The organism is Chromobacterium fluminis, assembly GCF_011602385.1.
Classification (GTDB): domain Bacteria; phylum Pseudomonadota; class Gammaproteobacteria; order Burkholderiales; family Chromobacteriaceae; genus Chromobacterium; species Chromobacterium fluminis.
This window is the reverse complement of the sequence record NZ_JAAOMA010000043.1, coordinates 1-46,417: the sequence shown is the minus strand read 5'-3', so window position 1 is coordinate 46,417 and position 46,417 is coordinate 1. Positions and strand designations below refer to the sequence as shown.

Genomic DNA, 46,417 nt, shown 5'->3' with positions numbered 1-46,417 from the left:
CATCCCGAACAGGACCGTGAAACGCCTTAGCGCCGATGATAGTGTGGCATTCGCCATGTGAAAGTAGGACACCGCCAGACGCCCCATTGCGAAGCCCAGCTCACACGAGCTGGGCTTTATGCATTTGCGCCGCCGGCGCCACAGCCAAGCCTCCCCATGGGAGGCTTTGGCGCGTTTGGGGTGACTCGTCTGTGTCGGTTTCTTCCGTTTGTTTTCTCTATTTCTTTCTTGTTTCTCTTCTTTTTGGTGTCCGGCTGTCGGCTGCGGGAGCCGCACTTTTCATCTCCATGTCCTAATTGCCCGTGCGGTGAACTAAGTCGCGAACTATCATCTAATTAGATAGTTGCTAAATAAAATTAAAAAATTTTATACCACTACACTAGGAAAGGACGCGAATGAGCGAGCATCTGTGTCGGGAAGTGAATTGCGGTGGGTCTATCGACCGGCGGGCAGTGATGAAAACCGCCTTGGGCGCGGCGGCGCTATTTGCCATGGGCGCTGGCGGAGGCTTGAACGGCGTGGTGTATGCGGCGTCTTTGAGCAAGATCCAGCGAGATGCGATGACGCCGGAGCAGGTGCTGGTGGAGATGGCGAAAGGCAATGAGCGCTTCCGAAATGGCAAGCCGATGCAGCACGACTACCTGGCGCAAAAGCGTTCCAGCGCCGAGGGGCAATACCCCTCTGCGGTGGTGCTCAGCTGCATAGATTCGCGCGCGCCGGCGGAAATCGTGATGGATGCGGGCATCGGCGAAACCTTCAATTCCCGGGTTGCCGGCAATGTGGTGAATGACGATTTGTTGGGCAGCATGGAGTTCGCCTGCGCGGTTGCCGGGGCCAAAGTGGTGCTGGTGATGGGACATACCGCTTGTGGCGCGATCAAGGGGGCTATCGACCATGTGGAGCTGGGCAATCTGACCGGCTTGCTGGCGCGCATCCGCCCGGCGATTGCGCAGACCCGCTACGAGGGCGAGCGCAGCAGCAAGAATGCGGAGTTTGTCGACGCGGTGGCGCGCAGCAATGTGCTGCATACCATTGATCAGATCCGTAAGCGCAGCGATGTGCTGGCCAAGCTGGAGAAGGAGGGCCGGATCAAGATCGCCGGCGCCATGTACCATTTGAGCGGCGGTCGCCTCGAGTTTCTGTAAACGCCGTTAACGAGAGCGTCTAGGGGATTTACTCCCCAGGCGCTTTGAGCAATTCTTCTATGTGATCCTCCGAACAGACCTTGATGCCGGCCTGTCGCAACAGGCTGGCGGTCACGCCTTCCCCATTCTTGAGCTTGCCGGAAAATTCGCCGTCGTAGATGCGGAGCGTGCCGCATGAGGGGCTGTTGGCCTTCAACAGCGCTTGTCGGCAGCCATGGGCCTGAGCCAGGCGCAGGCTGGCCTGGGCGCCGCGCAGAAAGGCGGCGCTGACATTTTCGCCGGCGGCGGTTTCCACCGTGGCCTGACCGCGCAGCGCGGCAGCGCCATCGCCTCCGCGCAACTCCGCCGCGGGTCTGGGCGTAGGCAGGCCGCCCATGTATTCGGGACAGGCGGGGATCAGGGTGAAATCCCGGCGCAATCGCGTCCAGTCTTGTTCGGCCAGTGATTTGGCCTGGCCGTCGTAGCGCACGGGCTGCCCCAGCAGGCAGGCGCTGACCAGCAGCGTAGGTTTCACTTCCATCGCGTTTCCAATAGCGCCGCCAGCTTGAGCGCGGCGGCGTGAAGTTCCTGTTCATCCACCCCGGCGTAGCCCAGCACCAGCCCGCTGCGGTCAGGCCGTCCGATGAAGTGCTTGGCCAGCGGGCGCAGCCACAGTTGCTGCCGGGCGGCGGCCTGGCTGAGTTCCTCTTCATCGAAGCCGGCCGGCAGTTGCGCGACCAAGTGCAGGCCGGCTTCGCCTGCGGATAGCGGCAGCGCGTCTCCCAAGGCGCGCTGCAGGGTGCCGCGCAGCAGTTGTTGCCGCAGTTGGTAGAGTTCGCGCATATGTTTGATGTGGCGGGCGAAATGGCCTTGTTCGATGAAATCGGCCAAGGCCGCCTGCACCTGATAATTGCCTTCCCGGTACAAGCGCGCCTGCACGCGGCGGAACGGTTCCACCAATTCTTCCGGCAGGATCAGATAGCCCAGGCCCAGCGCCGGAAACATCACTTTGCTGAAGGTGCCGAGATAAATGACGCGTTCGCTGTCGGCCAGGCCTTGCAGGGAGGCGATGGGGTGGGTGGAGTAGCGGAATTCGCTGTCGTAGTCGTCTTCGATGATCCAGCTGTCGTGCTGCTTGGCTAATTGAAGCAGCGCTAGCCGCCGCGCCAGCGACATGACGACGCCGGTCGGGTATTGATGAGACGGCGTGATATAAATCAGGCGCGGCGGCGCGGCCTGATGCGCGGGCGTTGGGGCCATGCCCTGGGCGTCGACCGGGATCGGGACGATGTCCAATTCCGACGCGCGCAGCGCGGCTTGCGCGCCGCTGTAGCCGGGATCTTCCACCCAGGCGGCGTCGCCGGGGTCGGCCAACAGCCGGGCAAGCAGTTCCAGTCCTTGCTGCGCGCCCTGGATGATGACGATTTGCTCCGGCTGGCAGCGAACCGAGCGCGATAGATACAGGTATTGGCTGAGGGAACGCTTGAGCTCGGGCAGGCCGCCGTCGTGGCGATAATGAAGATGATCCAGTTGCGGGCGTTGGATATGGTTTTGCAGACAACGCTGCCATTGAGCGTGGGGGAATTGTTTCAGCTCCGGCGTGCCGGGGGCGAAGGCGCCGGCCAGCCCGGTGGGCAGCGTGCAATGACCGGAGACGCGTTGACCGCGTTGCGACAGTCCCGGGGATTGCTGAGCGCGCTGCGGCGGGGAGGCGTGGGGGCTGAACAGGGCGGCGACATAGGTGCCGGAGCCGTGACGGCTTTCCAGATAGCCTTCGGCGCCCAGTTGCTCGTAGGCGTTGAGAATGGTGTTGCGGCCGAGAGCCAGTTCCGCCGCCATTGCGCGGCTGGCCGGCAAGGGCGCGCCGCCGGCCAACTGGCCGGCGCGGATCAGTTCGCGCAATAAACGGTAGAGCTGGCGCGCCAGGCTTTCAGCGCCTTGACGTTGCAGCCGCTGGCGCAGGAAGTCGATCAACCACTCGGCGGACAAAGTGGTTCCTCCAGATTTTGCATGGTGGCACTGTTTGGGGTATGACTTGTCGCTTAGGCTAACAGCATTCCCAGAGCCGCAGGAGAAAAAAATGTTGAGTCAGCAGGAGTTTTACGCCGCCAAGCTGGCGTACGAGATGGACGCCGCCGATGTCTGGAGCGCTTTGCAAGCCGGGGAGAAACTGGTGTTGATCGACGCGCGCGCGGAAGAGGCCTTCCGCAAGGAAACCCTGCCTGGCGCCGTGTCCGTGCCGCACCGGATCATGGATGAGGCCAGCACCGCGCATTTGCCCAAGGATGCGGTCCTGGTGTCGTTCTGCGACGGCATAGGCTGCAACGCGTCGACCAAGGGCGCTTTGAAGCTGGCGCGTCTCGGCTTCAATGTGCGCGAACTGCAAGGCGGCCTGGATTGGTGGGTGCGCGATGGCTACGCGACCACGGCGCGCGTCGGCGTCGCCGTGTCCTGCGCATGCTGAAAGGGGAAGCGATGTTGGAAACGGGCATGGCGCAGGCGGGCGAGGCCAACGCCCTGGACCAGGCGGTGGGATGGCCGGTGGTCGACTGGCGTGAGGCGGCTTGGCCGCCTAAGACGGACCTGCAGGGACGCTTCTGCCGGCTGGAGCCGCTGCAGGCGGAGCGGCACGGTCCCGCTTTGTTCGCGGCGATGGGCGCGGACGCGGCGGCGCGCAACTGGACTTATCTGAGTTACGGGCCGTTTGCCGATTACGCCGACTACTACGGCTGGCTGGCCGAGCAGCAATGGCGCCGCGATCCGCATTTTTATGCGATCGTGGACGCGGTCAGCGGGGTGGCTCTGGGCGTGGCCGCCTATTTGCGAATTGATCCGAAGATGGGTTGCATCGAAGTCGGACATCTGAATTTCTCTCCCTTGCTGCAGCGCAGGCCGGCGGCGACGGAAGCGATGTATCTATTGATGCGCCAGGCCTTTGAGCTGGGCTATCGCCGTTATGAGTGGAAGTGCGATGCGCTGAACCTGCCTTCGCAGCGGGCGGCGCAGCGGCTGGGTTTCCGCTTTGAAGGCGTGTTCCGGCAGGCCATGGTCTACAAGGGGCGCAATCGAGACACCGCCTGGTTTTCCATCCTGGATCACGAGTGGCCGGCCTTGCGGCAAGGCTTCGAAGCCTGGCTGTCCGCGGACAATTTCGACGCGGCGGGCGAGCAGCGCCGGACGCTGGCGCAATGGAGGGGAGAGGATTGATTTGGCCTGCGGACTTCAAGCCGCCCCGCTAGGCAGGTACAATGAGTATTTGATTTATTGAATAGATTCGCTTGCCAGATGAAATCCCTGCCGCGTAATGCCCGCATCAAGGGCGAGCCGTTCTTGCCCAACCGTTTCATTTTTGGTGATGCCGTCGACGATCAGGGCCTGGAAGGTTCCGAGTACCTGATCCATACGGAAACGCCGGCTTTTGTATGCCGCTTGCTTGGCGACGATGACACGGACTTTCCCGGCCGCGATCGCGAGGGCCTGACCAGCGCCATGCTGTTTGACGAGGCGGACAATGTGACGGTCTATGTCTGCAATCTGCGTCTGCGTTTATTCGACTTCAATTTCAGCAATGAAGACGAGATGCCGACCGTGGGCCAGTTGCAGGCGATCTGCGACGAAGCGATGCAAGCTTATCAGCGCCTGCATAAGGCCTATGCCGACCGGGAGGCCGCGGGCCCGGTTCCGCGCGAGATGCGCACCGGCCCTACAGAGCCGCTGCCTCCGGCGGAGCGCGGCCGCGCGGTGAAGCAATTGGTGGAGCTGGCGCGCCGCGCGGTGGATCAGCCGATGGAGCGCGCGCAGCTGGCCGGCGAGGTTCAGATGGCGTTGGCGGCCGGCGACCAGGCCGTGTTCACCGAGTCGCAACTGGCGCTGCTGTCCCAACCGGCCGCGCGGCAGTTGCTGGTGCATAGCGCGCGCGACGCAATCGCTTTCCCCGAGGTGATGCGCAAGGACGGCGCGGTGGTGTCGTTCGAGCTATGGGCCTTGCCGTTTGCGTTTTCACGCGCCCAGGGCGGCGTGTGGTGGCATTTCCCGCAGCTGGAGAGGCTGGAAGTGGCGCTGGCGGATGCGCTGGAGGTGCCGGAGCAGTCGATATTGTGGATTTCGCCCACTTTGTTCTCTCTGGAGATGCTGAACGAACGCGCCTGCCAGGATCTGGTGCAACTGGCGCCGGTGATGGATGCGGGTTGCGACTTCGCGCCGCTGGATCCGGATTCCTCGCGCGCCACATACGAGGCGGCGCGCAAGACCAACGAGCCGCAGCTGGTGCTGGCCTGGATTCCCTTCCTGGTGGAGCGCGGCGCTTTGCCGCCGGAACAGGCGCGCCGTCTGGCGCGCAAGGCGCTGGATGCGGCGATGCCGCTGGTGCAGCAGGCGGTGGGCGCCGAGATGGAGTACGGCGAGGCCGAGTTGTTCGCGCCCTTGCCGTGGTGGGAGGCGGTGCAGACCGGCGTGCGGGCCTGGAACCGCAAGCGCCTGGGCGTGACCGCGGCCTTGCTGGCCGCGAGCGCGGGCGGGGTGCAAGAGCTGGAGGCCGTCGCGGAATATCAGCCGGAAATGCAGGGCTACGAAGTGGGCTTCCGCCTGCGCGGCCGAGAGGAAGTGGCCGCGCACGCGCCGTGGCTGGTGACGCCGGACGTGGCGCCCGAGCGCGACGAGGCCTGGCGGGATCTGGCGGAGTGTCTGAAAGAGGCCGGCATTCCCTTGTCGGAGACCTTGGCCAAGTTCCACTAGGTGCAGGGTTGAAGTGGTCAAAAAAAAACGGGCTGGATTTTCCAGCCCGTTTCGCATTGGCGTGGCGCTTTACTGGTCGATGCCGCCCAGCAGCACGTATTTGATTTCCAGATAATCCTCGATGCCGTATTTGGAGCCTTCGCGGCCCAGGCCGGATTGCTTGACGCCGCCGAAGGGCGCGGCCTCGTTGGACAGGATGCCGGTGTTGACCGCCACCATGCCGTATTCCAGACCTTCGGACATGCGGAAGATGCGGCCGATATCGCGGGAGTAGAAGTAGCTGGCCAGGCCGAACTCGGTATCGTTGGCCATCCGGATCGCTTCTTCTTCGGTATGGAAGCGGAACAGCGGCGCCAGCGGGCCGAAGGTTTCCTCCTTGGCCACCTTCATCCGCGGCGTGACGTCGGTGATCACCGTCGGTTCGAAGAAGCTGTGGCCCAGCGCGTGGCGCTTGCCGCCGGCCACCAGCTTGCCGCCCTTGGCCAGCGCGTCGGCGATGTGCTCTTCCACTTTGCTCACCGCGTTCATGTCTATCATCGGGCCTTGGGTGACGCCGGCCTCCAGGCCGTTGCCCACCTTAAGCTTGGCCACCGCGACGGCGAACTTCTCGGCGAAGGCGTCGTAGACGCCGTCCTGTACCAGCAGGCGGTTGGCGCAGACGCAGGTTTGGCCGGCGTTGCGGTATTTGGAGATGATGGCGCCTTCCACCGCGGCGTCGAGGTCGGCGTCGTCGAAGACGATGAATGGCGCGTTGCCGCCCAATTCCATCGATACTTTCTTGACGGTGTCCGCGCATTGGGCGATCAGCTTGCGGCCCACTTCGGTGGAGCCGGTGAAGGAGAATTTCTTCACAGAGTCGCTGCCGGTCAGCACCGCGCCGATTTCGCTTGAGCCGCCGGTGAGCACCGAGAACACGCCGGCGGGAATGCCCGCGCGTTCGGCAAGCACGGCCAGGGCCAGGGCCGAGAGCGGGGTCTGGCTGGCCGGGCGCACCACCATCGGGCAGCCGGCGGCCAGCGCCGGGGCCGCTTTGCGCGTGATCATCGCATTGGGGAAGTTCCACGGCGTGATCGCTGCGGCGACGCCGATCGGTTCCTTGTTGACCAGGATGCGTTTGTCGACGCCGGGGGAGGGAATGGTGTCGCCGTACAGGCGCTTGGCTTCTTCGGCGTACCATTCGATATAGGACGCGCCGTAGGCGATTTCGCCCTTGGCTTCCGAGAGCGGCTTGCCCTGCTCGCTGGTGAGAATGACCGCCAGGTCGTCCTGGTTCGCCATCACCAGATCGAACCAACGGCGCAGCAGGGCGGCTCGTTCTTTCGCCGGTTTGCGTTTCCAGACGAGGAAGGCTTCAGCCGCGCCGGCCACGGCGCGCTCGGCCTCGGCCTTGCCCATTTTGGGCACGCTGGCGATGGTTTCGCCGGTGGCCGGGTTGGTCACGGGAATGGTTTCGCCGTTGTCGGCGTCCAGCCAGGCACCGTTCACATAGCACTGCTGCTTCAGCAGCGCGGGGTCTTTCAAATTCAACATGCGGCTCTCCAACGCGGAAGGTGTCGGACAAGGCCCGCGCGGGCGGCGCGGGCCTAGGATTTTGAACAGGCGCTTAAGCTTTGAGCGCGGCTTCCAGCTTGGCCAGGGCTTCTTCGAACACCGCGTCTTCTATGGTCAGCGGGAACAGGAAGCGAACCACATTGGCGTAGACGCCGCAGGTCAGCAGGATCAGGCCGGATTCCAGCGCCTTGGTCTGCACTTTCTTGGCGAAGTCCGGGTCGGGTTGCGGGCTGCCGGGCTGATTGAACTCCACCGCCAGCATTGCGCCCAGTCCGCGGACTTCGGCGATCTGCGGCACCGCGCCTTTCAGGCCGTGCAGTTTTTCCTTCAGCAGCTCGCCCAGGCGGTTGGCGCGGTCCAGCAGCTTTTCTTCGGCGATGACGTCGATCACCGCCAGCGCCGCGGCCACCGCCAGCGGGTTGCCGGCGTAGGTGCCGCCCAGGCCGCCGGGCGCGGGGGCGTCCATCAGCTCGGCGCGGCCGGTCAGCGCGGACAGCGGGAAGCCACCGGCCAGCGATTTGGCCATGGTGATCAGGTCGGCCTGCACCGGGTAGTGCTCCATCGCGAACAGCTTGCCGGTGCGGGCGAAGCCGGACTGTACTTCGTCGGCGATCAGCAGGATGCCGTGTTCGTCGCAGATCTTGCGCAGCTGCACCACCCATTCGCTGGGCGCGGCGTAGAAACCGCCTTCGCCCTGCACCGGTTCGAAGATGATGGCGGCGACGCGCTTGGGATCGACATCGTATTTGAACAGTTTTTCCAGACCGTGCAGGGAGTCTTCCACGGACACGCCATGCAGCGCGTTGGGATAGGGCGCGTGATAGACGTCGCTGGGGAAGGGGCCGAAGCCCACTTTGTACGGCGCCACCTTGCCGGTCAGCGCCATGCCCAGCAGGGTGCGGCCGTGGAAGGCGCCGCCGAAGGCGATCACGCCGGCGCGGCCGGTGGCGGCGCGCGCCACTTTCACTGCGTTTTCGACGGCTTCGGCGCCGGTGGTGAACAGCGCGGTTTTCTTCGCGTGTTGGCCCGGCGTCAGCTGGTTCAGCCGTTCGGCGAGACGGATATAGGATTCGTACGGGACGACTTGATAGCAGGTGTGGCTGAAGCGGGACAGCTGTTCCGCGACTGCGGCCTGCACCTTGTCGTGCAGATGGCCGGTGTTCAAGACGCCGATGCCGCCGGCGAAGTCGATGTAGCGTTTGCCGTCGGTATCCCAGACTTCGGCATTCTTGGCGCGTTCGGCAAAGAAGCCGCACATGACGCCCACGCCGCGCGGGGTGGCGTCGGCCTTGCGTTGCATCAAATCCTTATTGCTCATCTGCTATCTCCTCGACGTTGTGCGGTTGGCGCCGCGTCTGGCGGGCCGCCGCGAATCGGTGTCGGAGCGATGCCGGTCTATCGTGGCGCCGGCTGGCTGCTCCGTGGTTTTTGCTTTCATTATTGCTGTCTGACCGTCTCAGGCATTCTATGTTCGTGTTTAGCAAAAAGCTACACGCGCACTAAAAAATTAAACACCTGTTGCGTGGACGTCAGCGGAGGGGAGGGAGAGGGGGAAGGAGGTGGCGGCCATGCCGGTTGGCATGGCCGCGGAGAAGGGGTCTTGGAACGTGTTTACGATCTCGCGAGCTAAGGCGAGACAAGGCGAAAACGGCTGAGAAAGCGGAATGTACACGTGGTACATGAGCATTTCGAATGCTGTTTTCAACGCCGTATCGCCGACGCGCAGCAGATTGTAAAAAGGTTCTTAACGGCGGATGACGGCGTTGACCTTGCTCAGTACCTCGCTATCCAATTGGCCGGCGGCCTGGGACAGCGACAGCCGCGCGATCAGGTACTCATACTTGGCGGTGGCCAGGCTGGTCAGCGTCGAGTAGTAAGCCTGTTCGGCCTGCAGCAGGTCGATATTGGTGCGGATGCCCACTTCCTTGCCCAGTCGAGTGGATTCCACTTTACTCTTGGCGGAGATCAGCAATTGCTCCTGAGCGCGCACCAGCGCCGCGCCGTTTGTGACGCCCAGGAAGGTGCGACGCACGTCTTCGCGCACTTGGCGGCGGGTGGCTTCCAGCTTGTCCTTGGCGGACTCCTGCTGCGCCGCCGCCTCGCGCACTTGCGAGTTGATGCCGCCGCCGGCGAACAGGGGCAGGGTGACGCCGACGCCTATGCTGCTGCCGCGGGTGTGGGGCTGCTGCATCGGGGCGCGGGTCTGGGTATCGCTGTAGCCGGCGGTCAGGCTGATCACAGGCAGGTGGCCGCCTTTTTTCTCGGTGACGTTCTTGTCGGCGATTTCCAGCGTCTGCTCGGCGGCCTTGATGCTCAGGCTGTTGCGCAGGGCGAGCCCGATCCAGGCCTCCAGAGTGGCCGGCGTCGGCAGTTCCAGCGGCAGTTTGTCCAGCACCGGCTGGATGGTCTTGGGGTCCAGCCCGGTGACGCGGCGCAGATTGTTTTCCGCCAGTTCCAGGCTGTTGATCGCCTTGATTTCCTGGGCCACCGCGCCGTCGTAGCCAGCCTGGGCTTCATGGGTGTCGGTAATGGTGGCGGTGCCCACTTCGAAGGCGGTCTTGGCCTGTTCCAGCTGTTGCTGGAAGGTTTTCTTGCTGGCGCTGGTGGCGGACAGGGTGTCCTTGGCCAGCAGCACGTTGAAATAGGCTTGCGAGGTGTCCAGGATCAACTGCTGCTCGGCGGCGCCATAGCTGGTTTCCGCTTGCTGGGTCGCCAGTTTGCCTTTTTGGTAGCCGGTGTATTTGCCGACGTCGAACAGCGGCTGCTGCAGATTGACGCCGTAGGTGGTGGAGTCGTAACGGCCCTGGCCGGCGGGAGCGATCGGATTGGTGTAATTGTAATTGGCGGTGGCGCCCACCTGGGGCATCAACAGCGCGCGGCCCTGCGTCGCTTTTTCCCGGCCGGCGTCGAGGTCGGAGCGCGCGGCGGCGAAGTCGGCGTTGTAGTCGCGGGCGGCGCGCCAGGCTTCAACCAGGTCGAAGGCGTGGGCAGGCAGGGCGAAACCCAGCAACAACAGGCTGCCCAGCAGGGGCAATCGGAATCGGGTCTTGTTCATTGGTGTTTATATGCTCGGTTTGTTTTGTCTCATCGCGCGGCAAGGCGCCGTCAGGCTTGCGGCCGCCGCACCTTGAACCATTGCGCGTACAGCGCCGGCAGGAACAGCAGGGTCAGCACCGTGGCCACCAGCAGCCCGCCCATGATGGCCACGGCCATCGGTCCCCAGAACGTGCTGCGGCTCAGCGGGATCATCGCCAGGATCGCCGCCAATGCCGTCAGCATGATAGGCCTAAAACGTCTAATTGTGGAGCCGACAATAGCGTGCCAGGGATCGATGCCGTCGCGAATGTCGTGTTCGATCTGGTCAACTAGGATAACCGAGTTGCGCATGATCATGCCGGACAGCGCGATGACCCCCAGCATGGCGACGAAGCCGAACGGCGCGCTGAAGGCGATCAGGGTCAACGTCACGCCTATCATGCCCAGCGGCGCGGTCAGCAGCACCATGATGGTGCGCTGCACGCTGTGCAACTGCAACATCAGCAGGGTCACCACCACCACCAGCATCAGCGGCGCCACCGCGGCGATGGCTTTCTGCGATTTGGCGCTGGATTCCATGCTGCCGCCGGTTTCGATGTGATAGCCCAGCGGCAGCGTTTGCTCCAGCGCCTGCATCTTGGGCAGCAACTGCCGGGAGATGTCCGCGCCCTGAGCGCCTTCCGCCGGGTCCGCGCTCACCGTGATGGCGGGCAGGCGGTTGCGTCGCCAGATGATGCTTTCCTCAGGCTGGTATTCGATGTGTCCGATTTGCGACACCGGCACGAAGCGGCCGCTGCCGGTTTGTATCATCAAATTGCCGAGGCCGGCGACATTCTTGCGTTCGTCCGGATTGAGCCGCGCGACGATGGCGATGGCCTGGTCGCCTTCGCGGAAACTGGTGACGGCAGCACCGGAAATCAGCATCTGCAATTGCTGGGACAATTGCTGAGAGGATAGGCCGAGCGCGCGCGCCTTGTCCTGATCGATGCGGATGCGCAAGGCCTTCACCTGCTCGCCCCAATTGATGTTGACCTGGCGGGTGGACGGATGCGCGCGCATCAGCGCCTCCACCTGGGCGGCGATGGCGCGCACCTTGGCGTGGTCCTCGCCCATTACCCGGAATTGCACCGCGTAGCCCACCGGCGGGCCGTTTTCCAGCCGGGTCACCCGGCCGCGGACATTGGGGAAGTCGTTGTCGAACAGCTTTTCCAGCCGTTTCTTCACGTCTTCGCGCACATGTTCGTCGCTGGTCATCAACATCAGCTGCGCGTAGTTCAGATGCTGCAGCTGCTGATCCAGCGGCAGATAGAAGCGCGGACTGCCGCTGCCCACGTAGCTGGTGACGCTGACGATGTCCGGGTCGCGTTTGAGCAGCGCTTCCAGTTTTTCCACTTCATGTTCGGTGGCCTGATGGCTGGCGCCGCGCGGCAGCCACATGTCCACCATCAGTTCGGGCCGGTTGGAGGAGGGGAAGAACTGTTGAGCCACCAGCAGCTTGAAGGCGAGCAGGGACAGCACGAAGGCGGCCAGCGTCAGCGCGATCACGGTCTTGCGCCGCTCCAGGCACCACTCCACCACCCGGCGGAAGCGGCGGTAGAACGGTTTGTCGTAGACATCGTGCGCCTCGTGGTGCTGCAGGTTTTCCGGCAACAGCTTGTAGCCCAGGTAGGGGGTGAACACCACCGCGACGATCCAGGACAGCACCAGCGCGATGCCGACCACGGCGAACAGGCTGAATACGTATTCGCCGGCGTTGGACTTGGCGATGCCCACCGGCAGGAAGGTGGCCGCGGTGATCAGGGTACCGGTCAGCATGGGGAAGGCGGTGCTGGTGTAGGCGAAGGTGGCGGCCTGGAACTTGCTCCAGCCTTGTTCCAGCTTCAGGGCCATCATTTCCACCGCGATGATGGCGTCGTCCACCAGCAGGCCCAGCGCGATGATCAAGGAACCCAGCGAGATGCGCTGCAGGTCGATGTTGAAGAAATACATGGCCAGAAAGGTCATCGCCAGCACCAGCGGGATGGACAGCGCCACCACGATGCCGGTACGCAGGCCCAGGCTGAAGAAGCTGACGGCCAGCACGATGACTACCGCCTCTACCAGCGAACGCATGAATTCGCCGACCGCGTTCTTGACCACCTTGGGCTGATCGGAAACCGAATGAATTTCCAGGCCCACCGGCATTTTGGACTGGATCTGCTGCATGGTGGCGTCCAGATTCTTGCCCAGGCGCAGCACGTCGCCGCCGCCCTTCATGGTGATGGCCATGCCCAGCACCGGCTTGCCGTTGAAGCGCATGGTGCTGAGCGGCGGATCGATGTAACCGCGTTTGACCGAGGCGATGTCGCCCAAGCGAAAGGTTTTGCCGTTGACGGTGACCGGGGTGGCGGCGATGGCCTCCACGCTGGCGTAGTTGCCGGTGGGACGGACCCAGATGCGGTCGCTGGCGGTTTCGAACACGCCGGACGGCGTCATCGCGTTTTGCTGTTGCAAGGCTTTCCAGATCGCGCCGGTGTCCAGCCCCAGCGAAGCCAGCTTGGCGGTGGACAGGTCCACGTAGACGCGCTGCTCCTGCACGCCCAGCAAGCTGACCTTGGCCACGTCCGGCACGCGCAGGATCTCGCGCTTGGCGTCCTCCAAGTATTGGCGCACTTCCTCGTAGCTGAAGCCGTCGCCGGCGAAGGCGTAGATATTGCCGAAGGTGTCGCCGAACTCGTCGTTGAAGAACGGTCCTTGGATTTCCGCGGGCAGAGTGGCGCGGATATCGCCTATCTTCTTGCGCACCTGGTACCACAGTTGCTGCACGTTCTTGGGAGGCACGTCCTCGCGCACCGAAATCAGCAATAGGCTTTCGCCGGGTTTGGTATAGCTTTGGACGTAGTCTATCTCGCCCATCTCCTGCAACTTTTCCTCCAGCTTGTTGGTGACCTGTTGTTCCATCTCCAATGTGCCGGCGCCCGGCCAGTAAGCTTGCACCAGCATGGCCTTGAAGGTGAATTCCGGATCTTCCTTCTGGCCCAGCTGGGTGTAGGCCCAGACGCCGGCCAGCATCAGCATCACCATCAGGTAGCGCACCAAGGACTGGTGACGCAGCGCCCATTCCGACAGATTCAGTTTTTTCATGGCCGTCTCAGCGCTCCAACAGTTTTACGGCCTGGCCGTCGCGCAGCAGGTGGATGCCGGCGGTGACGATTTTGTCGCCCGGCCGCACGCCCTGGGACAGGGTGGCGGAATCGGCGTCGACGCGGCTGACCGTCACCGCGCGGCGGGCGACCTTGCCGTTGGGGGCGATCAGCCAGACATAGTGCTTGCCCTGCTCGTCCAGCAACGCTGTCAGCGGCAGCCGCATCTGCGCGTCGGCGGCATTGGGCAAGGCGACGCTGGCGGTCATCCCCAATTGCAGGCGGCTGGAGTCGCCGCCGATGGCGACGCGCGCGGCGTAAGTGCGGGTGGCGGGATCGGCGTCGGCAGCAAGCTCGCGCAGCGTGCCCGACATCGGCGCGCCGCCGTTCCATAGCTGCACTTGGAATTGGCCGGCGCGGCGCACCTTGTCCAGCGCGTTCTCCGGCACTTGGACTGCGGCCTCGCGCGCGCCGTCCTGCGACAGCCTTGCCATGGCCTGGCCGGCGGCCACCACCAGGCCGGGCTCGGCGATCATTTGGCTCAGCACGCCGTCGGCGTCCGCCACCAGGCTGGTGTAACCGGTTTGATTGCGGCTGGCGGCGAGTTGCGCCTTGGCCTGGTCCACCTTGGCGCGGGCGGCGTTGACCGCGTTCTGTTGGCCGTCCACCTGCGCCTGGCTGACGAACTGCTTGGACAGCAGTTCGCGGTAGCGTTTCAGGTTCAGCTCCTGCTGGCTCAAGTCGGATTGCGCGGCGGCCAGCTGAGCCTGTTTGGCCGACAGGTCCAGCGCGTAGTCGCTGGGGTCCAGCCGCGCCAGAACCTGGCCTTTCTTCACCCGATCGCCGCTATTGGCCAGCTTGGCCACCACTTTGCCGGCCACGCGGAAGGCCAGATTGGTCTCGTGACGGGCGCGGATTTCGCCGGAGTAGCTATCGCCCTGTTGCTGGGCGGTGGCGCCGGCCACCACGTAACGGACTGGTCGCGGGGCTTCCGGCGGCGCCTCCGGTTTGCCGCAGGCGGCGAGGGTCAGACTGACTATGCCTAGCCAGAGGCAGTGAGCGGCGGTTTTCATGTCAATTCTCGTAGGTGGGATTCTTCAGGCCTTGCAGCACCAACTGCAAGGCTTCGCTCAGGTGCGCGCGGGAGTATTGATGCGAGTAGCCGCAGACATCGGGCACCACTTTGGCGAAGGAGTGGGCCCAGGTCATCGCCATCACCAGGGGGGCCAGCAGAGCGTCGCTGCTGCTGGCGATGGGCAGGACGCGGAATTCGCCGCTGTCCATGCCGCGGCGCAGGATGTGCTCGATCATGCTCAAACAGGGGGAAATCACTTCCGTGGAGTAGAAGCGCGCCAGTTCCGGGAAATTGGTGGCTTCGGCTATGGCCAGCTTGCACAGGCCGGCGGCCGGCGTGGCGCCCACTTCATCCCACCACTTGAGCAGGAGGATTTGCAGCAGCTCGCCCACCGGCCCCGTGTGTTGCTGTTCCAGTTCGACGAAGGCGTTGAGTCGACTGGACAGATGGTGGCGCACCATGGCTTTGAAGATTTCTTCTTTGTTCTGGAAGTACAGATAGGGTGTGCCCTTGGTCACGCCGGCGGCGCGGGCGATGTCTTCCATCTTGGTGGCGCTGAAGCCTTTCTCTACGAACAGGGTCAGCGCGGCGTCCAGGATTTCGCTGGGGCGAGCGTCTTTTTTGCGCTGCCAGCGCGAGGCGGAGACTTGTGCCATTGGGATATAGATGAATATCGGTTCATTAATGATGTGGAATGTATTGCAGAATGCCGTTGTTCTGCAATTAATAAATTACAGTTCATTAACCGACTTGATTAAAATGCAACAGATCAGACCATTAGGTCAGAACCGTCATATCGCCGGCCCGGCAACGGCCCGGCGCAACCATGGAGAACGCCGTGCCGACCGATGCAGCAGAAAAAGCCCTGATTCTTGCCGAAGCCCTGCCCTATATCCGCCGTTTCGCCGGCAAGACCCTGGTGATCAAGTACGGCGGCAACGCCATGACCGACGCGGCTTTGAAAGAGGGTTTCGCCAAGGACGTGGTTTTGCTCAAGCTGGTGGGTATCAACCCGGTGGTGGTTCACGGCGGCGGCCCGCAGATCAACGAGCTGCTGAACCGCGTAGGCAAACAGGGCGAGTTCATTCAGGGCATGCGCGTGACTGACTCGGACACCATGGATTTGGTGGAAATGGTGCTGGGCGGCTTGGTGAACAAGGAAATCGTCTCGTTGATCAACAAGCACGGGGGCAAGGCGGTGGGCCTGACCGGCAAGGACGGGCATTTCATTCGCGCCAGCAAAATGTATTTGAAGTCCGAAACCGATGATGAGATCGACATCGGCCAAGTGGGGGAAATCTCCAGCATCGATCCGGCGTTGGTGTCCTTGCTGGACAGCCAGGACTTCATCCCTGTGGTGGCGCCCATCGGCGTCGGCGAAGACGGCGAAGCCTACAACATCAACGCCGATCTGGTGGCCGGCAAGCTGGCGGAGACTTTGAGCGCGGAAAAGTTGGTGTTGATGACCAATACCCCGGGCGTGCTGGACAAGAACGGCAAGTTGTTGACCGGGCTGTCGGCGCTGCAGGTGGACGGCTTGTTCGCCGACGGCACCATACACGGCGGCATGCTGCCCAAGATCAGCTCGGCCTTGGACGCGGCGCGCAACGGCGTCAACGCGGTGCACATCATCGATGGCCGAGTGCCGCACGCGCTGTTGCTGGAGATTCTGACCGATGCGGGCGTCGGCACCATGATCCGGGCCTGAGGAGCGGCGAGGTTCCGGCCTTGGGGCAGGCTCGCGCGTTTACCGAGGCGCCGCAGCCTGCGCTATAGTGGATTGGTAGGCTCGTCCGCGTCGTCTGGCGGCGGGAGAGGGCCACGGGAACGGCCGGATTGCCGGTTTGAAAGGGGACATGCATGCAAACGGTAAGACAGTTGTTGGACAGCAAGCCAAACCGCGCCTTGGTCTATGTGAACCCGGAGAGCACGGTGTTCCAGGCTTTGCAGGTGATGGCGGAAAACGACATCGGGGCGGTGCTGGTGATGGAGGAGGGCGGCATCGTCGGCATCTTCTCCGAACGTGATTACGCGCGGCGCATCGTATTGCAGGGACGCACCTCCGCCGGTACCAAGGTGCGAGACATCATGACCAGCCGCGTGGTCTACGTGACGCCCAGCCAGACGCTGGACGACTGTATGGGCCTGATGACGGAAAAGCGCATTCGCCACCTGCCGGTGCTGGAGGGCAGCGACGTGATGGGCATGTTGTCGATCGGCGACCTGGTGCGCGCCACCATAGAGGAGCAGGAGCAGGTGATCAATCACCTGGTCCATTACATCCAGTCCGCCTGAACGCGCGCTCAGCCCGGCGGCGCCAGGCGCAGCCGAAGCGCTTGCAGCGCCGGCGCGATGCGTTCGCGCATCGCGCTTTCGTTCAAGGCGAAGGCTGGGCCGCTGGCGTTCAGCGCCATCGCCGGCTGGCCGGGCACGGCCAAGTGCACGCCCACCGCCATCACATCCGGTTCGTACTCTCCAAAGGACGCGGAATAGCCTTGGCGCAGATAGTCTTGGCGGGCCTCCTCCAAGCGCGCGCTGATTTCCCCCCATTCCACGCCGTAGCGCGCGGCCAGCACCGGCTGCAGCTTGAGCTGCTCGGTCGCCGGCAAGCCGGCGTAATAGGCGCGGCCTATGGCGGTGGTGGCCAAGGGCACCCGCGAGCCCACGGTCAATTGCACCGAGATGCGCGTCGGGCTGCGGCAAGTCTCCAGATAAACCATATCGCTGCCGTCGCGCAGCGCCAGGCTGATGGACATGCCTTGTTCCAGAGCGAACTCGCGCATCAGCGGCCCGGCGATCTGGCGGATGTCGTAGCTGGCCAAGACCGTGGAGCCCAAGGCCAGCACCGCCAGTCCCAGCCGGTAGTGGCCGCTGGCCTCGTCCTGAGCCAGATAGCCCAGCCGGGTCAGGGTGTAGCTCAAACGCGACACTGTTGATTTGGGCAGGCCGGTGCGTTTGGCCAGTTCCTGGTTGGACAGCGCTAGCTCGCCGGGGCGAAACGCCGCCAGCACTTCCAGCCCGCGCGCCAGCGCGGTGACGAACAACCGGTCCTTATCCGTTTCCAAATCCATTGCATCCATCTTGTTTCGTGAGCCTCCGCTTGGGTTGCGCGCTGCGGGCGGGCGTCGAGTTTCGCAAAAACGCTTTACATCCGTCCAGACGGCGATTAGCCTATTCTGCAATGTGAAACCAAGTTCCGCAATGCGGAACAAGTTAACGCGGAGACAGAACTTATGGCAGCCCCCTCCAGTCGCGCGCCGTTCAGCTGGGACGATCCTTTGCTTTTGGCCGAATGCCTGAGCGAAGAAGAACGCATGGTGCAGCAGAGCGCTTATGACTACTGTCAGGACAAACTGTTTCCGCGGGTATTGAGCGCCAACCGCGAAGAACGCTTCGACCGTGAAATCATCAACGAGATGGGCGAGCTTGGCCTACTGGGTTGCACCATCGAAGGCTATGGCTGCGCAGGTCTCAACCACGTGGCCTACGGCCTGGTGGCGCGCGAGGTGGAGCGGGTGGATTCCGGCTATCGCTCGGCGATGAGCGTGCAGTCCAGCTTGGTGATGCACCCGATCTGGGCCTACGGCTCGGACGCGCAGAAAGACAAATACCTGCCGCGATTGGCCAGCGGCGAATGGCTGGGCTGTTTCGGCCTGACCGAACCGGACTCCGGCTCGGACCCGGCCAGCATGAAGACGCGGGCGCGCAAAGTGGACGGCGGCTATCTGCTCAACGGCAGCAAGATGTGGATCACCAACAGCCCGCAGGCCGATGTGTTCGTGGTCTGGGCCAAGGACGACGACGATGAAATCCGCGGCTTTGTGCTGGAGAAGGGCATGGCCGGCCTGTCCGCGCCCAAAATCCACGGCAAGTTCTCGCTGCGCGCCTCCGTCACCGGCGAGATCGTGATGGACGACGTGCTGGTGCCGGAGGACGCCATCCTGCCGGGCGTCAAGGGTTTGAAAGGGCCGTTCGGCTGCCTGAACAAGGCGCGTTACGGCATCGCCTGGGGGGCGCTGGGCGCCGCCGAATTCTGCTGGCACGCGGCGCGTCAGTACACGCTGGACCGCAAGCAGTTCGGCCGCCCGCTGGCCGCCAATCAACTGATCCAGCTGAAGCTGGCCAATATGCAGACTGAAATTACGCTGGGCCTGCACGCTGCGCTGCGCGTGGGGCGCTTGATGGACGAGGGCAAGGCCGCGCCGGAAATGATCTCTCTGATCAAGCGCAACAACTGCGGCAAGGCGCTGGACATCGCCCGGCTGTCCCGCGATATGCACGGTGGCAACGGCATCGCCGACGAATTCCACGTCATCCGTCATGTGATGAACTTGGAGGCGGTCAACACTTACGAAGGCACGCATGATGTGCATGCCTTGATTCTGGGCCGAGCCCAGACCGGTATTCAGGCGTTTGCCTGATAAGCCGGCGCGGCCGGGAGGCCGGCCGCGCCGTTATTCCTGTCTGTCCTTGGAGGCCCGGCTTGCCGGGCCGCTTTTTTTTCGATGGGCTGCATGTATCGGGAGACGCAGATGGCGGGCGCGCTGGAAGGCATCAAGGTATTGGATTTGTCCAGGGTATTGGCGGGGCCGTGGACCGGCCAGTTGCTGGCCGACCTGGGCGCGGAAGTGATCAAGGTGGAGCGCCCGGGTTGCGGCGACGATACCCGGCAATGGGCGCCGCCCAGCCTGCCGGACGGTACCGCCGCCTATTTTCTGTGCGCCAACCGCGGCAAGAAATCGCTGACGGTGGACATCGCCAAGCCGGAGGGGCAGGAGATCGTCCGCCGGCTGGCCGCCGACGCCGACGTGCTGATTGAAAACTACAAGGTGGGCGGGCTGGCCAAATACGGGCTGGACTACGCCAGCCTGGCCGAACTCAACCCGCGGCTGGTGTATTGCTCGGTCACCGGCTTCGGCCAGGACGGGCCGTACGCGCAGATGGCCGGCTACGACTACATCGTGCAGGGCATGTCCGGCCTGATGAGCATCACCGGCCCGGCCGACGGCGAACCGCATAAGGTAGGGGTGGCGGTCACCGATCTGTTCACCGGGCTCTACGCCGCCAACGCGATCCAGGCCGCCTTGTGGGCGCGTCAAGGCAGCGGCCGCGGCCAGCATATCGACATGGCCTTGTTTGACTGCGCGCTGGCGATGTTGGCCAACGTCAATATGAACTGGTTGGTGGGCGGCGCAGTGCCGCCGCGCCTGGGCAACGCCCATCCCAATATCGTGCCCTATCAGGTGTTCAAGTGCGCCGGCGACGGCCACTTCATCCTGGCCTGCGGCAACGACCGCCAGTTCCGCTCGGTGTGCGAACTGATTGGCCGCCCGGAACTGGCCGACGATCCCCGCTTCGCCAGCAATCCGCAGCGCGTCGCGCACCGGGACGTGTTGGTGCCCTTGTTGGCCGCCGGTTTCCTGGCTCAGCCGCGCGACGCCTGGCTGGCGCAACTGGACCAAGCTGGCGTCCCCTGCGGGCCGATCAACACCGTGGATGAGGCCTTCGCCGACCCGCAAATCCGGCACCGGCGGATGCAGATCGAACTGCCGGGCTTGGACGGCGAGGCGGTGCCTCTGGTGGCCTGCCCGATCAAACTGTCGGACACGCCACTGCAATATCGCGACGCGCCGCCCCGGCTGGGGCAGCACACAGACGCCTTGCTGGAGCAGGCCGGTTACGACGCCGAGGCTATCGCCCGTTTGCGCGACGCGGGCGTGATCTGACGCATTGCCATGCTTTCGGCATTTTCTGCGTCTGGGTGTCGCCTGCGGATTCGTGCGAAAATGCGCCGTCGAGTTGCCGTCGGCGGTCTGCGCCGGGGCAAGGTCCACCACCATGTTCAATGAAATGCCTAGCGTGAAGAGCCGCTTCTTTTCCACCTGTTGCTTGCTTGCCGGGTTCTTGTCGAGCGCCGCGGCTTACGCGGCCTTGCCGGCAACGCCCAAGCCCGCGGCCAAGCAGATGGCTTCGGCGCCCGCGGTCAGCCTGGCGGACAAGTTGGCCGAAGGGCAGCAGGCGCTGGATCAATTGGAAACCATCAAGCTGGACAAGCTGCCGGCCGGCGTGACGCCGGGCGAGCTGCTGTTTCGGCGCGCCTTGCTGGAACGTTTGGTGGCGTCCTACGCCTGGCAGCTGGATCTCGCGGGCGAACGCGATCAGAGGCTGAGGCAGCAAGCCGAGGCCGAGGAGGCTTTGCGGAACTGGAGCGGCTTTGCGCAAGCCGGCCCCTATCCGGTGTCCTTGGTGGAAGGTTTGCGCAGCCGATTGCAGACCGGCGGCTGGGAGAAAGAGACCCAGCAGGCTCAGCAACTGATGTTGTCGCAGATGCAGGAGGCGATGCGCAACAGCCTCAAGCTGAATGAAGTGAGCTTGCGCCAGGCGCGGGAACAGTTGGAGGGCGCGGCGGCCAGAGAGGCCGAGGCGCTGCGCTGGAAGATGGACGGCGCGCGCTGGCGCCGCGACATCAGTGCATCGGAGCTGTTGCAGTTCGACGCCTTGGGACAGGTGTTGCGCATCCGCCAGCAAACCTTGCAGGCGCAGCTGGAGCTCTGGCGCAAGCAACTGGACGGCATCGGCAAACAGGTCCGCTTTCAGCCGGCCGAGCTGGACGGGGTGCAACGGCGGCTGGGAGAGGAACGCTTGCGGCTGGAGCGGGAAATGGGCGCGCATGAGCAGCGCCGCCGCCGGGCTAAGGCCGAGTTGGAGGAGCTGGAGAAGCAACTGGCCGCGTTGAAGCAGAAAAAGGACGCGCCGACGCAGGCCGCGCTGTTACAGGATTTGACCCAGCGCACAGTCGAGCAACGCCAGGCTCTGGACAATAGCGACCTCGCGGTGCAACTGACGCGCATCCGGCAAGAGGCCAATTCACAGGAAGGCGGCATTTGGGAATACCGCTACCAGCTGTATACAGGCAAGGCGGCCAACTTGGCCGAAGTGGCCAGCGCCAGCCGCCAGGCCGGCGAGGAATTGGGCGCGGTGCGCGACTACCTGCAAAAAGAGGCTGAGCTGACGATGGCCAAGATGGCGGACGTGCAGCATGAGATCGGCCTGGACCGCGGCGGCGGCCACGCGCTGGCGATGCTGCAGCTGCTGCGTCAGCGGCTGGATATCGTCAACGCCGCTCAGCAGCCGGTGCAGGCGGCTTTGACCGGCATTCTGCTGTTGCAGCAGGAGTTCGACGTCGGCGCGCCGGCGGAGGGCACGCCGCAGGAGGTGTCACGCCGGCTGAGCGAGCGCGTGTTGCAGGCGGCGCGGGCGCTGTGGAATTATGAACTGTTCAGCGCCGACGACAGCGTGGAGATCAACGGCCAGAAAGTGCAGGCCACCCGCAGCGTAACCATAGGCAAGAGTCTGGGCGCCATCCTGGTGCTACTGATAGGCTACGCCGCCAGCACCGCGCTGCTGCGCGCTTTGCGGCGTTTGGCCACGCATAGGCTGGGTTTCAGCGAGGCCGCCGCCAATATCTGGTGGCGCTGGAGTTATGTCTGCGTGATCGCCCTGCTGGTGGTGTTCGCGCTCAACCTGGTCAAGATTCCGCTGACGGTGTTCGCCTTTCTGGGCGGCGCGCTGGCGATCGGCATCGGCTTCGGCACTCAGAACCTGCTGAAGAACCTGATCAGCGGCGTGATGCTCTTGGTGGAGCGGCCGCTGAAAGTGGGCGACTTCGTCCAGGTCGGCGGCATCAGCGGCACCGTCAGCAGCATAGGGCTGCGTTCTTCGGTGGTGCGCGCCGGCGACGGCATCGAAACGCTGATCCCCAACTCCACCTTCGTGGAGAGCGCGGTGACCAACTGGACGTACAGCAACCGGCGGATTCGTCGGAAAATCGCCATCGGCGTGGCTTACGGCAGCCCGCCGCGCGAGGTGTGCAATCTATTGCTGGCGGAGGCGGAGCGTCACGGCCTGGTGCTCAAGGAGCCGCCGCCGCGGGTGTTGTTCAGCAACTTCGGCGCCGATGCGCTGGAGTTCGAACTGGAGTACTGGCTGGACATCGGCGACGCCGATTCCGTGCTGGTGGCCAGCGATCTGCGTCACATGATAGACGGGGCGTTGGCCAAGGCCGGCATCGAACTGCCTTTTCCGCAGCGCGATGTGCATTTGCAACAGGGCGAACCCTTACAGATTGAAGTCAGACGGGCGGCCGGCGGTCGGACGTCTGACAGTTTTTAAACGGTTGTTTGATTTTTGATCGCGCGCCATGCAACATGCATGCGGTAGCGGGGCTTTTGAACCCGGCGCGCGATTAAGGAGATGCAGTGGAACGCGATTACATGGAATACGATGTGGTGATCGTCGGCGGCGGCCCCTCCGGGCTGACCGCGGCGATTCGCCTGAAGCAGCTGGCGGCGGAGCAGGGCCGGGAGATCAGCGTCTGTCTATTGGAGAAGGGCTCGGAAATCGGCGCCCACATCCTGTCCGGCGCGGTGATCGAACCGCGGGTGCTCAATGAGCTGATCCCGGACTGGAAGGAAAAGGGCGCGCCGCTGAACACCGAGGCCAAGTCCGACCGCTTCCTGCTGCTGACTGAAACCGAATCCATCCAGCTGCCGACCCCGCCGCAGATGCACAACCACGGCAACTACATCGTCAGCCTTGGCAACTTCTGTCGCTGGCTCGGCCAGCAGGCCGAGGAACTGGGCGTGGAAATCTACCCCGGCTTCGCCGCCGCCGAAGTGCTTTATCACGAGGACGGCTCGGTCAAGGGCGTGGCCACCGGCGACATGGGCATCGGCAAGGACGGCGAGAAGACCGACGCCTGGCAGCCCGGCATGGAGCTGTGGGCCAAGCAGACCATCTTCGCCGAAGGCTGTAGGGGCTCCTTGACCAAGGCCTTGTTTGAGCGTTTCCGTTTGCACGACGGTGCCGATCCGCAGACCTATGGCATCGGCATCAAGGAGTTGTGGGAAGTGCAGCCGGAACTGCACCAGCCGGGCAGCATCACCCATACCGTGGGCTGGCCGGTGGACACCGCCACCTACGGCGGCTCCTTCATGTACCACTTGGAGAACAACCAAGTGGTGGTGGGCTTCGTCATCGGCCTGGATTACCAGAATCCCTACCTGTCGCCGTTCGAGGAGTTCCAGCGCTTCAAGACCCATCCGGCGATCCGCAAGGTGTTCGAGGGCGGCCGCCGCCTGTCCTACGGCGCGCGCGCCTTGACCGAGGGCGGCCTGCAAAGCCTGCCGCGGCTGACTTTCCCCGGAGGTCTGCTGGTGGGCGACACCGCCGGTTTCCTCAACGTGCCCAAGATCAAGGGCACCCATACCGCGATGCAGTCGGCGATGCTGGCGGCGGAAGCGGTGTTTGAACTGTTGGGCCAGGAGCAGCCGGCGCGCGAAGCCACCGCCTACAGTCAGAAGTTCAAGCAGAGCTGGCTGTACGAGGAGTTGCACCGGGTGCGCAATATCCGGCCGTCGTTCCGCTGGGGCCTGTGGCCGGCGATGATTTATTCGGCGCTGGATACCTTTTTGTTCCGCGGCAAGGCGCCGTGGACGCTGCGTCATCACCAGGCCGACCATCAAAGCCTGAAGCCGGCCGACGAGTGCTCGCCCATCGCCTATCCCAAGCCGGACGGGGTGTTGACCTTCGATCGTCTGTCCTCGGTGTTCATCTCCAACACCAATCACGGCGAAGACCAGCCGTCGCATTTGAAGCTGAAGGACGCCAGCGTGCCGGTGCGGCTCAATCTGGCCAAGTACGATGCGCCGGAACAGCGTTACTGCCCGGCCGGGGTGTATGAGATCGTCGGCCGCGAAGAGGGCGAGCCGCGCTTGCAGATCAATGCGCAGAACTGCGTGCACTGCAAGACCTGCGACATCAAGGACCCGAGCCAGAACATCGTCTGGACCACGCCGGAAGGCGGCGGCGGTCCCAACTATCCTAATATGTAAACGGTATGATTTGGCGAGACCCCGGGGCGCGCTCCGGGGTTTTTCTTGACAAGCCGGGCCGATTATTGGCAGCATGGACGACATGACTCAATCTTTCTCCTTCTTCAACAGCTATTTTTATTGGTACCGCACACCGGCGGCGCCAAGGGATGGCTGTGAACTGAAAGATTGATCCAGCACTAGTAAAGATTCCCGATAAATGCCGCCGCGCTACCGGCGGCATTTGTTTTTCCTCCCCGAAATACATGACCTCCGGAAGCCAGGCCAGACCCCAGGAGGTCCGTTCCATGAATGAAGTCAGCGATGCCGCGCAAATCGCGCGCCAGTCTTGGTCCCTGTTGTGTCCCAGCGACGCTGTGCCAGTGAGAGTGTTGACCGACGGCGAGCGCTACGCCAACCACCCGGCGCCGGACGCCGCGTGGATGGCTGCCGCGCGACGCGACGGCGGCGTGCTGGAAAGCCGTTTGCCGCAACTGCGCGCGATGGCCATGCTGCTGGCGGCGCAACGCTGGCGCGAACGGAGCGGGGAGACGTCGGCGAGGCTGGCCGATGCGGCGGATTGGCTGGCGGCGCGCATTCTGCTGCTGGGTCTCAGCCACGTGTTGGTGACGGCGGAGAGCTTTTCCCTGCTGGATTTGGCGAACCGTCGCTGCCGCGCGTGGTCCGAACAGACCGGCCAGCCGTTTGCGCCGGCGCTGCCCATCCTGGTGGCGGACGCCGGCGGCGAATCCTGCCTGCAGGCCTGGAGCCGCAGCGCCGAAGTGGCGCTGGCTTTGGCCGGCGGCAGGGTGGAGGCGGCGTTGACGCGGCATTGCGAGCAGCGCTTGCAAGCGCTGCTGGCTAGGGTATCTTGTTAATTGTTTCGCATGAATTTTGAGCCGGGGAGGCATGATGTCGATGGACGTGATCACGCAAGAAGACGAACGCAAACTGAATAATCTGACCCTGGTGGTCTATATTCTGCAGGCAATCAGCCTGTTTGTCGGCCTGACCGGCTTGGTGGCGGTCATCATCAACTACGTCAAGCGAGACGATGCGCGCGGCACGCGCTATGAGAGCCATTTCAACTGGCAGATCCGCACTTTCTGGTGGGCCTTGCTCGGCACTGTGTTGGGCGTGGCGCTGGCCTGGATCCTGGTGGGCTTCGTGATCCTGGGCGTCACCTGGGTGTGGTATGTCTACCGCATCGTGCGTGGTTTCCTGAATTTCAACGACGGCAAGCCGATGCCGGAATAAAGCGGTAAAAAAAGACGGGCGCGGACATGGATGATGCCCGGCGCCCGCAAGGGTTCTGCGCGAACCGGAAAATTGGCGGCGCACGCCGCTGGTTTTTGAAGGCCGCCTACATGCTAAACCCCGTGCTTGCTAGTCCCCAGTTAAACCCCGCCCGCGTTTGCGCCATGTCAAGCCGGAGCCGGGCGACGGGCATGGTCAGAGCGCCGCGGTTTTGGCACAATGCGCAACTTGCTTGAAGGGAGCCGCAATGCAAGCCGATGATTTGCAAAGCCTGGTGACCCGGGCCATGCCGTTTGGCAAACACAAGGGCACGCTGATCTGCGATCTGCCCGGCAACTATCTGAACTGGTTCGCCCGCGAAGGATTTCCCCCCGGCGAAATTGGCCGCCTGCTGCAATTGATGCAGGAGCTGGACCATAATGGTCTAACCTATCTACTTGATCCGATAAGAAAGCGCTAGAAGCATGGCAATCCAATGGTTCCCCGGCCATATGAACAAGGCCCGCAAGGATGTGGCCGAGCGATTGAAAGACATCGACGTGGTCATTGAGATGCTGGACGCTCGGCTGCCGGCTTCCAGCGCCAATCCCATGCTGGCGCGCATGGCCAAGGGCAAGCCGCGGCTGATGATTCTGAACAAGCAGGATCTGGCCGACGCCGCCGCCACTTTGCAGTGGCTGGAATGGTATCGCGCCAAGAAGAACACCCAGGCGCTGGGCATGGACGCCGGCGAACGCGCCCCGGCGCAGAAGCTGGTGGCGGCCTGCCGCGAGCTGGCGCCGACGCGCGGCGGCCTGGAAAAGCCGCTGAGGGTATTGATCTGCGGCATTCCCAACGTTGGCAAATCCACGCTGATCAACAGCATGAGCAGCCGCAAGGTGGCCAAGACCGGCAATATGCCCGGCGTTACCAAGAACGAACAGCGGATCATTCTGGCCGACGACGTGGAGCTGTTCGACACCCCGGGCATGCTGTGGCCCAAGATCGAGGTGGAAGAGGGCGGCTACAATCTGGCGGCCAGCGGCGCGGTGGGCCGCAATGCGATGGACGAGGAAGAGGTGGCGCTGGAGCTGCTCAAGTATCTGCTCCAGCACTATGCGCCGGAATTGACCGCGCGCTACAAGCTGGACGACATCGCCGGCCAGCAGGACTGGCAGGTGCTGGAAATGATAGGCCGCAAGCGCGGCGCGGTGCAGTCCGGCGGCAAGATCAATGTGCAAAAGGCGGCCGAGATCGTGCTGACCGATTTTCGCGACGGCAATATCGGCCGCATCACGCTGGAACGCCCGGCCGAATGGCTGGCGTGGGAAAAGCGGGCCAAGGAGTTGGCCGCTATCCGTGCAGCGGAGCGCGAAGCCAGGCAACAGGAGAGGGACAGCAAGAAATCCGGCCGCCGTTGAGTCGGCGTCCATTCTCGCTCCGCCCATGCGCGGCCCGATTCCGGGCCGCGTTTTTTTGCCGGCTTAGAGCGGTTGGCAGGGCTCGCTGAACCCATAGCCCACGCCCCTGGCCGCCAGAATGGGATTGTGCTGCGGCGCGATGCCGCTGAGTTTGCGACGCAGCCGGCTGATCAGGGTTTCCAGCCGGCGTTCATCGTAGTGCAGGTAATTGACCCCCAGCGCTTCCGCCAATTCGCGGCGGTGCGCCGGTTCCGGCGCGCGCCGCAGCATTGCGCTCAGCACTTGGTGCTCCGCGTGGGTCAGGTGCAACTGCAGGCCGTTGGGCGCGGTCAGCATGCGGTTGGCGGCGTGGTAGCGCCATCCGGCGGCGCGTTCCGCCGCGTCGCCGTCCAGCCGCCGCAGCACGCTGGCCAGCGTGGCCAGCAATTCCGCCAGCGGCGTGGGCTTGACCAGATAGGCGTCGGCGCCTTGCTGCAAGCCTTGAACCTTGTCGTCCAGCGCGCCGCGCGCGGTGAGCATGACTTGTCCCAGGCCGGGGTGGCTGGCGCGCAGCCTCCGGCTAAGCGCCATGCCGTCGATATCGGGCAAGCCCAGATCCAGAATCAGCAAGCGGCAGGGATGCTCGGCCAAGTGCCGCTCCAATTCCTGGCCGCAGGCCAGGCCGGTGGCTTGATAGCCGCAGCGCTTGAGTTGGAACAGCAGCTCTTCGCGCAGGTCCGGATTGTCTTCAAGCAGGGCTATGTGCGTCATGAGCGGCTTTCGGTAGATGCAAGATGAAACTGGCGCCGTGCGGCCAGTTGGGGTCCAGGCCCAGTTCGCCGCCGTGCTGAACGGCGATGCGCCGCGCCAGATGGAGGCCTAGTCCCAAGCCGGGACGGTTGCTGGTCTCCGCCAGCCGGGTGAAGCGCTGGAAAATCGCTTCTTCCTGGCCCGGCGCGATGCCGGGGCCGTGGTCGCTGATTTGCCAGACGACGCGGTCGGCTAGGCGGTGGACTCCGATCTGAATGGGCGTGTCCGGGTGCGCGTATTTCAAGGCGTTCTCCATCAGGTTCTGCAACAGCACCGACAGCAGCTGCGCGTCGCCGTAGAGCGGCATGCGCGCTCCGCCGCTTTGCAGCCAGAAACGGCCTTGAGCGTTGTTTTCCAGGTGCTCCAGCGTTTGCCGGGTCAGTTCCAGCAAGTCCAGCGATTGTTTATGCAGCCCGGAGTCGATCATGCCGGCACGGCCATGCTGCTCGGCCAGCAGCATCAATTCCTGCATGCGCTGCAAGGCGCGTTGGATGCGTTCGTGGCGGGCCTGGCGTTGAGCCAGCACCGTCGGCGCCGGCGCGTCCTCCTCCAGCAGGCGCAAGCTGCTGCTGGCGGCGTCGATGATGGCTACTGGAGTGCGGATTTCATGGGTAATCATCGCCAGCAGGTCTGCCTGTTCCTCGCGCGCCTCGCGCTGACGCAAGCTGTCGGCCTGGGCCTGGCTGGCCTGATGCAGGGCGTCGATGCGCTCGCGCTCCAGCGTGCGCATGCGCAGGAACAGGCCGATGTAGAGCAGGGTGATGGGCGGCAGATCGGCCAGCCGGCCGTATTCCTGGATCCAGGATTGATAAGGAATATGTCCCAGATGCAATAACAGAGCGGGGATGTTGAGCGCCAGATTGGTGGGCAGGTGCAGCGCGATCAGGCGGTCGCCGCTGCCGTTGCGCCGCCACAGCCGCCAGCAAACCGGCAGGGTAAGCAGATTGATGACGATGATGGCGTAGAGCGTGACCGGAATGCTGTAGGCCAGGCCAAACGGCCAGAACAGCGCGCACAGCACCGTGGCTGCGCCGGCGGCGGCCTGCAGCTGATATAGCCGATAGGTGCGCGGGTAGTCTCGCTTCAGCTCCAGCAGATGGGCAAAGTAGGCGCAACCCAGGATGACGGCGGCGCCCAGGCCGACGTAATTGCATAGCAGCGCGATCTTGGGCTGCTCCGGAAACAGCAGCAGGCGGGCCATGCCGTCGGTGGCGAATCGATGGCAGGCCACCGCCAGGATGTAGCCGAACAGCTTGGCGTGCTGCGCTTGGCGGGTGATCAGCCAGGCCGCCAGCGCGATCAGCACCATGGTGAGCATATAGCCGTAGATCAGACCCAATTGCAGCAGGCGCTGATTGTTGTGGGCGACCAGATCCGGCTCGCTCCACAGGCGCGGCTGCGCGTTCAGAGCCAGCGACTGGATTTTGACGAACACGGTCTGCTCGCGGGCCTGCAGGGGAAAGCTGGCCGCCATCAACGGCAGCTCCATAGCGGACATCGGCAGCCAGGAACCGATGCGCAGCCCTTGCCAGCCGCCGTTGGGCAGGGGCTGGAATAAGGTTAAGCGCGCCAAATAGCTGGGAATCAATTCCAGCCAAGGTCGTGGCGGCAAATCATGAAGTTCGAGCCGTAGCCAGCAGGTGTCGTGGCCGTAGCCGCGCGCCAGTTTGCCGTCCGGCAGCGGCTGGAAACGCGTCTGCCAGCCGGCGCTGGCGACACGGTCTATGTCCAGTCCTGCGTCGGCGGAGCAATAGACGCCGGCGTCCCGCTCGCTGAAGGTCTGGAAGCCGGCGTGAGCGGCGCCTCCCATTAACAGCAGGCACAGCAAGAATATCGACAGCGCGCGTGTCATCGGGACAATGGCTCGAAATCCGGGATTGGGGCGACATTGTGACGGCAATGTCATTTTTTGTCAGTGCTTACGCAAAAAATTAAAACAGGCACCGTTAGCGTAATAAATAATGACTTTGTAATGACATGTCCAGGTGGACAGTTTTAGCGGCGAGCAGGGGAGGGGGCTGGTTTTAACGTTGCAGCAGCCATAAGCCGACAAGGGCCACCAGTGCGCCCACGGCTTGCGCCAGCCACGCCGACCAGTGTTTGCCTGGCTCCAGGCAGGCTTCTTCGGGATTTTGCGGATTGTAGAACACCTGTACCGCTTGGCCCGCCGGGTAGCGTTGCACGATCTCTAGCGCTTGTTGATCGCTGCCGGCGTAGCCGGGGTTGGGAAAGCGCAGGCGCTCGGCGTGGCGTACGCTGCCGGCCACGAGGTATTCATAGTGCACGACGGCGCGGAATTCCCTGCGGTCCGAGCTGTCGCCGCCGCGCGCATGGCGCCAGTCCACTTCGCTGGAGACGATTTTGCCGGCGACGCTGGGCCAAGCGGAAGCCTGCTGGGCTTTGGCGGACTGCTGCCACAGATAGACGGATATGGCCAAGCCGATGGCGATGACCAAGAGGGCGATGACTTTTTCGCTCATGGGGAACGGGCGCTTCGGTGAATGCGTCGGCGCGGCAGCGGCAGCTTGGCCCTAAGCCTATACAGCAGCGCCCAGCCGAACAGCGCGCTCAACGCCGCCAGGATGAATTTGGCGCTGCCGATATCGCTGTCGCCGCCCTTGATCAGCACGGACTCGGCGGGGCTGCGCGGGTTGTAGTAGACGGTGATCGCCTTGTCGGCGGGAAAGCGCCGTGTCAGGTCGTCGGCGTTGCTGCGGTCGCCGGGCAGCGCGTTGTCGACGGCGAACAGCCGGTCGCTGTGATAGACCTGGCCGCGCACCGTGTACAGGTATTGCACATGGGGCTGCCAGTAAAGTTGGTCGGGATGCTCGGGGCTGGACACCACCAGCATGCGGCTGCTCTCCACGTGGCCCGGCGCGCTGCGCCATTCGCGCAATTGATGGCTGGGCGTCAGCAAGACCGCGATCAAGCCCAGCAGGCTGGCGAGAAAGGCCAGCATCAGCGCGCTGACTCGGGCTTGCGGCGAGAATTTCATGATGGATTCAGACGGCTTGGCCGGGGTGCTCGAACCAGGTTTGCAGGATGGCCTGGGCCGCCACCTGATCCAGCGCCGGCTTCTGCTTGCGGCCGCGCACGCCGGCTTCTTCCAGCATGGATTCGGCCACCACGGAGGTCAGCCGTTCGTCCACCAGCCACACCGGCAGGCCGTAGCGTCCCTTGAGCCGGTTGGCGAAGCGGCGAGCCAGCTGCGTCATCTGGTGTTCGGTGCCGTCGATGTGCATCGGCAGACCCACCACCAGTTGCGCCGGTTGCCATTCCGCGATTAAAGCGGCGATGGCGGCGAAGCGCGCGTCGTTGATTTCCGTGTCTATGGTGATGAGCGGGTGGGGAATGCCGAGCAGGGTGTCCCCGACGGCGACGCCGATGCGACGCTCGCCGAAGTCGAATGCCAAGGCGCAACCTTCAGGCATGGCCGACATCCGTGGACAATAGGGAGGGATCGAAGCCCAGCAGCGCCATCGCAGCGTCATAGCGCTCCTCGCAAGGCAGGCCGAAGATGATGTCAGGCCGAGCAGGCACCGTCAGCCAGCCGTTGTCGGCGATCTCCTGCTCCAGCTGACCGGCGCTCCAGCCGGAGTAGCCCAGGGTGATCAGCATGCGGTCCGGCTGCTTGTGGTTTTCGGACACCGCCATCAGCACGTCCTTGGACGTGGTCAGCGCGATGTCGTCGGTGACCAGCAGGCTGGACTGCCAATTGCCCACCGGCATGTGCAGCACGAAGCCCCGGTCCGGCTGCACCGGGCCGCCGAAGTAGACCGGCTCGGCGCGGAGGGAGTCGCCGTCCAGCGGCAGATCGATCTGATCGAACAACTGCGCCATGGCGATGCCGGAAGGCTTGTTGATGATCAGGCCCATGGCGCCGTGCTCGCCGTGCTCGCAGACGAAGACCAGCGAGCGAGAGAACAGCGGGTCCGCCATATTGGGCATGGCGATCAAGAATTGATTGGACAACGATAGCGGTTCCATGCGGCCATTATGGCATAAGTGGGCTGCCTGGGTAGATGCGGCTGCGCGACGCGCAACAGGTCCGCGCGCGACGCGCGCCCGGCGCGGTCAACTGCTAAAATGCCGATTTTCGCCCAGCCATTGCGAGGACATCTTGCGTCTCACCCACATCAAGCTTGCCGGTTTCAAGTCATTCGTCGATCCCACCAGCATTGCCGTGCCCGGTCAACTGGTGGCGGTGATCGGCCCCAATGGCTGCGGCAAGTCCAATGTGATAGACGCGGTGCGCTGGGTGCTGGGCGAGTCTTCGGCCAAGCAACTGCGCGGCGAATCGATGCAGGACGTGATCTTCAACGGCTCGTCCACGCGCAAGCCGGTCAGCCGCGCCTCGGTGGAACTGGTGTTCGACAACGGCGACGGCGCGCTCACCGGCGCCTGGGGCCAGTACGCGGAAGTGGCGATCAAGCGGGTGCTGACCCGCCAGGGCGAATCCAGCTACTTCATCAACAACCAGCAAGTGCGTCGCCGCGACATCACGGATCTTTTCCTCGGCACCGGCGTGGGCGCGCGCGGCTACGCGGTGATCGAGCAGGGCATGATCTCCCGGATTATCGAGGCGCGCCCGGAAGAACTGCGCGCCTATCTGGAAGAAGCCGCCGGCGTGTCCAAGTACAAGGAGCGCCGCCGCGAGACTGAACACCGCATCGCGGACACCCGCGCCAACCTGGAGCGCATCGCCGACTTGCGGCAAGAGCTGGAACGGCAGGTGGAGCGCTTGTCCGAACAGGCGGAGGTGGCGGCCCAATACCACGATCTGCGCGGCGCGCTGACCCACAAGCAAAACCTGTTGGCTCTGGCGCGACGCGAAGAGGCCGCGCGCAACGAGGCGGCGGCGCGCGGGGAACTGGCGCGCATTGAAACCGAAGAAGCGGCGCTGGAAGCGGCGGTCACCCATGTGGAGGCCGAATCCGAAACCGTGCGCGAAAGCCATTTCGCCGCCAGCGACGAAGTGCACGAGGCGCAGCAGCGCTTGTTCGAGGCCAACGCCCAACTGGCGCGGCTGGAAGAGGCGCAGCGCCACCGCGAGCAAAACCGCGCCCGCGTCGACCGAGAACTGGGCGCCGTGCGCACCGAGCGCCAAGTGCTGGCCGAAAGCCGCGGCCAAGTGAGGGCCGAGCTGGACGACTGGCTGCCGCGGCGCGAAGAAGCGCAGATGCGGCTGGAAGAGGCGCAGATGACGCTGGAAGACGGCGCCGACGAATTGCCCACCGCCGAGGCGGAATACCGCGCGATAGAGCAGCAGTTGAACGGGCTGACCGCGCAGCAGGCCAAGCTCAGCCGGGATCGGGACCTGGCGCGCCAGAACGGCGAGCATCAGCGTCGCAATCTGGAGCAGCTGTCCGGCCGCGAAGACGCTTTGCGCCGCGAACTGAGCGATTTGAATCTGCCGGACCAAGAGCGGCAGCAAGCCGCCGCCGCCGAAGTGGAACGCGCGCGCGGCGCGCTGGAGACGGTGCGAGGCCGGCTGGTGGCCGACGAGGCCAAGCAGGCCGACCTGGCCGCCGAGCGCGAAAAACTGGACGAGCAACTGGCCGCGCTGCGCGGCGAACAGGCGCGCGCTGAGGCCGAAGCCGCCGCGCTGGCCGGGATGCTGGCGCGCGAGGCGGCCAGCGAGCAATTGGACGGCTGGCTGCAGCGCTGGGGCCTGGCCGAGGCGCCGCAATTGTGGCAGAGCCTGCAGGTGGAGCCTAAATGGCAAGCGGCGCTGGAAGCGGCGCTGGGCGAACGCTTGGCCGCGCGCGCCGCCGCGCTGTCCGGGGAATTGCCGCCGGCGGCGCTGGCGTTGGCGGACGGCGCGACGGCGCGGAATTGGGAAGCGGAGCGCTCGTGGCCGACGCTGTTGCAACAAGTGCGCGCCGCCCAGCCCTTCCAGGCGGCCTTGCAGGACTGGCTGGCCGGCGTCTACCTGGCCGGCTCGCTGGACGAGGCCTTGGCCATGCGCGGGCAGTTGCCGGCCGGCGCCTGCCTGCTGACACCGGAGGGCCACCGCGTTTACGCCGCCAGCTTGTGCCTGCACGCCGAAGCCAGCGGCGACGGCCTGATGGCGCGCAAGGCGCTGCTGGAAGCGGCCCAGGCGCGCTTGGAGGCCTTGTCGCCGGAAATCGACGCCTTGCAGCGGCGTCGCGAATCATTGCAAAGCCGCGGCAGCATGCTGGCCGAGGCGGTGCGCGCGCAAAAGGGCGCGTTGACCCGCTTGGAGGCGGAGTTGAACGCGGCGACCCTGGAGCATGTCAAGCTGGACCAAGCCGCGCGTCAGGGCGCGGCGCGGCTGTCGGCGATCGAGGCCGAGCGCCGGCGCATCGCCGAAGAGGGCGAACTGGCGCGCCAAAGTATCGCCGAAGCCGAAATGCTGGGCGAAGAGACGGCGTTGACGCTGGAAGAGCTGACGGTGCAGCTGGAAGACATGCGCGTGGATCGGCTCAACGCCGAGACCGGTTTGCAGCTGGCGCGCAACAAGACCCGCGACGCCGAGCGCATGCTGCATGAGATCAAGCTGGAAATGAGCACCGCCGAGCAGAAGGTGGCGGAGCTGGCGCGGCGGGGCCGCGAGCTGGACGAGCGCGATCAGCAACTGGCCGAGCGCTTGGAGACTTTGGCCGAGGAAGCCGAGGCGGTGGAGGAAGCGGTGCCGGAGGAGGCCTTGCAGCTGGCCCTGGCCGAACGCGAACAACGCGAGCACAGCCTGGGCGCTGTGCGCGACCGGCTCAACGGCCTGACCGAGAAACTGCGCGAATTGACTCATCAACAACAGCAAGCCAACGCCGCCTTGCCGGCACTGCGAGAAGCGCGTTCGGACTGGCTGCTCAAGCACCAGGAAGCGCGGCTGGCGATGGAGCGTTTCGCCGAAGAGCTGGCCAGCGCCGGCGCCGACGAAGCCGCGCTGATGGCCGACCTGAGCGAGGCGGTGAAGCCGAACGCGCTGGCCGCCGAGATCGCGCGGCTGGCGCGCGCGTTGGAAGGGCTGGGCGCGGTCAACCTGGCGGCTCTGGAGGAACTGGATGAAGCCAGGAAGCGCGGCGACTACCTGGCCAACCAGTCCGAAGACCTGAATCAGGCGATGGCCACTTTGGAAGAGGCGATCGCCAAGATAGACGCCGAAACCCGCGAGATGCTGCAAGTCACTTACGATGCGGTCAATACCAAGATGCGCGAGTTTTTCCCCACGCTGTTTGGCGGTGGCCGCGCCGAACTGGTGTTGACCGGCGAGGACCTGCTGGACGCCGGCGTGCAGATCATCGCCCAGCCGCCGGGCAAGAAGAACAGCACGATTCACCTGTTGTCCGGTGGGGAAAAGGCGCTGACGGCGATGAGTCTGGTGTTCTCGCTGTTCTCGCTGAACCCGGCGCCGTTCTGCCTGCTGGACGAGGTGGACGCGCCTCTGGACGACGCCAATACCAGCCGCTTCTGCGATCTGGTCAAGCAGATGTCGGAGCGAACCCAGTTTCTCTATATTTCCCATAACCGCCTGACCATGGAAATGGCCGAGCAACTGGTGGGCGTGACCATGCAGGAACAGGGCGTCAGCCGCATCGTGGCGGTGGACATCGTGGAAGCGTTGAAAATGCGGGAAACCGCCTGAGAGCCTGTTTAAAGTCTGCTGTGTGTCAGCGGGATGGATGGAGAAAGGGCGTTGAAACCGGCTTCGAAATGCTCATGTGCCAGTTGATCATTCCGCTTCCTCAGCCGTTTTCGCCTTGTCTCGTCTAGTTTTAGCTTTCCGCGAACTGTTTTCGTCAGTTGCAATTTGACGGCGCGCAAACCGGATCGCGCGCGCGAATGGCATACTGCGCAGCTTCCCGGCGGCAGCGGCCGCCGGGCGATATCATTGCTGGATGAATGGGCATGACCGTAAGCATCAAGCGTTGGGAACCTGAAAACCCTATCTTCTGGCTGCGCCGCGGGCGGCGCATCGCCAATCGCAATCTCTGGCTGTCCATCCTGTCGCTGCACCTGAACTTCAATATCTGGATGATGTGGAGCATGGTGGTGGTCAATCTGCCGGCGGTAGGCTTCGCGCTCAGCAATCAGCAGCAGTTCCTGCTGGTGTCTATCCCGCCGCTGGTCGGCGCCCTGATGCGGCTGCTGTACTCGTGGATCTGGAGTTGGGTGGGCGGCGGCCTGTGGCTGGGCATTTCCACCTTGCTGCTCTTGCTGCCGGCTTTGGGCGTGGCCGCGGTGGTGCAGGATATTTCGACGCCGTTCCCCATGTTGTTGCTGGTGTCCGGCTTGTGCGGCATTGGCGGCGGCGCCAGCGCTTCCCATCTGTCCAATACCAGCTTTTTCTTCCCCAAGGCGGCCAAAGGGCTGGCGATGGGGCTGAACGCGGGCCTGGGGAATTTGGGCGTGTCGGTGGCGCAGCTGGCGATTCCGGTTGCCATTCTGCTGCCCTTATTCGGCGGCATGCCGCAGATCTGGGGCGTCGGCGGCGCCGTGCACCCGGTGTGGCTGCAAAACGCCGGTTATCTGTGGCTGCCTTTCATCGTCGTCATCGCGCTGGCCTGCCTGTTGTACGCGCATGATCTGCCCAAGCTGCGCATCACGCCGCATGACCAACTGGATGCGATGCGCGATCCGCACACCTGGTATATCTGCCTGCTGTACATGGGCAGCTACGGCACTTTCCTCGGCTTCGCCGCCGCCTTCCCACTGCTGGCGCGCAATATGTTTCCGCTGATCGACGTCACGCCCTACGCCTTTATCGGGCCGATGATTTGCGCCTTGTCGCGGCCGCTGGGCGGCTGGATGGGCGACCACATCGGCGGCGGCATTGCCACCATGCTCAGCAACGGGGTGATGGCGCTGGCCACCGTCGGCGTTTATCTGAGCATGCCCTCCGCCGGCAACGGCGGTTCGTTCTGGTTGTTTCTCGCCATGTTTCAGTTGATTTTCTTCGCTGCCGGCGTGGGCAACGGTTCGTCTTTTCAATTGGCGCCCAAGGTTTTTCTGTTGCAGGCCGGCCAGCGGGCCAAGGCCGCCGGCCTGGACGTTGCGGAAGCTTATGCGCGCGGCGGCCGCCGCGGCGCGTCGGCGATGAACGTCAGCTCGGTGATGGCGGCGTTCGGCGGCTTCGTGATTCCCAAATCCTTCGGCAGCGCGCTGGCCGCCTTCGGCAGTTTCCTGCCGGCTTTCGGCATGTTCTTTGTGTTTTATCTGGTGTCCATGCTGGTGGCTTGGTGGCATTACAGCCGGTCGGACAGCCGGATGCGCTGTTGAGGCGAGAGATGGGCGCGCGCCCTGTATGCTGGGCCCTGCTGGCGTCGCTGGCGCTGCACGCTTTGTTGTTGTTTGCTTGGCAAGGCCGTCCGCCGCCGCCAAGCGTTGCCGCGTTGACGCTGAGACTGGCGCAGCCCGCCGGCGGACCATCGCCCGCCATCGCTCAGAAGGCGGCCAAGGCCGGCAATAAGGCCGGCGACAAGCTTGACAATAAAGCGGCGGCCAGGCCAAGCGCCAAACCAAGCGTCCGTTTTACGGCGCCTTCGCTTTTGCCGGAGGCCGGCCTAGCCGCGCCGGCGGCAGCCGCCGTTGAGTCAGCAGGCGTCGAGGGGGCGAAGAGCGGGGCCGCCGCGCGGTCGGGAGGCGGCAGTGCGTCGCAGGGCGGCGCGGACAGAGTGGCATTGTACCGCGCGGAATATCTGAACAATCCGCAGCCGGAATACCCGGAACGCTCGCGGGAAAACGGCGAGCAGGGCACGGTTTTGCTGCGGGTGGGCGTCAGCGCCGCCGGCCGCGCCGGCGAGGTGACGGTGGCCGTCAGCAGCGGTTATCCGCGGCTGGACCGAGCGGCCAAGGCCGCGGTGGAGCGTTGGCGCTTCGCGCCGGCCAAACGCAACGGCCAGGCGGTGGATTCGGTGTTGATGGTGCCGGTGCGTTTTCAGAGCCCTTGAGCCGTGGGTGCGGCCGGAGTTTAAAATGCAATGGCGGCGAGGGCGCGGGCCGCATCGCGGGGCCGCGTCTCGCCGCCGGGTAAAGGGCGGTGACGGCTAGGGGATCCTAAGCCGTGATTTCTTCCTGCTCCTCCAGGGCCAGGCTGAAGCCTTCGCGCAGGCGGCCCAGTTCCTGGCAGAAGCCGGACAGGTCGTGTTCGCCAAAGCGTTTGAAGGCGATCTGCATATAGTCGATATGAGCGGGGAAGGCCTGATCGAACAGACGTTCGCCGTGTTGGGTCAAGGAAACGAACACGCTGCGGCGATCGTTGGGCTGCATGGTGCGGGTAACCAGACCCTTGTCTTCCAGCCGGTCGATGACGCCGGTTAGCGTCCCTTTGGTGATCAACGTACGGTCGGACAGCTCCTTGCAATTCATGCCCTTGCTATGGCCCAAGGTGGCGACCACGTCGAATTGCGGCGGAGTCAGGCCCAGCTGACGAATGTGCTGGCTGGCAAACTGTTCGAATGCCTGGTAGGTGCGCGCCAGCTCGTGGACCACCGGAAGGAAACTGGCTTGAGAAGTGTTTTTCATCGATCTATCCCTTGCTTTCCTAAGCAGTGTTTAAGACGATTTGGAATCATTCATTTGCATGAACACGAAATATTCTGGCACGAGATATTTCAGAGCGCCCCTGTCAGAAATGTCATCTGCCGGACCTTCCGGCACTGAAAATGACGTTCCGCTTCCATTTGGCCCGCTTGCGGCGGGCCTGATTCGCGACGTTGAACGGCCGGCTGGAGCCGTTCTACGCGGTCCGATGGAACCAGCAGGGGCGATTCGGCATCCAATTCAGGTTGCGAACCCGGTTTGAAGCACCAAATTGCCCGCATCAGCTATCGCCCCGGCTTGGTTTACGCTGGCGGCAAGGCATTTACGGCTAAATTGCCGCCAAATGATGCGCAAGCTGAGGCTTTCGTTATAATAACCGTGGTCTATCGCCGTTCTCGACTGGCCGAAACGCCAGATTCGAACGGTTTTGTTGCCGAATACTTAAAGGGAGGCTGTCGGCCTGGCTATTGCCGAAAGACGCCGCATCGCGCATTGAAAGATGCGTCGGCGCGCGGCGAGGAGGCTGCCGACGGCTTCGATTATTCGCCTTAATGCGGACTGGCTGATGAGCGAATTACAGATTGGTGTATTGATACTGGGCGGCGCGGTGATCGCTCTGGTGTACGGATTCAATGCTTTTCAGGAATGGCGTTTTCGCAAGAAGACTCGCCAGGCCTTCACGCGCGGCCACGACGACGTGCTGCTGGACGTACCCAAGAACAATGTGCGCGACGGCGTGAAGCAGGACCGGATGGAGCCGGTGCTGGTGGACGCCTCGCCGGAGCCGGACGACTACGCCGCCGCTTACTTTGAGCCGCAAATCCCCGCGGAGCCGGCGCGAGCTGAGTCCGACCGGCCGCGCGAGGCGGTTTTCGACGCGGTGCCGGTGATGGAGGAAGAGGACGAGGACGAGGCCCCGCGTATGGACTCCGCCGATCACCAGGCGCTGGTGGTGGCGATGCTGGACCCATCGCTGGATTTCATCGCCGAGGTGGTGTTCCACGCGCCGCACGAGCTGGCGGCGATTCCGCGCTTCAACGTGGGCAAGCGCACCCAATTGATAGGCCGCACGGAAAAAGGTCTGTGGAAGCCGGCCGAAGCCTTGCCCGGCACCCGTTACAAGCAGATCAACGTCAGCATGCAGATGGTGGACCGCAGCGGCGCGGTGACCGAACAGGAACTGGCCGGCTTCTGCCAGCAGGTGTCGCGCTTCGCCGAGGAGCACGACGCCGCGGTCAGCTTCCCGCAGCGCCAGCAGAAGCTGGTGGCGGCGCGCGAACTGGACCGCTTCTGCGCCGATGTGGACGTGCTGATCGGCATCAACATCGTGCCGCAGGGGCCGATAGAAGGCACCCGGCTGCGCAGCTTCGCCGAGGCCGCCGGCCTGCAACTGGAGCCGGACGGCGCTTTCCATTACCTGGCGGACTCCGGCAATACCCTGTATTCGCTGATGGCGGCCGACCAGATGCCGTTCACCTTCCACACGCTGCTGGACAAATCCTTCCCGGCGCTGACCCTGTTGTTCGACGTGCCGCGCGTGGCCGGCGGCGTCGAGGTGTTCGACCGAGCCGTGTATTTCGCGCGCCAGTTGGCGCAGGAGTTCGACGCCCAACTGGTGGACGACAACCGCCGCCCGCTGTCCGACGCCGGCCTGACCCGCATTCGCGAGCAATTGCTGCACATCTACGGCAGCATGGACGACCGCGGCATCGCTCCGGGAAGCGTGGCCGCCTTGCGACTGTTCGCCTGAGGCCGGCCCTACAGAGCCTGTTCACGATCTTGCGAGCAAGAGCGAGACAAGGCAAAAACGAGCGAAAAAGCGGAATGTACACGTGGTACATGAGCATTTTGAGCTGGTTTTTAACGCTGTATCGCCGCGGCGCAGCAGATCGTGAACGGGTTCTAAGCCCCGGTGTTGCCTTGCCGTTCAGCCGCTACACTGGGGTGATCGGCCCGTTTGACCATCTACCGTTTCCAAGGCCGGCGCCATGCCGGCTTTTCTTGTTTGAGCCCGATTGAACATGACCACCCTCATTCCGCAACAGCGCGTAGCCGAACTGCATCAACTGCTGAATCGCTACGGCCACGAATACTATGTGCTGGACGCGCCCACGGTGCCGGACGCCGAATACGACCGCCTGTTCCGGGAGCTGCAGCAGCTGGAACAGGAGCACCCGGAGCTGGCGAGCGCGGATTCGCCTACCCGCCGCGTCGGCGGCGCGCCGCTGGACGAGTTTCAGCAAGTGACCCACAGCGTGCCCATGCTGTCGCTGTCCAATGCGTTTTCCGATATGCAGCTGAGCGAGCGCGAACTGCGCCATGAAGAGCTGCTGCAGTTCGACGAGCGAGTGCGCAAGGGCCTGGACGCCGAGGAGGTGGAGTATGCCACTGAGCCCAAGTTCGACGGCCTGGCGATCTCCCTGCTGTACCGCGACGGAGTGCTGGTCCAGGCGGCGACTCGCGGCGACGGCGTGGCCGGAGAGAACGTCACCGAGAACATCCGCACCGTGCGCGCGATTCCGCTGCGCTTGCCGGCGGGGGCCGCCGTGCCCAGCTTGCTGGAAGTGCGCGGCGAAGTGCTGATGCTGAAACAGGACTTCGACAAGCTCAACGTCGAGCAGGCGGCGCGCGGCGACAAGACTTTCGCCAATCCGCGCAACGCCGCCGCCGGCAGCCTGCGTCAGCTGGATTCGCGCATTACCGCCCAGCGCCGGCTGTCCTTCTTCGCCTACGCCATCGCCCAGGTGGCAGGCGCGGACTGGCCGGCCAGCCACAGCGCGGAAATGGCCTGGTTGCGCGAACTGGGCTTCCCGGTGGTGGCCGAGGATTTGCGTCCGGTGGTGCGCGGCGTGGACGGCTTGATCGCCTATTACGAGCAGGTGCAGCAACGCCGCCCCGGCCTGCCTTTCGATATCGACGGCGTGGTGTACAAGGTCAACCAGCGCGCCTTGCAGGACGAACTGGGCTTTGTGTCGCGCGCGCCGCGCTGGGCCATTGCTCACAAATTCCCGGCCGAGGAAGCGCTGACCCAGGTTGAGGCGATTGAGGAGCAAGTGGGGCGCACCGGCGCCATCACCCCGGTGGCGCGCTTGAAGCCGGTGTTCGTCGGCGGTGTCACCGTCACCAACGCCACTCTGCACAATGAGGACGAGGCGCGGCGCAAGGATGTGCGCGTCGGCGACACCGTGATCGTGCGCCGCGCCGGCGACGTGATTCCGGAAGTGGTGTCCGTGGTGATGGAGCGCCGGCCGATGCAGCCGGCCGCGGATGGCGGCTTGTTCGATGAACCGCAATATCCGGCCTACCGGTTGCCAAGCGCCTGTCCGGTATGCGGCAGCCATGTGGTGCGCGAAGAGGGCGAGGCGGTGGCGCGCTGCTCCGGCGGCCTGTCCTGCCGCGCGCAGCGCAGCCAGGCGATTCAGCACTTCGCCGGCCGCCGCATGATGGACATCGACGGCCTGGGCGAACGCTATATCGACAAGCTGGTGGAGTACGACTATGTGCGCGGCGTGGCCGATCTGTACCGGCTGACGCTGGAAGACTTGCTGGAGATGAAGCGCCGCGCCGACGAGGACGAGGGCGCGACTCCTGAAACCGTCAAGGCGGGCAAGGTGGCGAGCAAGTGGGCGGAGAACCTGATCGAGGCGATCGCCGCCAGCCGGCGGCCGCCGCTGGCGCGGCTATTGTTCGCGCTGGGTATTCGCCATGTGGGCGAATCCACCGCCAAAACCCTGGCCGATTGGCTGGGGACGATGGCCTTGATCCGCCGTTCGCCGACGGCCTTGTTCGCCGCGCTGCCGGACATTGGCGGCGTGGTGGCGGAATCGCTGGCGGACTTCTTCGCCGAAGCCAATAACGAAGCCGCGCTGGACGCCCTGTTGAGCCATGTGGCGCCGGCCGACGAGCACGCGCCGTCGCCGCGCCTGGCCGAGCGCCTGCAAGCGGCGGCCCTGTTGGCGCGGCTGGACATCCCGCGCCTGACCGAGGTGCGCAGCCAGCAGCTGGCGGCGCAGATTGACGGCCTGGCCGCGCTGGCCGGGTGCGAACGGCGCGCCTTGCTGGACCTGGAGTTGCCGGCCGAGGTGATCAACGCGCTGGCCGACTGGCTGGACCTGCCGGGCAAGCGCGACAGCCTGCGCGCGCTCGCCGCTCTGGTCGACGAGATTCTGGCGGCGCTGCCGGCGCAAGCGACGGCGGCCGGCGTGCTGGAAGGCAAGACTCTGGTGTTGACCGGCACCTTGCCGACGCTGAGCCGCGACCAGGCCAAGGAACTGATAGAAGCCGCCGGCGGCAAGGTGTCCGGCAGCGTGTCCAAGAAAACCCATTACGTGGTGGCGGGGGCGGAGGCCGGCAGCAAGCTGGCCAAGGCGGAAGAGCTGGGCGTGGCGATTCTGGACGAGGCCGGCTTGCAAGCCTTGCTGGCCGGAGACTAAGCCAAGGAGCGGATATGGCGGATCAAACCTTCGAACAAGGCAACCGATTGGCGGCGGAAGGCCGCTGGAGCGAGGCGGAGCAGGCGTTTGATCAATGTCTGAGGCGGAACGCCAAGGATTGGCAGGCGCTGGCCAACCGCGCCAACGCCCGCCTGCGCCAGGGCGACAACGCGCGCGCGCTGGACGACTACCTGGCCGCCGCCGCGCTCAATCCGCAGTCCGTCAACATCAAGTGCAATCTGGCGGTGCTGCTCAAGGAGCTGGGCGAACTGGAACTGGCGGAAGCGCTGCTGCGCGAGGCGCTGGCGGCGGAGCCCGAGCATGTCGACGCCTGGAGCAATCTGGGCGTGGTCTTGCAACATAGGCTGCAATACCAGGACGCCATCGCTTGCCATCTGCGCGCCATCGAGTTGGCCGGCGCGAGTCCGGCGCGATGCAACAACCTGGGCTACGCCTGCACCTGCGCCTTATTGCTGGACGACGCCATCGCCGTGTTGCAAGGCGGTCTGGAACTGGACCCGGACGACGCCAATCTGCGTTTCAGCCTGTCCATCGCGCTATTGCTGGCCGGCCGCTACGCCGAGGCCTGGCCGTATTACGAGGCGCGCTGGGAGGCCATCCTGCAGCCGCGTCACCGCGAACGGCGCTGGCAAGGCCAGGCGCTGGGCGCGTCCACCTTGCTGCTGTGGGCGGAACAGGGTTTGGGCGACAGCCTGCAGATGGCGCGTTTCCTGCCGCGGCTGCGGGCCGAGCATCCGCGGGCGCGCCTGCTATTGGCTTGCCCCAAAACCTTCCATCGCCTGTTCGCTCAATTCGACGGCGTGGAATTGTTGGAGCCGGAGGGGGGCCTCGAAAAACCGTCGCGAGCGGTTCGAGAGCAAGGCGCCCCCATTAGACATCGGGGCACAGCGACCGAGATAGTACAAGGAGTACAGCGAGGGAGCGAGCACGGAGCAACGCCGCTATCGGACCGCACAGCAGGTTTTTCGAGGTCCCCAGAGGCCGCGCCGGCTTTCGATTGGCAACTGCCTTTGATGTCCTTGCCCGGCGCGTTGGGCGTGACGCTGGACAATCTGTCCGGCCAGCCTTATCTGAGCGCGGTGCCGGCGGCCGCGGTCCCGGCGCGCGGCGGCGGCCGGCCGCGCGTCGGCGTGGTGTGGGAGAGCGGGCAATGGGGCGTGGGCAAGGCCGATCACTGGCGCCGCCATAAATCCGTGCCGCCGGAGGACTTCGCCGCTTTGTGCCGGCTGCCCGGCATTGATTTCGTGTCCTTGCAGCCGGGAACGACGCCTTCGGCTTTGCAAGGTTTGTTGAGCACGCCGGCCTTGAACGACTTCGCGGACACCGCCGCCTGGGTGGCGGCGCTGGATCTGGTGATCACGGTAGACACCGCCGTCGCCCACCTGGCCGGGGCGATGGGCAAACCGGTTTGGGTGTTGATGCGCGCGGAAAGCGCGCCCTTCTTCCTGGCTGCCGGCGAGCGCGCGCCGTGGTACGACTCGATGCGGGTCTGGCGCCAGACCGAGGCCGGCGTCTGGGGACCCGTGCTGGAAAACGCGGCTCAGGAGTTGGCGCGGCGTTTTCCCGCCGCTTTGTGAGGCTGGGACTTTCACCCGCGGACCGAGGCGCGGTAGAATGCGCGCCTGTCAACGCTTGTTAACGAGAATGGGCATGAAAAAAATCACGAAAGCGGTCTTTCCCGTCGCCGGCCTGGGCACCCGCTTCCTGCCGGCCACCAAGGCCAGCCCCAAGGAAATGCTGCCGGTGGTGGACAAGCCGCTGATCCAGTACGCGGTGGAAGAGGCGATCGCCGCGGGCATGACCGAGCTGATTTTCATCACCGGCCGCAACAAGCGTTCGATCGAAGACCATTTCGACAAGGCTTACGAGCTGGAAACCGAGCTGGAAAACAAGAACAAGCAGAAGCTGTTGGAAACCGTTCAGGGCATTATTCCGCCGTCGGTGTCCTGCATCTTCATCCGTCAGACCGAGGCGCTTGGTCTGGGCCACGCGGTGTTGTGCGCGCGGCCGGTTGTGGGCAACGAGCCGTTCGCGGTGATCCTGGCCGACGACCTGATCGAAGGCGCGCCGGGCGCGATGGAACAGATGGTCAAGCTGTTCGATGAAACCCATGCTTCGGTGCTGGGGGTGGAAACCGTGGCGCCGGAGGAAACCAGCTCCTACGGCATCGTCAAGGTGGCGCCGGACGCGCGCGGCCATCAGCAAGTAGAGCACATCGTGGAGAAGCCGCGCCCGGAAGTGGCGCCGTCCAATCTGGCGGTGGTGGGCCGTTACATCCTGACCCCGCGCATCTTCGACAAGCTGGTCAACACCACGGCGGGCGCCGGCGGCGAAATCCAGCTGACCGACGGCATTGCGGCGCTGATGAAGGACGAGCCGGTGTTGGCGCTGCCGTTCAAGGGCGTGCGTTACGACTGCGGCTCCAAGCTGGGCTATCTTAAAGCCACGGTCAATTACGGCTTGCAGCATCATGAGGTGGGCGCCGAGTTCGCCGCCTATCTGCGCTCGCTGGCCAAGAACTAATCGTTTTTTCAATCACGCCGCTCCTGTTTTTTGATGATATGGGCAAGAGCGGCGTTTGCGTGTGTGAATCAAGGAGTCATCATGCCCAATATTGCCGAGGCCCGTGGCCTGATCAACAGCTCCGACGTGCTGTTTACCGCCGAGGAAGTCAGCGCGGCCGTTGACCGCATGGCGGTGGAAATCACCGAGGAACTGGGCGAAACCTATCCGCTGGTCTTGTCCGTGATGGGCGGCGCCGTGGTGTTTACCGGCCAACTGCTGCCGCGCCTGGCCTTCCCGCTGGACTTCGACTACGTTCACGTGTCCCGCTACGGCGACAAGACTCAGGGCGGCGAGCTGGTGTGGAAACAAGCGCCCAAGGAAGACGTGCGCGACCGCGTGGTGCTGGTGCTGGACGACATCCTGGACGAAGGTCACACCATGGCGGCGATCCGCGACAAAGTGATGGCCATGGGCGCCAAGGCCTTCTACAGCGGCGTGTTCGCCAACAAGCTGATCAGCAAGGAAAAGCCGATGCTGGCGGACTTCGTCGGCCTGGACGTGCCGGACCGCTACGTGTTCGGCTACGGCATGGACGTGCGCGGCGCCTGGCGCAATCTGCCGGCTATCTACGCGCTGAAATAAGCGCGGCCAGATCGCGAAAAACCCCCGGCTCGCGTCAGCAAGCCGGGGTTTTTATTTTTGGACCTAGTCTAAGAACGTGTTTCCGATCTCGCGAGCTAAGGCGAGACAAGGCGAAAACGGGCGAAAAAGCGGAATGTACAAGTGGTACATGAGCATTTCGAAGCCAGTTTCAACGCCCTTTACCTATCCATCCCGCCGACGCGCAGCAGACTATGAACAGGCTCTCAGAGCCTGTTCAAAGTCTTTTGAGTAAGAGCCCCAAGAAGGCCAGATGGATAAACTGTAGGCTGGTATTGAGTTTCCGCTCGCAGTTCTTCCACAGCCTTCTGCTCTTTTCCAACCAAGCGAAGCTG

The 46,417-nt window shown here is 64.1% G+C and carries 39 protein-coding genes and 1 pseudogene; 23 read left to right on the top strand and 17 right to left on the bottom strand.

Going from position 1 to position 46,417, the window contains the following annotated elements:
- Nucleotides 1–395: 395 nt before the first annotated feature.
- Nucleotides 396–1,145: a carbonic anhydrase family protein gene (locus HA052_RS21925; RefSeq protein ID WP_166453588.1), complete on the top strand. Its 750-nt coding sequence runs from the start codon at nt 396–398 to the stop codon at nt 1,143–1,145.
- Between the two features lie 28 nt (nt 1,146–1,173).
- Here HA052_RS21925 and HA052_RS21920 read toward each other — a convergent pair whose 3' ends face one another.
- Nucleotides 1,174–1,665, bottom strand: a complete 492-nt coding sequence (locus HA052_RS21920; RefSeq protein WP_166453587.1) for a 2-thiouracil desulfurase family protein — start codon at nt 1,663–1,665, stop codon at nt 1,174–1,176.
- Entirely contained in the window at nt 1,656–3,113 is a 1,458-nt protein-coding gene (gene pdxR, locus HA052_RS21915; protein WP_166453586.1) for a MocR-like pyridoxine biosynthesis transcription factor PdxR, read from the bottom strand. Before pdxR ends, HA052_RS21920 begins: the two co-directional genes overlap by 10 nt.
- A 91-nt stretch (nt 3,114–3,204) precedes the next feature.
- On the opposite strand from pdxR, the gene HA052_RS21910 reads away from it, so the two are divergent.
- From HA052_RS21910 to HA052_RS21900, 3 genes are all read left to right on the top strand, one after another.
- Nucleotides 3,205–3,588, top strand: coding sequence for a rhodanese-like domain-containing protein (locus HA052_RS21910; protein WP_081548255.1), 384 nt, complete (start codon nt 3,205–3,207; stop codon nt 3,586–3,588).
- An 11-nt stretch (nt 3,589–3,599) separates the two neighbouring features.
- On the top strand, nt 3,600–4,331 hold the full coding sequence (locus HA052_RS21905) for a GNAT family N-acetyltransferase (RefSeq protein ID WP_240937479.1): 732 nt from the start codon (nt 3,600–3,602) through the stop codon (nt 4,329–4,331).
- Between the two features lie 78 nt (nt 4,332–4,409).
- On the top strand, nt 4,410–5,858 hold the full coding sequence (locus HA052_RS21900) for a hypothetical protein (RefSeq protein ID WP_081548254.1): 1,449 nt from the start codon (nt 4,410–4,412) through the stop codon (nt 5,856–5,858).
- 69 nt (nt 5,859–5,927) lie between these two features.
- Here HA052_RS21900 and HA052_RS21895 read toward each other — a convergent pair whose 3' ends face one another.
- The 6 genes from HA052_RS21895 to HA052_RS21870 all read right to left on the bottom strand — a co-directional run bounded on the left by HA052_RS21895 (nt 5,928) and on the right by HA052_RS21870 (nt 15,298).
- The gene (locus tag HA052_RS21895) at nt 5,928–7,388 is read right to left on the bottom strand and encodes an NAD-dependent succinate-semialdehyde dehydrogenase (protein WP_166453585.1); all 1,461 of its coding nucleotides are present in this window, start codon (nt 7,386–7,388) and stop codon (nt 5,928–5,930) included.
- A 73-nt stretch (nt 7,389–7,461) separates the two neighbouring features.
- Nucleotides 7,462–8,727 carry a 4-aminobutyrate--2-oxoglutarate transaminase gene (gene gabT / locus HA052_RS21890; protein WP_081548252.1) on the bottom strand — a complete coding sequence of 422 codons (1,266 nt, stop codon included), beginning with the start codon at nt 8,725–8,727 and terminating at the stop codon, nt 7,462–7,464.
- A 426-nt stretch (nt 8,728–9,153) separates the two neighbouring features.
- Complete coding sequence (locus tag HA052_RS21885) at nt 9,154–10,464, bottom strand: TolC family outer membrane protein (RefSeq protein ID WP_166453584.1); 1,311 nt, start codon at nt 10,462–10,464, stop codon at nt 9,154–9,156.
- Between the two features lie 50 nt (nt 10,465–10,514).
- A complete protein-coding gene (locus HA052_RS21880) occupies nt 10,515–13,568 on the bottom strand; it encodes an efflux RND transporter permease subunit (RefSeq protein ID WP_166453583.1) in 3,054 nt (1,017 codons plus the stop codon).
- Nucleotides 13,569–13,575: 7 nt separating this feature from the next.
- Nucleotides 13,576–14,640 carry an efflux RND transporter periplasmic adaptor subunit gene (locus HA052_RS21875; RefSeq protein WP_081548247.1) on the bottom strand — a complete coding sequence of 355 codons (1,065 nt, stop codon included), beginning with the start codon at nt 14,638–14,640 and terminating at the stop codon, nt 13,576–13,578.
- 1 nt (nt 14,641) lies between these two features.
- Nucleotides 14,642–15,298 (bottom strand): TetR/AcrR family transcriptional regulator, encoded by a 657-nt coding sequence (locus HA052_RS21870; RefSeq protein ID WP_166453582.1) that lies wholly within the window; start codon nt 15,296–15,298, stop codon nt 14,642–14,644.
- Between the two features lie 182 nt (nt 15,299–15,480).
- Here HA052_RS21870 and argB point away from each other — a divergent pair, with 182 nt between their 5' ends.
- A complete protein-coding gene (argB, locus tag HA052_RS21865; RefSeq protein ID WP_439823245.1) occupies nt 15,481–16,350 on the top strand; it encodes an acetylglutamate kinase in 870 nt (289 codons plus the stop codon).
- A 152-nt stretch (nt 16,351–16,502) separates the two neighbouring features.
- Nucleotides 16,503–16,937, top strand: a complete 435-nt coding sequence (locus HA052_RS21860) for a CBS domain-containing protein (RefSeq protein WP_019100867.1) — start codon at nt 16,503–16,505, stop codon at nt 16,935–16,937.
- Nucleotides 16,938–16,945: 8 nt separating this feature from the next.
- On the opposite strand, the gene HA052_RS21855 is transcribed toward HA052_RS21860, so the two are convergent.
- Nucleotides 16,946–17,722, bottom strand: a complete 777-nt coding sequence (locus HA052_RS21855) for an IclR family transcriptional regulator (protein ID WP_240937478.1) — start codon at nt 17,720–17,722, stop codon at nt 16,946–16,948.
- 153 nt (nt 17,723–17,875) lie between these two features.
- Between HA052_RS21855 and HA052_RS21850 the strand changes: the two genes are divergently transcribed.
- The 8 genes from HA052_RS21850 (at nt 17,876) to ylqF (ending at nt 27,171) form a co-directional block, all read left to right on the top strand.
- Entirely contained in the window at nt 17,876–19,063 is a 1,188-nt protein-coding gene (locus HA052_RS21850; protein ID WP_081548239.1) for an acyl-CoA dehydrogenase, read from the top strand.
- Between the two features lie 111 nt (nt 19,064–19,174).
- Nucleotides 19,175–20,368: a CaiB/BaiF CoA transferase family protein gene (locus tag HA052_RS21845; protein ID WP_166453580.1), complete on the top strand. Its 1,194-nt coding sequence runs from the start codon at nt 19,175–19,177 to the stop codon at nt 20,366–20,368.
- A gap of 112 nt (nt 20,369–20,480) precedes the next feature.
- Entirely contained in the window at nt 20,481–22,814 is a 2,334-nt protein-coding gene (locus HA052_RS21840; protein ID WP_166453579.1) for a mechanosensitive ion channel domain-containing protein, read from the top strand.
- Between the two features lie 101 nt (nt 22,815–22,915).
- A complete protein-coding gene (locus HA052_RS21835; RefSeq protein ID WP_166453590.1) occupies nt 22,916–24,535 on the top strand; it encodes an electron transfer flavoprotein-ubiquinone oxidoreductase in 1,620 nt (539 codons plus the stop codon).
- A 287-nt stretch (nt 24,536–24,822) separates the two neighbouring features.
- Complete coding sequence (locus HA052_RS21830; protein ID WP_166453578.1) at nt 24,823–25,392, top strand: hypothetical protein; 570 nt, start codon at nt 24,823–24,825, stop codon at nt 25,390–25,392.
- 40 nt (nt 25,393–25,432) lie between these two features.
- Nucleotides 25,433–25,771, top strand: coding sequence for a DUF4870 family protein (locus tag HA052_RS21825; RefSeq protein ID WP_043638081.1), 339 nt, complete (start codon nt 25,433–25,435; stop codon nt 25,769–25,771).
- Between the two features lie 247 nt (nt 25,772–26,018).
- On the top strand, nt 26,019–26,231 hold the full coding sequence (locus tag HA052_RS21820; protein WP_019100859.1) for a DUF3820 family protein: 213 nt from the start codon (nt 26,019–26,021) through the stop codon (nt 26,229–26,231).
- A 4-nt stretch (nt 26,232–26,235) separates the two neighbouring features.
- Nucleotides 26,236–27,171 carry a ribosome biogenesis GTPase YlqF gene (ylqF, locus tag HA052_RS21815; RefSeq protein WP_081548231.1) on the top strand — a complete coding sequence of 312 codons (936 nt, stop codon included), beginning with the start codon at nt 26,236–26,238 and terminating at the stop codon, nt 27,169–27,171.
- 63 nt (nt 27,172–27,234) lie between these two features.
- Here ylqF and HA052_RS21810 read toward each other — a convergent pair whose 3' ends face one another.
- The 6 genes from HA052_RS21810 to HA052_RS21785 all read right to left on the bottom strand — a co-directional run bounded on the left by HA052_RS21810 (nt 27,235) and on the right by HA052_RS21785 (nt 31,947).
- Nucleotides 27,235–27,921: a response regulator transcription factor gene (locus tag HA052_RS21810; RefSeq protein ID WP_081548229.1), complete on the bottom strand. Its 687-nt coding sequence runs from the start codon at nt 27,919–27,921 to the stop codon at nt 27,235–27,237.
- Nucleotides 27,899–29,812, bottom strand: coding sequence for a sensor histidine kinase (locus tag HA052_RS21805; protein WP_166453577.1), 1,914 nt, complete (start codon nt 29,810–29,812; stop codon nt 27,899–27,901). The genes HA052_RS21810 and HA052_RS21805 overlap by 23 nt, the downstream gene beginning before the upstream one ends.
- Nucleotides 29,813–29,984: 172 nt before the next feature.
- A complete protein-coding gene (locus HA052_RS21800) occupies nt 29,985–30,440 on the bottom strand; it encodes a DUF3592 domain-containing protein (RefSeq protein ID WP_166453576.1) in 456 nt (151 codons plus the stop codon).
- Nucleotides 30,437–30,955, bottom strand: a complete 519-nt coding sequence (locus tag HA052_RS21795; RefSeq protein WP_166453575.1) for a DUF3592 domain-containing protein — start codon at nt 30,953–30,955, stop codon at nt 30,437–30,439. The genes HA052_RS21800 and HA052_RS21795 overlap by 4 nt, the downstream gene beginning before the upstream one ends.
- 7 nt (nt 30,956–30,962) lie before the next feature.
- The gene (gene ruvX / locus HA052_RS21790; protein ID WP_166453574.1) at nt 30,963–31,400 is read right to left on the bottom strand and encodes a Holliday junction resolvase RuvX; all 438 of its coding nucleotides are present in this window, start codon (nt 31,398–31,400) and stop codon (nt 30,963–30,965) included.
- Nucleotides 31,384–31,947 carry a YqgE/AlgH family protein gene (locus HA052_RS21785; RefSeq protein ID WP_081548219.1) on the bottom strand — a complete coding sequence of 188 codons (564 nt, stop codon included), beginning with the start codon at nt 31,945–31,947 and terminating at the stop codon, nt 31,384–31,386. The genes ruvX and HA052_RS21785 overlap by 17 nt, the downstream gene beginning before the upstream one ends.
- 133 nt (nt 31,948–32,080) lie before the next feature.
- Between HA052_RS21785 and smc the strand changes: the two genes are divergently transcribed.
- From smc to HA052_RS21770, 3 genes are all read left to right on the top strand, one after another.
- A complete protein-coding gene (smc, locus tag HA052_RS21780; RefSeq protein WP_166453573.1) occupies nt 32,081–35,566 on the top strand; it encodes a chromosome segregation protein SMC in 3,486 nt (1,161 codons plus the stop codon).
- A gap of 263 nt (nt 35,567–35,829) precedes the next feature.
- A complete protein-coding gene (locus tag HA052_RS21775) occupies nt 35,830–37,200 on the top strand; it encodes an MFS transporter (protein ID WP_166453572.1) in 1,371 nt (456 codons plus the stop codon).
- Between the two features lie 8 nt (nt 37,201–37,208).
- Complete coding sequence (locus tag HA052_RS21770) at nt 37,209–37,871, top strand: energy transducer TonB (protein WP_166453571.1); 663 nt, start codon at nt 37,209–37,211, stop codon at nt 37,869–37,871.
- Nucleotides 37,872–37,977: 106 nt separating this feature from the next.
- Here HA052_RS21770 and HA052_RS21765 read toward each other — a convergent pair whose 3' ends face one another.
- A complete protein-coding gene (locus HA052_RS21765) occupies nt 37,978–38,445 on the bottom strand; it encodes a MarR family winged helix-turn-helix transcriptional regulator (protein ID WP_166453570.1) in 468 nt (155 codons plus the stop codon).
- 276 nt (nt 38,446–38,721) lie between these two features.
- Between HA052_RS21765 and HA052_RS21760 the strand changes: the two genes are divergently transcribed.
- The 6 genes from HA052_RS21760 to HA052_RS21735 all read left to right on the top strand — a co-directional run bounded on the left by HA052_RS21760 (nt 38,722) and on the right by HA052_RS21735 (nt 46,064).
- Nucleotides 38,722–39,015 carry a hypothetical protein gene (locus tag HA052_RS21760; RefSeq protein WP_166453569.1) on the top strand — a complete coding sequence of 98 codons (294 nt, stop codon included), beginning with the start codon at nt 38,722–38,724 and terminating at the stop codon, nt 39,013–39,015.
- 13 nt (nt 39,016–39,028) lie between these two features.
- Complete coding sequence (locus tag HA052_RS21755; protein ID WP_166453568.1) at nt 39,029–40,213, top strand: cell division protein ZipA C-terminal FtsZ-binding domain-containing protein; 1,185 nt, start codon at nt 39,029–39,031, stop codon at nt 40,211–40,213.
- A 271-nt stretch (nt 40,214–40,484) separates the two neighbouring features.
- Nucleotides 40,485–42,896 carry an NAD-dependent DNA ligase LigA gene (gene ligA, locus HA052_RS21750; RefSeq protein WP_166453567.1) on the top strand — a complete coding sequence of 804 codons (2,412 nt, stop codon included), beginning with the start codon at nt 40,485–40,487 and terminating at the stop codon, nt 42,894–42,896.
- 14 nt (nt 42,897–42,910) lie between these two features.
- Nucleotides 42,911–44,494 (top strand): tetratricopeptide repeat-containing glycosyltransferase family protein, encoded by a 1,584-nt coding sequence (locus tag HA052_RS27740; protein WP_240937476.1) that lies wholly within the window; start codon nt 42,911–42,913, stop codon nt 44,492–44,494.
- A gap of 73 nt (nt 44,495–44,567) precedes the next feature.
- Nucleotides 44,568–45,440 carry a UTP--glucose-1-phosphate uridylyltransferase GalU gene (gene galU / locus HA052_RS21740; RefSeq protein WP_166453566.1) on the top strand — a complete coding sequence of 291 codons (873 nt, stop codon included), beginning with the start codon at nt 44,568–44,570 and terminating at the stop codon, nt 45,438–45,440.
- Nucleotides 45,441–45,521: 81 nt separating this feature from the next.
- Nucleotides 45,522–46,064 carry a hypoxanthine-guanine phosphoribosyltransferase gene (locus tag HA052_RS21735; protein WP_019103182.1) on the top strand — a complete coding sequence of 181 codons (543 nt, stop codon included), beginning with the start codon at nt 45,522–45,524 and terminating at the stop codon, nt 46,062–46,064.
- Between the two features lie 235 nt (nt 46,065–46,299).
- Here the strand turns inward: HA052_RS21735 and HA052_RS21730 are convergent.
- A pseudogene (locus HA052_RS21730) lies at nt 46,300–46,417 on the bottom strand (IS5/IS1182 family transposase); the annotation flags it as partial.

What these genes read in the sequence shown, in the direction of transcription:
- HA052_RS21925 (WP_166453588.1), top strand. Translation starts at nt 396, where the DNA reads ATGAGCGAGCATCTGTGTCGGGAAGTGAATTGCGGTGGGTCTATCGAC.
- HA052_RS21920 (WP_166453587.1), bottom strand. Translation starts at nt 1,665, where the DNA reads ATGGAAGTGAAACCTACGCTGCTGGTCAGCGCCTGCCTGCTGGGGCAG.
- HA052_RS21910 (WP_081548255.1), top strand. Translation starts at nt 3,205, where the DNA reads ATGTTGAGTCAGCAGGAGTTTTACGCCGCCAAGCTGGCGTACGAGATG.
- HA052_RS21905 (WP_240937479.1), top strand. Translation starts at nt 3,600, where the DNA reads ATGTTGGAAACGGGCATGGCGCAGGCGGGCGAGGCCAACGCCCTGGAC.
- HA052_RS21900 (WP_081548254.1), top strand. Translation starts at nt 4,410, where the DNA reads ATGAAATCCCTGCCGCGTAATGCCCGCATCAAGGGCGAGCCGTTCTTG.
- HA052_RS21895 (WP_166453585.1), bottom strand. Translation starts at nt 7,388, where the DNA reads ATGTTGAATTTGAAAGACCCCGCGCTGCTGAAGCAGCAGTGCTATGTG.
- gabT (WP_081548252.1), bottom strand. Translation starts at nt 8,727, where the DNA reads ATGAGCAATAAGGATTTGATGCAACGCAAGGCCGACGCCACCCCGCGC.
- HA052_RS21885 (WP_166453584.1), bottom strand. Translation starts at nt 10,464, where the DNA reads ATGAACAAGACCCGATTCCGATTGCCCCTGCTGGGCAGCCTGTTGTTG.
- HA052_RS21880 (WP_166453583.1), bottom strand. Translation starts at nt 13,568, where the DNA reads ATGAAAAAACTGAATCTGTCGGAATGGGCGCTGCGTCACCAGTCCTTG.
- HA052_RS21875 (WP_081548247.1), bottom strand. Translation starts at nt 14,640, where the DNA reads ATGAAAACCGCCGCTCACTGCCTCTGGCTAGGCATAGTCAGTCTGACC.
- HA052_RS21870 (WP_166453582.1), bottom strand. Translation starts at nt 15,298, where the DNA reads ATGGCACAAGTCTCCGCCTCGCGCTGGCAGCGCAAAAAAGACGCTCGC.
- HA052_RS21860 (WP_019100867.1), top strand. Translation starts at nt 16,503, where the DNA reads ATGCAAACGGTAAGACAGTTGTTGGACAGCAAGCCAAACCGCGCCTTG.
- HA052_RS21855 (WP_240937478.1), bottom strand. Translation starts at nt 17,722, where the DNA reads ATGGATGCAATGGATTTGGAAACGGATAAGGACCGGTTGTTCGTCACC.
- HA052_RS21850 (WP_081548239.1), top strand. Translation starts at nt 17,876, where the DNA reads ATGGCAGCCCCCTCCAGTCGCGCGCCGTTCAGCTGGGACGATCCTTTG.
- HA052_RS21845 (WP_166453580.1), top strand. Translation starts at nt 19,175, where the DNA reads ATGGCGGGCGCGCTGGAAGGCATCAAGGTATTGGATTTGTCCAGGGTA.
- HA052_RS21840 (WP_166453579.1), top strand. Translation starts at nt 20,481, where the DNA reads ATGTTCAATGAAATGCCTAGCGTGAAGAGCCGCTTCTTTTCCACCTGT.
- HA052_RS21835 (WP_166453590.1), top strand. Translation starts at nt 22,916, where the DNA reads ATGGAATACGATGTGGTGATCGTCGGCGGCGGCCCCTCCGGGCTGACC.
- HA052_RS21830 (WP_166453578.1), top strand. Translation starts at nt 24,823, where the DNA reads ATGAATGAAGTCAGCGATGCCGCGCAAATCGCGCGCCAGTCTTGGTCC.
- HA052_RS21825 (WP_043638081.1), top strand. Translation starts at nt 25,433, where the DNA reads ATGGACGTGATCACGCAAGAAGACGAACGCAAACTGAATAATCTGACC.
- HA052_RS21820 (WP_019100859.1), top strand. Translation starts at nt 26,019, where the DNA reads ATGCAAGCCGATGATTTGCAAAGCCTGGTGACCCGGGCCATGCCGTTT.
- ylqF (WP_081548231.1), top strand. Translation starts at nt 26,236, where the DNA reads ATGGCAATCCAATGGTTCCCCGGCCATATGAACAAGGCCCGCAAGGAT.
- HA052_RS21810 (WP_081548229.1), bottom strand. Translation starts at nt 27,921, where the DNA reads ATGACGCACATAGCCCTGCTTGAAGACAATCCGGACCTGCGCGAAGAG.
- HA052_RS21805 (WP_166453577.1), bottom strand. Translation starts at nt 29,812, where the DNA reads ATGACACGCGCGCTGTCGATATTCTTGCTGTGCCTGCTGTTAATGGGA.
- HA052_RS21800 (WP_166453576.1), bottom strand. Translation starts at nt 30,440, where the DNA reads ATGAGCGAAAAAGTCATCGCCCTCTTGGTCATCGCCATCGGCTTGGCC.
- HA052_RS21795 (WP_166453575.1), bottom strand. Translation starts at nt 30,955, where the DNA reads ATGAAATTCTCGCCGCAAGCCCGAGTCAGCGCGCTGATGCTGGCCTTT.
- ruvX (WP_166453574.1), bottom strand. Translation starts at nt 31,400, where the DNA reads ATGTCGGCCATGCCTGAAGGTTGCGCCTTGGCATTCGACTTCGGCGAG.
- HA052_RS21785 (WP_081548219.1), bottom strand. Translation starts at nt 31,947, where the DNA reads ATGGAACCGCTATCGTTGTCCAATCAATTCTTGATCGCCATGCCCAAT.
- HA052_RS21775 (WP_166453572.1), top strand. Translation starts at nt 35,830, where the DNA reads ATGACCGTAAGCATCAAGCGTTGGGAACCTGAAAACCCTATCTTCTGG.
- HA052_RS21770 (WP_166453571.1), top strand. Translation starts at nt 37,209, where the DNA reads ATGGGCGCGCGCCCTGTATGCTGGGCCCTGCTGGCGTCGCTGGCGCTG.
- HA052_RS21765 (WP_166453570.1), bottom strand. Translation starts at nt 38,445, where the DNA reads ATGAAAAACACTTCTCAAGCCAGTTTCCTTCCGGTGGTCCACGAGCTG.
- HA052_RS21755 (WP_166453568.1), top strand. Translation starts at nt 39,029, where the DNA reads ATGAGCGAATTACAGATTGGTGTATTGATACTGGGCGGCGCGGTGATC.
- ligA (WP_166453567.1), top strand. Translation starts at nt 40,485, where the DNA reads ATGACCACCCTCATTCCGCAACAGCGCGTAGCCGAACTGCATCAACTG.
- HA052_RS27740 (WP_240937476.1), top strand. Translation starts at nt 42,911, where the DNA reads ATGGCGGATCAAACCTTCGAACAAGGCAACCGATTGGCGGCGGAAGGC.
- galU (WP_166453566.1), top strand. Translation starts at nt 44,568, where the DNA reads ATGAAAAAAATCACGAAAGCGGTCTTTCCCGTCGCCGGCCTGGGCACC.
- HA052_RS21735 (WP_019103182.1), top strand. Translation starts at nt 45,522, where the DNA reads ATGCCCAATATTGCCGAGGCCCGTGGCCTGATCAACAGCTCCGACGTG.